At 48.4% G+C, this 57,671-nt stretch carries 54 protein-coding genes and 3 tRNA genes (2 of these 57 running past the window's edge); 44 read left to right on the top strand and 13 right to left on the bottom strand.

Annotated features, from left to right (window positions below; all coding sequences use genetic code 11):
- Positions 1-170, top strand: the 3' end of a protein-coding gene (locus AXX12_RS11175; protein ID WP_066242357.1) for a sugar phosphate isomerase/epimerase family protein. Its footprint begins 667 nt before the window's first position; 170 of the gene's 837 nt are visible here — the last part of the coding sequence; the start codon falls outside the window, past its left edge; it ends in the stop codon at positions 168-170.
- Positions 170-1,183 carry an inositol 2-dehydrogenase gene (iolG, locus tag AXX12_RS11180; RefSeq protein WP_066242360.1) on the top strand — a complete coding sequence of 338 codons (1,014 nt, stop codon included), beginning with the start codon at positions 170-172 and terminating at the stop codon, positions 1,181-1,183. Before AXX12_RS11175 ends, iolG begins: the two co-directional genes overlap by 1 nt.
- Here iolG and AXX12_RS11185 read toward each other — a convergent pair.
- Together AXX12_RS11185 and AXX12_RS11190 are read right to left on the bottom strand one after the other, a co-directional pair.
- A complete protein-coding gene (locus AXX12_RS11185; protein ID WP_066242363.1) occupies positions 1,180-1,863 on the bottom strand; it encodes a DUF421 domain-containing protein in 684 nt (227 codons plus the stop codon). The two genes, iolG and AXX12_RS11185, sit on opposite strands and share 4 nt — an antisense overlap.
- A gap of 131 nt (positions 1,864-1,994) precedes the next feature.
- Positions 1,995-2,225 (bottom strand): hypothetical protein, encoded by a 231-nt coding sequence (locus AXX12_RS11190; RefSeq protein ID WP_066242366.1) that lies wholly within the window; start codon positions 2,223-2,225, stop codon positions 1,995-1,997.
- A 156-nt stretch (positions 2,226-2,381) separates the two neighbouring features.
- On the opposite strand from AXX12_RS11190, the gene AXX12_RS11195 reads away from it, so the two are divergent.
- The 6 genes from AXX12_RS11195 (at position 2,382) to AXX12_RS11220 (ending at position 8,986) form a co-directional block, all read left to right on the top strand.
- Positions 2,382-3,200, top strand: coding sequence for a carbon-nitrogen hydrolase family protein (locus AXX12_RS11195; protein ID WP_066242368.1), 819 nt, complete (start codon positions 2,382-2,384; stop codon positions 3,198-3,200).
- Positions 3,201-3,474: 274 nt separating this feature from the next.
- Complete coding sequence (locus AXX12_RS11200; protein ID WP_066242370.1) at positions 3,475-4,578, top strand: BMP family ABC transporter substrate-binding protein; 1,104 nt, start codon at positions 3,475-3,477, stop codon at positions 4,576-4,578.
- Between the two features lie 91 nt (positions 4,579-4,669).
- Positions 4,670-6,214 (top strand): ABC transporter ATP-binding protein, encoded by a 1,545-nt coding sequence (locus tag AXX12_RS11205; RefSeq protein WP_066242371.1) that lies wholly within the window; start codon positions 4,670-4,672, stop codon positions 6,212-6,214.
- Between the two features lie 31 nt (positions 6,215-6,245).
- On the top strand, positions 6,246-7,280 hold the full coding sequence (locus AXX12_RS11210; protein WP_066243082.1) for an ABC transporter permease: 1,035 nt from the start codon (positions 6,246-6,248) through the stop codon (positions 7,278-7,280).
- Positions 7,273-8,205 (top strand): ABC transporter permease, encoded by a 933-nt coding sequence (locus AXX12_RS11215; RefSeq protein ID WP_066242374.1) that lies wholly within the window; start codon positions 7,273-7,275, stop codon positions 8,203-8,205. Before AXX12_RS11210 ends, AXX12_RS11215 begins: the two co-directional genes overlap by 8 nt.
- A gap of 208 nt (positions 8,206-8,413) precedes the next feature.
- Positions 8,414-8,986, top strand: coding sequence for a xanthine phosphoribosyltransferase (locus tag AXX12_RS11220; protein WP_066242377.1), 573 nt, complete (start codon positions 8,414-8,416; stop codon positions 8,984-8,986).
- 63 nt (positions 8,987-9,049) lie between these two features.
- Here the strand turns inward: AXX12_RS11220 and AXX12_RS11225 are convergent, their stop codons facing one another.
- Both AXX12_RS11225 and AXX12_RS11230 read right to left on the bottom strand, forming a co-directional pair.
- Positions 9,050-12,241: a YadA-like family protein gene (locus AXX12_RS11225; protein WP_066242380.1), complete on the bottom strand. Its 3,192-nt coding sequence runs from the start codon at positions 12,239-12,241 to the stop codon at positions 9,050-9,052.
- 655 nt (positions 12,242-12,896) lie between these two features.
- On the bottom strand, positions 12,897-13,142 hold the full coding sequence (locus tag AXX12_RS11230) for a hypothetical protein (RefSeq protein WP_066242382.1): 246 nt from the start codon (positions 13,140-13,142) through the stop codon (positions 12,897-12,899).
- Between the two features lie 360 nt (positions 13,143-13,502).
- Between AXX12_RS11230 and AXX12_RS11235 the strand changes: the two genes are divergently transcribed.
- The 3 genes from AXX12_RS11235 to cobO all read left to right on the top strand — a co-directional run bounded on the left by AXX12_RS11235 (position 13,503) and on the right by cobO (position 15,901).
- Positions 13,503-14,132 (top strand): DUF47 domain-containing protein, encoded by a 630-nt coding sequence (locus tag AXX12_RS11235; RefSeq protein ID WP_066242385.1) that lies wholly within the window; start codon positions 13,503-13,505, stop codon positions 14,130-14,132.
- Entirely contained in the window at positions 14,125-15,120 is a 996-nt protein-coding gene (locus AXX12_RS11240; protein ID WP_066242388.1) for an inorganic phosphate transporter, read from the top strand. Before AXX12_RS11235 ends, AXX12_RS11240 begins: the two co-directional genes overlap by 8 nt.
- A gap of 250 nt (positions 15,121-15,370) precedes the next feature.
- Positions 15,371-15,901 carry a cob(I)yrinic acid a,c-diamide adenosyltransferase gene (gene cobO / locus AXX12_RS11245; RefSeq protein ID WP_066242391.1) on the top strand — a complete coding sequence of 177 codons (531 nt, stop codon included), beginning with the start codon at positions 15,371-15,373 and terminating at the stop codon, positions 15,899-15,901.
- Between the two features lie 222 nt (positions 15,902-16,123).
- Here cobO and AXX12_RS11250 read toward each other — a convergent pair whose 3' ends face one another.
- Entirely contained in the window at positions 16,124-18,646 is a 2,523-nt protein-coding gene (locus AXX12_RS11250) for a diguanylate cyclase domain-containing protein (protein WP_066242396.1), read from the bottom strand.
- A gap of 132 nt (positions 18,647-18,778) precedes the next feature.
- Between AXX12_RS11250 and AXX12_RS11255 the strand changes: the two genes are divergently transcribed.
- The 5 genes from AXX12_RS11255 (at position 18,779) to AXX12_RS11275 (ending at position 24,130) form a co-directional block, all read left to right on the top strand.
- The gene (locus AXX12_RS11255) at positions 18,779-19,957 is read left to right on the top strand and encodes a metallophosphoesterase (protein WP_066242398.1); all 1,179 of its coding nucleotides are present in this window, start codon (positions 18,779-18,781) and stop codon (positions 19,955-19,957) included.
- A 270-nt stretch (positions 19,958-20,227) separates the two neighbouring features.
- Positions 20,228-21,403: a M20 metallopeptidase family protein gene (locus AXX12_RS11260; protein WP_066242401.1), complete on the top strand. Its 1,176-nt coding sequence runs from the start codon at positions 20,228-20,230 to the stop codon at positions 21,401-21,403.
- Positions 21,404-21,437: 34 nt separating this feature from the next.
- Entirely contained in the window at positions 21,438-22,760 is a 1,323-nt protein-coding gene (locus tag AXX12_RS11265) for a hemolysin family protein (protein ID WP_231881870.1), read from the top strand.
- A 37-nt stretch (positions 22,761-22,797) separates the two neighbouring features.
- Positions 22,798-23,361 carry a DJ-1/PfpI family protein gene (locus tag AXX12_RS11270; RefSeq protein ID WP_066242404.1) on the top strand — a complete coding sequence of 188 codons (564 nt, stop codon included), beginning with the start codon at positions 22,798-22,800 and terminating at the stop codon, positions 23,359-23,361.
- A 298-nt stretch (positions 23,362-23,659) separates the two neighbouring features.
- Positions 23,660-24,130, top strand: coding sequence for a NanQ anomerase/TabA/YiaL family protein (locus AXX12_RS11275; RefSeq protein ID WP_066242407.1), 471 nt, complete (start codon positions 23,660-23,662; stop codon positions 24,128-24,130).
- 184 nt (positions 24,131-24,314) lie between these two features.
- On the opposite strand, the gene uvsE is transcribed toward AXX12_RS11275, so the two are convergent.
- From uvsE to AXX12_RS11295, 4 genes are all read right to left on the bottom strand, one after another.
- On the bottom strand, positions 24,315-25,268 hold the full coding sequence (gene uvsE, locus AXX12_RS11280) for a UV DNA damage repair endonuclease UvsE (RefSeq protein ID WP_066242408.1): 954 nt from the start codon (positions 25,266-25,268) through the stop codon (positions 24,315-24,317).
- 314 nt (positions 25,269-25,582) lie between these two features.
- Positions 25,583-26,308 carry an amino acid ABC transporter ATP-binding protein gene (locus AXX12_RS11285; protein ID WP_066242411.1) on the bottom strand — a complete coding sequence of 242 codons (726 nt, stop codon included), beginning with the start codon at positions 26,306-26,308 and terminating at the stop codon, positions 25,583-25,585.
- Positions 26,301-26,957 (bottom strand): amino acid ABC transporter permease, encoded by a 657-nt coding sequence (locus tag AXX12_RS11290; RefSeq protein ID WP_066242414.1) that lies wholly within the window; start codon positions 26,955-26,957, stop codon positions 26,301-26,303. The genes AXX12_RS11285 and AXX12_RS11290 overlap by 8 nt, the downstream gene beginning before the upstream one ends.
- A gap of 163 nt (positions 26,958-27,120) precedes the next feature.
- Complete coding sequence (locus tag AXX12_RS11295; protein WP_066242417.1) at positions 27,121-27,963, bottom strand: transporter substrate-binding domain-containing protein; 843 nt, start codon at positions 27,961-27,963, stop codon at positions 27,121-27,123.
- A 214-nt stretch (positions 27,964-28,177) separates the two neighbouring features.
- On the opposite strand from AXX12_RS11295, the gene speE reads away from it, so the two are divergent.
- The 3 genes from speE (at position 28,178) to AXX12_RS11310 (ending at position 29,407) form a co-directional block, all read left to right on the top strand.
- Positions 28,178-29,014, top strand: a complete 837-nt coding sequence (gene speE / locus AXX12_RS11300; RefSeq protein WP_066242420.1) for a polyamine aminopropyltransferase — start codon at positions 28,178-28,180, stop codon at positions 29,012-29,014.
- A gap of 239 nt (positions 29,015-29,253) precedes the next feature.
- Positions 29,254-29,328, top strand: a tRNA-Asn gene (locus AXX12_RS11305).
- A 4-nt stretch (positions 29,329-29,332) separates the two neighbouring features.
- Positions 29,333-29,407: transfer RNA gene (locus AXX12_RS11310), tRNA-Glu, on the top strand.
- 416 nt (positions 29,408-29,823) lie between these two features.
- On the opposite strand, the gene AXX12_RS11315 is transcribed toward AXX12_RS11310, so the two are convergent.
- Positions 29,824-30,465 (bottom strand): lactate utilization protein, encoded by a 642-nt coding sequence (locus AXX12_RS11315; protein WP_066242423.1) that lies wholly within the window; start codon positions 30,463-30,465, stop codon positions 29,824-29,826.
- A 60-nt stretch (positions 30,466-30,525) separates the two neighbouring features.
- Entirely contained in the window at positions 30,526-31,743 is a 1,218-nt protein-coding gene (locus tag AXX12_RS11320) for an MFS transporter (RefSeq protein WP_066242425.1), read from the bottom strand.
- Positions 31,744-31,932: 189 nt separating this feature from the next.
- On the opposite strand from AXX12_RS11320, the gene AXX12_RS11325 reads away from it, so the two are divergent.
- A complete protein-coding gene (locus AXX12_RS11325) occupies positions 31,933-32,337 on the top strand; it encodes a double zinc ribbon domain-containing protein (RefSeq protein ID WP_082816815.1) in 405 nt (134 codons plus the stop codon).
- Between the two features lie 650 nt (positions 32,338-32,987).
- Here the strand turns inward: AXX12_RS11325 and AXX12_RS11330 are convergent.
- On the bottom strand, positions 32,988-34,103 hold the full coding sequence (locus tag AXX12_RS11330; RefSeq protein ID WP_066242427.1) for a class I mannose-6-phosphate isomerase: 1,116 nt from the start codon (positions 34,101-34,103) through the stop codon (positions 32,988-32,990).
- Between the two features lie 216 nt (positions 34,104-34,319).
- Between AXX12_RS11330 and AXX12_RS11335 the strand changes: the two genes are divergently transcribed.
- From AXX12_RS11335 to asrC, 14 genes are all read left to right on the top strand, one after another.
- Positions 34,320-35,609 (top strand): citrate transporter, encoded by a 1,290-nt coding sequence (locus AXX12_RS11335; RefSeq protein ID WP_066242431.1) that lies wholly within the window; start codon positions 34,320-34,322, stop codon positions 35,607-35,609.
- 21 nt (positions 35,610-35,630) lie between these two features.
- The gene (locus AXX12_RS11340; protein WP_066242434.1) at positions 35,631-37,757 is read left to right on the top strand and encodes a hydantoinase/oxoprolinase family protein; all 2,127 of its coding nucleotides are present in this window, start codon (positions 35,631-35,633) and stop codon (positions 37,755-37,757) included.
- The gene (locus AXX12_RS11345) at positions 37,757-38,422 is read left to right on the top strand and encodes a hypothetical protein (RefSeq protein WP_066242437.1); all 666 of its coding nucleotides are present in this window, start codon (positions 37,757-37,759) and stop codon (positions 38,420-38,422) included. The genes AXX12_RS11340 and AXX12_RS11345 overlap by 1 nt, the downstream gene beginning before the upstream one ends.
- A 236-nt stretch (positions 38,423-38,658) precedes the next feature.
- The gene (locus tag AXX12_RS11350; RefSeq protein ID WP_066242439.1) at positions 38,659-39,429 is read left to right on the top strand and encodes a GntR family transcriptional regulator; all 771 of its coding nucleotides are present in this window, start codon (positions 38,659-38,661) and stop codon (positions 39,427-39,429) included.
- Positions 39,430-39,854: 425 nt separating this feature from the next.
- Complete coding sequence (locus AXX12_RS11355; protein ID WP_066242442.1) at positions 39,855-40,847, top strand: efflux RND transporter periplasmic adaptor subunit; 993 nt, start codon at positions 39,855-39,857, stop codon at positions 40,845-40,847.
- A gap of 4 nt (positions 40,848-40,851) precedes the next feature.
- Positions 40,852-41,793 (top strand): ABC transporter ATP-binding protein, encoded by a 942-nt coding sequence (locus AXX12_RS11360; RefSeq protein ID WP_066243090.1) that lies wholly within the window; start codon positions 40,852-40,854, stop codon positions 41,791-41,793.
- Positions 41,783-42,745, top strand: coding sequence for an ABC transporter ATP-binding protein (locus AXX12_RS11365; RefSeq protein ID WP_066242445.1), 963 nt, complete (start codon positions 41,783-41,785; stop codon positions 42,743-42,745). Before AXX12_RS11360 ends, AXX12_RS11365 begins: the two co-directional genes overlap by 11 nt.
- An 11-nt stretch (positions 42,746-42,756) precedes the next feature.
- Positions 42,757-43,890, top strand: a complete 1,134-nt coding sequence (locus AXX12_RS11370; RefSeq protein ID WP_066242448.1) for an ABC transporter permease — start codon at positions 42,757-42,759, stop codon at positions 43,888-43,890.
- 3 nt (positions 43,891-43,893) lie between these two features.
- On the top strand, positions 43,894-45,018 hold the full coding sequence (locus AXX12_RS11375) for an ABC transporter permease (RefSeq protein ID WP_066242451.1): 1,125 nt from the start codon (positions 43,894-43,896) through the stop codon (positions 45,016-45,018).
- 55 nt (positions 45,019-45,073) lie between these two features.
- Positions 45,074-45,661 carry a TetR/AcrR family transcriptional regulator gene (locus tag AXX12_RS11380; protein WP_066242454.1) on the top strand — a complete coding sequence of 196 codons (588 nt, stop codon included), beginning with the start codon at positions 45,074-45,076 and terminating at the stop codon, positions 45,659-45,661.
- A gap of 124 nt (positions 45,662-45,785) precedes the next feature.
- A complete protein-coding gene (locus tag AXX12_RS11385; protein ID WP_066242457.1) occupies positions 45,786-46,553 on the top strand; it encodes a formate/nitrite transporter family protein in 768 nt (255 codons plus the stop codon).
- A gap of 16 nt (positions 46,554-46,569) precedes the next feature.
- Positions 46,570-47,565, top strand: a complete 996-nt coding sequence (asrA, locus tag AXX12_RS11390; protein ID WP_066242459.1) for an anaerobic sulfite reductase subunit AsrA — start codon at positions 46,570-46,572, stop codon at positions 47,563-47,565.
- Positions 47,562-48,356: an anaerobic sulfite reductase subunit AsrB gene (gene asrB / locus AXX12_RS11395; RefSeq protein WP_066242461.1), complete on the top strand. Its 795-nt coding sequence runs from the start codon at positions 47,562-47,564 to the stop codon at positions 48,354-48,356. The genes asrA and asrB overlap by 4 nt, the downstream gene beginning before the upstream one ends.
- A gap of 17 nt (positions 48,357-48,373) precedes the next feature.
- Positions 48,374-49,321 carry a sulfite reductase subunit C gene (gene asrC, locus AXX12_RS11400; RefSeq protein ID WP_156478659.1) on the top strand — a complete coding sequence of 316 codons (948 nt, stop codon included), beginning with the start codon at positions 48,374-48,376 and terminating at the stop codon, positions 49,319-49,321.
- 282 nt (positions 49,322-49,603) lie between these two features.
- Here the strand turns inward: asrC and AXX12_RS11405 are convergent.
- Positions 49,604-49,678, bottom strand: a tRNA-Arg gene (locus AXX12_RS11405).
- Positions 49,679-49,899: 221 nt separating this feature from the next.
- On the opposite strand from AXX12_RS11405, the gene AXX12_RS11410 reads away from it, so the two are divergent.
- The 10 genes from AXX12_RS11410 to AXX12_RS11455 all read left to right on the top strand — a co-directional run.
- Positions 49,900-50,322: a DUF3842 family protein gene (locus AXX12_RS11410; RefSeq protein WP_066242467.1), complete on the top strand. Its 423-nt coding sequence runs from the start codon at positions 49,900-49,902 to the stop codon at positions 50,320-50,322.
- Entirely contained in the window at positions 50,319-50,729 is a 411-nt protein-coding gene (locus AXX12_RS11415; protein WP_066242471.1) for an acyl-CoA thioesterase, read from the top strand. The genes AXX12_RS11410 and AXX12_RS11415 overlap by 4 nt, the downstream gene beginning before the upstream one ends.
- Before the next feature lie 132 nt (positions 50,730-50,861).
- The gene (locus AXX12_RS11420; RefSeq protein WP_082816817.1) at positions 50,862-51,410 is read left to right on the top strand and encodes a hypothetical protein; all 549 of its coding nucleotides are present in this window, start codon (positions 50,862-50,864) and stop codon (positions 51,408-51,410) included.
- Entirely contained in the window at positions 51,407-52,078 is a 672-nt protein-coding gene (locus AXX12_RS11425; protein WP_066242478.1) for a coenzyme F420-0:L-glutamate ligase, read from the top strand. The genes AXX12_RS11420 and AXX12_RS11425 overlap by 4 nt, the downstream gene beginning before the upstream one ends.
- Before the next feature lie 260 nt (positions 52,079-52,338).
- Positions 52,339-54,018 carry a hydantoinase/oxoprolinase family protein gene (locus AXX12_RS11430; protein ID WP_066242481.1) on the top strand — a complete coding sequence of 560 codons (1,680 nt, stop codon included), beginning with the start codon at positions 52,339-52,341 and terminating at the stop codon, positions 54,016-54,018.
- Positions 54,015-55,346, top strand: coding sequence for a histone deacetylase family protein (locus tag AXX12_RS11435; RefSeq protein WP_066242483.1), 1,332 nt, complete (start codon positions 54,015-54,017; stop codon positions 55,344-55,346). The genes AXX12_RS11430 and AXX12_RS11435 overlap by 4 nt, the downstream gene beginning before the upstream one ends.
- Positions 55,347-55,503: 157 nt before the next feature.
- The gene (rph, locus tag AXX12_RS11440) at positions 55,504-56,244 is read left to right on the top strand and encodes a ribonuclease PH (RefSeq protein ID WP_066242485.1); all 741 of its coding nucleotides are present in this window, start codon (positions 55,504-55,506) and stop codon (positions 56,242-56,244) included.
- Between the two features lie 5 nt (positions 56,245-56,249).
- The gene (locus AXX12_RS11445) at positions 56,250-56,843 is read left to right on the top strand and encodes an XTP/dITP diphosphatase (protein WP_066243092.1); all 594 of its coding nucleotides are present in this window, start codon (positions 56,250-56,252) and stop codon (positions 56,841-56,843) included.
- Positions 56,840-57,313 carry a metallophosphoesterase family protein gene (locus AXX12_RS11450; protein ID WP_066242488.1) on the top strand — a complete coding sequence of 158 codons (474 nt, stop codon included), beginning with the start codon at positions 56,840-56,842 and terminating at the stop codon, positions 57,311-57,313. Before AXX12_RS11445 ends, AXX12_RS11450 begins: the two co-directional genes overlap by 4 nt.
- Before the next feature lie 222 nt (positions 57,314-57,535).
- Positions 57,536-57,671, top strand: the start of a protein-coding gene (locus AXX12_RS11455; protein ID WP_066242489.1) for an NAD(P)-dependent malic enzyme. It continues 1,100 nt past the right edge of the window; only the first 136 of its 1,236 coding nucleotides appear in the window; the start codon lies at positions 57,536-57,538; the stop codon falls past the right edge of the window.

Consider the following 57,671-nt stretch of genomic DNA (forward strand, 5'->3'; position numbering starts at 1 on the left):
GGATGGGACATATCGACTTTTCGCAAATTTGCGATACACTGCGCAAAATGAATTATGGCGGCTATGTGTCGCTAGAAACGATCAACATGCCAGACCGCATGGTTGTCAGATCGCGTTCGCAGACCAGTCTAAAACAGTGTTTCGCAGGCATGAAAGAAGGGGGATTGTAATGGACGGAAAAGTGGTCCTAGGTATCATTGGGGTCGGTCGAATTGGCAGGCTGCATGTGGAAAATATCGTCAATCACGTAAAAAACGCCCATATCCGGGCCGTGTCTGACATTGATGCCGACAAGGCCAAGGATTGGGCGAAATCGTTAGGTATTGAGCTGGTTTATCCAGATTATCAGGATATACTCACAGATCCGGCAATTGACGCCGTATTGATTTGCTCTTCGACAGACACCCATGCACAGTTGATTATGGAGGCGGCCAAAGCAAAAAAACATATCTTCTGTGAAAAACCGATAGATTTTGATGTGTCAGTCATCCGTCAGGCCCTTGTCGCTGTCGACGAAGCCGGCGTAAAGCTACAGATCGGTTTTAACCGACGGTTTGACCACAACTTTCGCAAAGTCCATGATGCAGTTGAACGCGGGGCAATCGGACAGACGCATATCGTCAAGATCACATCACGCGATCCCGAGCCGCCGCCGCTCGCGTATGTAAAGGTCTCCGGTGGAATGTTCCTCGACATGACCATCCATGATTTTGATATGGCGCGGTATTTGGCTGGCAGTGAAGTGGAGGAAGTATTCGCAACCGCCAACGTGCTGGTTGATCCGGCAATTGCTGAAGCGGGTGATGTGGATACAGCCGTTGTCACACTGAAGTTCGAAAATGGCGCAATCGGCGTTATTGATAATAGCCGCCGCGCCGTATACGGCTATGACCAACGGGTGGAAGTTTTCGGCTCGGCTGGCTGCATCTCAGTCGCTAATGATACACCAACGACGGCTGTCATCAGCACAGCCACAGGCATAATTAGCGACAAGCCGAAATATTTTTTCCTGGAACGGTACAAAGAATCCTTCATTGATGAAATGAAAGCGTTTGTCAACGCAGTGGCGAACGGTGCTGACACCCCGGTTAGCGGCTTGGACGGACTAAAGCCGGTGTTGATTGGGCTGGCAGCCAAGCAATCACTGCATGAGGGCCGGGCGATTCGAATAGCAAAATGCTAGGACTTTGGACAGACGAAGAAGTTTCCCTTTGAATCCACTACCGCATACATAACTGCTGTTAAATCCGCATATCCCTGCGCTTGCAGTTGTTGTGACAGCCATTCGCGGGAGTGTTGTTCAGATAGGTTTTCTTCAACAATTTCTCCATCCATGACTAATTCGACAGGATAAATCCCCTCTGTTGCCATGATGGCTAGATCAGACCGCGTCACCGGCTGATAGGCGGCTTTCTTGACAACAGTCATTGTGCCGTTATTTTCAATCATGGCATAGTGGACCTCGTTGAGGTCCACTATGCCATTTTCACGCAGCTGTGCATTTAGCTCGTCAAGATCGTAGCGCATGGCTCTCATGCTTTCACGCAGAATTCGACCATCCTTAATGACAAGCGTCGGTGAGCCCTCGATGAGCTTGCGCATAGGTCTACTGATAAGGGTGATATGGGCAATGCCATAGGCTAGAGCAACAAACAATACTAGATCATAGAAATGACTAACGAATTTGTCTGGCTCGGATGCCACGATATTGCCAGCGATAGAACCAATTGTAATACCGCTGACGTATTCATAAAAAGTGAGCTGACCGACCTGAGTTTTTCCTAGAATGCGGGTGAAAAGAAGTAATGCGAAGAATATTAGCGTTGTCTGCCAAGTATCTTGCAAAATTTGCTGCCAATCCATAATGAACACATCCCTCCTCTAGCTATAGGATGGACGGTTCGAACGTTAGCTATGAATAGAAAATAGTAAAGGTAATAGGATACAGATAACGATTTCACAGAGTAAACGGAGGTCACAGAGGGCACAAAGGTCTAATAGGAACGTAATCCAAAGCGCGGATGTCTGACAGGTCGCAAGCTTAGTTTCTGAACTAAGGCGGCAGCTGCCGCAAGCGATAGATCCCGCCGCTCTTTGCTGTTTTCGAATACGCATAATGGCTCGCTAACCCCGACTTCGCCTGCAGGCATGTATACATATTCGCCTGCTAAGCGGTCCCCGAAAATGATGCCAGCTTGAAGATGACTGGCTGTTATCTGACTCATAGGGTAATTCACCATCATTTCCTCAAAAATTGCAAATACTGTTAATAGCCTAGTAGTATAGTAGTTATTATACCACACAGTATCGAAAACAGAATATGAAAGGAAATGGCAATCGCGGTGGCGAACTGTTGTGAAAATAGTACAGGAGGGAAGGGCATGAGTAGTATTAAGGTGGGCATTTGTCAGATGGCTGTACAGGACGACAAACAGGACAATCTAGACCGGGCTGAGGATATGCTGCGGCAGGCCAAGCAGGCCGGGTGTTCGCTGGCCGTATTGCCGGAGATGTTTAATTGTCCCTACACGGCAGAGCTGTTTCCGCAATACGCGGAAGAATATTCGGGTGAGACAACAAAGATGCTGTCTGCGGCTGCGTCAAAGTATGCAATGACAGTCGTGGGCGGCTCGATTCCTGAACGAGATGCCGCTGGCCGCATTTACAATACTTCCTTTGTCTTTAACAGCCAAGGGAAACTACTGGCGCGCCACCGCAAAGCCCATCTTTTCGATGTGGATATTGCCGGTGGTACTGTCTTTCAGGAGTCGAAGACCTTAACTGCTGGGGATAAAACGACTGTAGTTTCAACACCGGATCTGACGTTTGGTGTTGGTGTTTGTTATGATATCCGCTTCTCCCAATTTGCAAGATGTATGACACTCCAAGGGGCAAAACTGTTGATCTACCCTGCCGCTTTTGGCTGGACGACTGGACCGGCGCATTGGGAGCTGCTGCTTCGTTCGCGGGCGGTGGATAATCAGGTATTTTTGATCGGCGCTGCGCCTGCGAAAAATCCTAATGCTGAATATAAGGCTTATGGTCACTCGATGCTAATCGATCCCTGGGGACGCATTTTGGCAGCCGCAGACGAGCACGAGACTGTGATTACCGCAGAGATGGATTTGTCGCTAATCGATAAAGTACGGGCAGAGTTACCAATTCTAAAGCACTGGCGAGAAGACATTTACACGTCCTGAAGCAGAGAATACGTCTGTAAATGGCAGAGCACGCAGAGTACGCGGAAGGGACCCGCAGAGGGAACGGTTATTTTCGTAACCCAGTAGCCCTCAGAGCACCCTCTTCGGTCTCTGCGTACTCTGCGGTTAAGCAGTCCATTTCCGATTTTTAGAACATTTTGCTGAAAAAGATAAAATTCGTTCATGTTTTTTTACTCCTCCAGCAGGGAAACGAACATTAAAGCAGAATAAGTAAAAAAAGTTCTATTATACATATGGGGAGTGGAGAAAAAACATGAAGAACAAGGCTCTTATACTTGCTTTGACTCTGGTCATGGCTATGTCGCTTGTCCTTAGCGGCTGCGGCGGCGAGAAAAAAGCAGAAGCGCCAAAGCAAGACAAGCTGAAAGTCGCTTTCGTGTATATCGGACCAGTTGGCGACGCCGGCTGGACGTATGCTCATGATCAAGCCCGTAAGTATTTAGTGGAAAAAATGCCTGATGTGCAAACTACTATTATTGAATCTGTGCCTGAGGGTGCGGATTCCGAGCGTGTTATTACTCAACTGGCCGAACAGGGTAACAAGATCATTTTTACTACCAGTTTTGGTTACATGGACCCCACCATTAATGTTGCTAAAAAATATCCTGGCATCACGTTCTTACACTGCTCCGGCTTTAAGACAGCGCCTAATGTAGGCACCTATTTCGGCCGGATTTATCAAGCCCGTTATCTGACCGGTATTGCTGCTGGTAAACAGACTAAATCCAATACGATCGGCTATGTAGCCGCTTTCCCGATTCCAGAAGTTATCCGCGGTATCAACGCGTTTACCCAAGGTGTACGCTCGGTGAACCCAGAAGCGAAGGTAAAAGTTGTTTGGACAAATACCTGGTATGACCCTGCCAAAGAAAAACAGGCTGCTCTAACACTGCTTGACGCTGGTTCTGACGTGATCGCTCAGCACCAAGACACTCCGGGACCCATGCAGGCTGCTCAGGAAAAAGGTAAGTTCGGCATTGGCTATAACACCGACATGAGCAAGATGGCGCCTAAGGCTGTTTTGACCTCCGCTCTCTGGAACTGGGGCCCCTACTATGTGAAAGTAGTCGATGCCGTTAAGAAAGGTACTTGGAAGTCTGAACAGTATTGGGGCCCGATGAGCGATGACGTGGTAGCTATTGCTCCGTTTGGCCCAATGGTTACTGATGAAACCAAGAAACTTGTTGAAGACGCTAAGAAAAAAATTCTGAACAATCAATGGGACGTATTCCATGGTCCAGTAAAAGATCAGTCTGGTCAGATCAAGATTGCCGCCGGTCAGAAAATGTCTGATGCGGATATGTTGAGCTTCAATTGGTTTGTTGAAGGTGTAGACGGAACGATTCCTAAACAATAACTTTTCAGGCCGTTGTAGAGGCTCCAGATGTGGTGACGCAAATGGGGCCTTCTGGCGGCTCAATGTATTTTAAACAGGGGAGAGAAAACATATGAGCGCACCACTTATCCAGATGCGCGGCATCGTTAAGACCTTTCCGGGCGTAGTTGCAAATGATTGTGTGGACCTTGATATTTGCGCCGGAGAGATTCACGCTCTGTTGGGCGAAAATGGTTCTGGAAAGAGTACGCTGATGTCGGTACTCGCCGGATTGTACCGTCCCGACTCAGGAACGATTGCCATAGAGGGGAAAACCCGTAATTTTGCTTCGCCGCGTGATGCAATTAACTGCGGCATTGGCATGATTCATCAACATTTTAAGTTGGTCGAACCGTTCACTGTGACGGAAAACATGATGATGAGCGAAAGTAGCGGCTTATTGCTGTCTGCCAAGAAAGTAAAAGCGGAAATTATTGCTTTGGGAGAAAAATTTGGTCTGGCAGTTAATCCAGACGCTGTTGTCGGCCACTTGTCGGTAGGTGAGAAACAGCGCGTGGAAATTCTGCGTGCATTGTATCAAGGATCGCGGGTTTTGATCATGGATGAGCCGACGGCGGTACTGACGCCGCAGGAGACCTGCGAGTTATTTGCAAACTTGAAGAATATGGCGAACAGTGGATGCGCTGTCGTCTTTATTACGCATAAAATGAACGAAGTTCACGAATTAGCTGATCGGGTAACGGTATTACGCGGCGGCAAGGTCAGCGGTCAATTGGCGCGGACTCAGCTCGACACTGACCGATTGGTTCGGTTAATGGTAGGGCGGGATGTTGCTTCACAATATGAACGCGAAGACGCTGCAGTAGGAACGGTGGCGCTAAAGTTAGACAAGGTAATTGCCCTAAATAACATGGGACTCGAAGGTTTGTCTCGTTTATCGCTGACCATAAGACAAGGCGAGATACTGGGTTTGGCTGGAGTCGCTGGCAATGGGCAGCGTGAACTGGCAGAAGTGATCGCTGGATTGCGTAAAGTTGTCGAGGGCTCGGTTACCGTCTTCGGTGAAGAAGTAACAAACTGCAAAGCCTCAGCTATGATTGCGCGTGGTGTCAGCTATGTCCCAGAAGACCGGCTTGGTGTCGGACTGGCGCCAGATCTGGATATTCTCGATAATTTGCTTTTAAAAAGTTATCGCCAGCCGGAATGTTCTGGCCGCTGGCTGCTGCGGCGGCAAATGAATGAGGAAAAGGCGGCGAAGTTGGTCAAGCAGCACCATGTGAAACTGGCTAGTTTGCGGCAACCTGTGCGTTTATTGTCAGGCGGCAATCTGCAGAAATTGCTACTGGCTAGAGAAATAGCACAGCGTCCCCGGCTGATGGTGGTTGTTTATCCGGCCCGTGGTCTCGATGTGGGCGCGACCGAAGCGGTGCATAAATTGCTGCTTGCTTTGCGTGCGAACGGTACGGCGATTCTGTTAATCTCAGAAGACCTGGAAGAAATTCTAAAGCTGGCAGATCGGGTCGGTGTATTATTTAATGGCCGTATCGCCGGTGAGTTTGCCGCTAATGAGGTAGACGTTGCTACGATCGGTCATCTAATGGCAGGTTCTGTACGATTGGAAGGAGGCGAAATGGGTGTTGTTCCCATGTGCGGTTAAACTGGAAAAGCGTCTTGCGCCCTCAACGGCGATGACGTTGGCCACGCCCGTTATCTCCGTTATCCTGGCACTATTGTTTTGTGCGGTATTTCTCGCTTTGACTGGACAAAATCCGTTGGACGTGTATATTGCCATGTTAACCGGAGCCGTTGGCTCGGCCTACGGGCTTTCTGAAACATTAGTAAAGGCCATTCCCCTGATGCTTTGTGGTCTCGGCATTTCGATCGCCTTTCGCATGCAACTCTGGAATATCGGTGGCGAAGGGCAGCTGTATATGGGAGCTTTTGCGGCAACGTGGGTTGCGCTGAGCTTTCCGGAACTGCCGGCCTGGCTGCTGCTGCCGCTAATGGTGGTTGTTTCAATGCTCAGTGGCGGTATTTGGGCGCTGATTGCGGCTGCATTACGGGCGAAATGGCAAGTCAATGAAATTATTATTACACTCATGTTGAACTATATTGGCAGTCTTTGGGTTAGTTATCTGGTGCATGGGCCTTGGCGCGATCCGAAGGGCCACAATTTTCCGCTGACTGCGCCTTTTTCTCCGTCGGCTTTGCTGCCTACACTTGGTGACAGCCGCATTCATGCTGGGCTGATTTTTGCTATTGTACTGATGGTGCTTTTATATGTGGTATTCCGCCAATCACGCTGGGGCTATGAGATCCGCGTCATTGGCGCTAATGAGACGGCAGCCCGTTATGCCGGCATGAATATTAAACGTAATATTTACCTTGTGATGCTGGCCAGCGGCGCGATTTGTGGTTTGGCTGGCATGACGGAAGTCAGCGGCATTGTCGGACGCTTACAGCCAAATATTAGTCCAGGTTACGGATTTACCGCCATTATTGTTGCGTATTTGAGCCGGATGAACCCGTTAGCGATTGGGATCGTTTCACTGCTGTTTGGCGCACTGCAAGTGGGTGGCTACTACATCCAGACCTTTGGTGTATCTGCCACTGTGTCGGCAATGTTGCAAGGTGCGATACTTTTCTTTGTTGCTGGCGGCGAAGTGTTTACTCAATATCGGCTTGTAGTCAAGAGTGTGAAGGGAGCTGTAGCGCGTGGCTGATCAGGGATTTGTTATTTCCGTTCTGGCGGCCGCCATCACTGCAGGCACGCCGATACTATATGCCGCACTTGGCGAATTGGTCACTGAACGGGCCGGTATTCTAAATTTGGGTGTTGAGGGGATTATGTTGGTGGGGGCGGTCTCTGGCTTCATCGCAGCTGTGGCATTTGAAAGCTCTTGGATTGGACTGGCTGCTGCCTTGCTCGCTGGCGGTATGGTTGCCCTGATACATGCCTTTTTGACCATTACCCTGCGCGCTAATCAGACAGTATGCGGCTTGGCTCTGACCCTGTTTGGGACTGGCTTGAGCGGCTATCTTGGTAAGGCTTATATCGGTATGCCTGTTCCACAGCCATTTGTTGCACAATCGCTGCCCTTTCTTAGTGGCATTCCTTTTATTGGGCCAATTATGTTTAACCATGACATACTCGTTTATCTCAGTTACTTATTAGCGCCGCTGTTATGGCTGTTCCTCACTCGAACCCGTCCGGGTCTGCATCTGCGCGCCTTGGGCGAAAATCCGGCAGCAGCCGATGCGCTGGGGATAAATGTGTTTTTTCTGCGCTATTTGTATGTATGCATTGGCGGCATGTTATGCGGCGTAGGCGGAGCCTACCTGTCACTTGCCTATGCGCCGAGCTGGTTGGAGAACATGACGGCCGGACGTGGCTGGATAGCTGTCGCGTTAGTTATTTTTGCCCTTTGGAGTCCGTTGCGGGCTATGGTTGGTTCCTATCTGTTCGGTGGCATTGATGCGCTAGGCTTTTATCTTCAGGTGAAGGGTGTTACTCTGTCGCCATTTTTCTTAACGATGCTGCCATATATATTTACTATTGTTGCTCTGGTTGCCGTGATGGCTCGCCGCGGTGGCAAATTAGCAGCTCCTGGAGCTTTGGGGTTGCCATATGATAGGGAATCGAGGTAAAATAATATAATAGCTCTAAGGGGCGCTAACCACAGAGTATGTGGAGGACGTTTTACCGCAGAGTACGCAGAGGGTGCGTTGAGTACACAGAGGGCTATGGCAAAGTAACCCTCTGCGGATATCCTCTGCGCACTCTGTGTACTCTGCGGTTAACGTAGCTCGTCCTTACACCTCTATACTTTTATATGTAAAACGCTAGGAGAGAATCATGCAAGAACTTCGCGAACGAATTCTTGCCGATGGGGAAGTCATCGGCAGCCAGGTCCTAAAAGTAGACTCATTTTTGAATCATCAAATTGATCCGGTTTTTGTCATGCGAATGGGACAGGAAATTGCCTCCCGGTTTGCCGGAGAGGGAGTGACTCGCATACTGACGGTTGAGGCCTCTGGCATTGCGGTGGCGATGGCAGTCGGGTTAGCGCTTAATGCGCCGCTCGTGTTTGCTAAAAAGAGCCGCGCGTCGACTCAAAATGATTCTGTCTATACGGCAGATGTATATTCATTTACCCGCAAAGAGGCGGTTCATATCACAGTGTCGGCACGTTATCTGGGAAAAGATGACGTCGTGTTGATTGTTGATGATTTTCTCGCTCATGGTGAGGCGATGAACGGATTAGTTAATATCGTCCATCAGGCCGGTGCGAAACTAGCCGGTGCTGGCATTATCATCGAAAAGCGCTTTCAGGGCGGCGGCGACAGTTTACGGGCACAGGGGGTCCGGATCGAATCATTAGCCGCAATTACTAGTATGGAACCGGGAAAAATCTGTTTCGCGGAATGAATATCCATGTAATTCAAAAGGCTGCCAGAGCGTGTTGCTCTGGCAGCCTTTTTGCAGTTGGGATTATTGTGGATTTGCGGGAGAGTTAGTATAAGCTGGAGGTGCTAGGGGGTAGTCTTGCATCTCGGCTGGGGTGTTGACAGGTTCTGCTTTTACTTCAACTTCAACTTCTACTTTTGCTTCTGCTGGGGGATCACTTTTGGTAATCAATTGTTTCAGTTCTGCAAGTGCGCTCTTTAATTCTTTGACTTCGGTCTGCAATTTTTCAACGTCTGTGCTGGTAGCTTGAGCAGTATGTTTGGTCGAAGGTCCCATTCTCCAGACTAACCCGAAACGACCCATTTTCGACTCGCTGCCTTGGAAAGCGACACCAAAATTAGCCATGACAGACTCATCAAAGTGATAGTTAATACCAAGTGCCAGAGCCTGTTGGCCGCCATAGGTACCGACTCCAAAACCCCATTCAGCTTTTGATAGGGGATCATATTTCATGGTTGCAATTCCTGACAATGCGGCAGCCATCGCGCCTGACCGGTGCAATTGGCGTACGTTAACGGCATCGGTATCGGCGACACCTTCGCGGACGTTGGTGATTTGGCGTTCATTGCCATAAGAGCCGACGGAAACGGTGTTGGGGCGATCTGAGATAGAACCGGCGCCGAGCGCGACGCTGTTGTGGGCGTTTGCTGAAGAGCCTTGGCCGATAGCTGTACTTTTTACGCCATATGCCGCGGCATCTTGACCGAGAGCTGTGCTCTTCCGAGCAGACGCTTCAGCACCTTGGCCGATGGCGGTGCTATTGCGAGCACTTGCTACGGCGTCTTGACCGACTGCGGTGGCCTGTTTCGCTGTGGCTTCTGCGCCTTGACCTACAGCCGTAGTATCATTGCGCTTTGCTACCGAGCCATCACCGATTGCTGTACTGTTTTCGCCTTTTGCTTTAGATTCTTGGCCAACTGCTGTGCTATGGTCGCCTGTGGCTTTGGCATTTTGGCCGGTTGCGGTGCTGTCTTGACCGGTTGCATGGGCGTTTTGGCCTATAGCTGTGGCATTAGTGTTATCATATTTCTCTTCATTCCCATCGCCGTTAAACGTTGGGGAGTAGTTGTGAGAACCGGCTACTGCGCCCTGTCCGAAAGCTGAGCTGTTTTTCGTGTGGGCTGTAGATTCTTGGCCGGAGGCGGTGCTGTTCTTACCTTCGGCATATGCATTTTGTCCGGTAGCTGTACTATTGTTGCCTTCAGCATATGCATTTTGGCCGGTTGCAGTACTGTTTTTGCCGGAAGCTGTAGAATATTGGCCAGTGGCAGTACTGTTCCTGCCGGTTGCCCAAGCATCTTGGCCAGTGGCAGTGCTATATTCTCCACTGGCTTTGGCGGCTTCGCCAATTGCGGTACTTTGATATCCTTTGGCTTTGGCGTTTTGGCCTACTGCAGTGCTGTAATCGCCAGTGGCTCTAGAACCCTGGCCTGCAGCCGTGCTATCTTGCCCAGTGGCGTGGGCATTCTGGCCTATTGCCGTGGCATTAGTGGTTTCATATCCAAAGCCGTTACGTTCGCCTTCTCCTGAATTGTGTCCTTTAGTTCCGGCTACAGCACCTTGGCCGAAGGCGGAACTGTTTTCGGTTTTGGCTTTGGCATCTTGGCCGTCTGCGGTGGTATTGTGACCAATTGCCGTAGCATCCTGACCAGTAGCCGTTGTGTTATGGCCAATAGCTGTAGCGTCTTCACCAGTAGCGGTGGAGTTGTGTCCAAGCGCTTTCGCATCTTCGCCAGTTGCGGTGTTGTTTGAGCCAATTGCCTTAGCGTTTTGGCCAGTTGCGGTGTTATCCCTACCGATTGCGGTGGCATCTTGACCAGTAGCTGTGGAGTTACGGCCAATAGCGGTAGCGCCTTCACCAGTAGCGGTGGTGTTGTGACCAAGCGCTAAGGCGTCTTTACCAGTTGCAGTGGTGTTTACGCCGATCGCTTTGGAATTTTGACCGGTAGCGGTGTTATCTAAACCGAAGGCGGTTGCGTCTTGACCAGTGGCCGTCGTATTGCGACCTATCGCAGTGGCATGTTGCCCGGTAGCGGTACTGTTTGTGCCTTGAGCCTTCGAACTTTGACCATTGGCAGTGCTGTTATCGCCAATAGCCTGAGCATATTGCCCGGTAGCAGTGCTGTTTGTACCTTGAGCCTTCGAACTTTGACCATATTGCCCGGTAGCAGTGCTATTAGCACCTTGAGCATTGGCACTTTGACCAGTGGCAGTGCTATTCTCACCTCTGGCATAAGAGTCTTGGCCAGTTGCGGTGCTATTCTTACCGTATGCAGTAGCATGCTGGCCTGTTGCTGTGCTGTTTTCGTAAACAGCTTGAGCGTCTTGACCAGTTGCCGTTGTATTGTTATAAATTGCCTGAGAATTTTGTCCTGTGGCAGTACTGTTGTTGCCGCCGGCAAATGCACTCTCGCCTGTAGCGGTGCTTGCAGTGCCGATAGCATACGAATTTGCGCCGGTCGCTGTACTATCATTGCCTAAAGCGACTGACGAGTTTCCGTTTGCCGTGCTGTTTGCGCCAGTGGCGTAAGCTTTTTGACCAATTGCGGTGCTATTGTCGCCATTAGCGTTTGCTCCTGTACCATAGGCTGCTGCGTTCACTCCGGTGGCAGAAGCGCCACCCTGATCATTACGAAGATTCTCTTTGTCAGTGTATTTCTTAGCAGCATTAAACGTTCTCAAAGCTGTAGAATTAGTATAGTCTTTGGCTTCGTCTAGTGTAGCTGCATCGCCGGCATCGGCATGTGCTTTGGCGCTTGCCAGTGTATTGGCATCGCCGGTTGTCATTTGCCCTACAGTAGCTGCATCAGTAGCAGCAGTTCCTGCGGTAACATTGACAATTTTCCGCGTATTGGTGGAAGTTCCGACTGAAACAGTGCCTGCTGCGTCGGCAACAGAACCTTGCCCAAGGGCAACACTATTGTTCGCATTTGCTTGAGCATTCTGGCCTACAGCAGTACTGTTGTTGCTATTGGCTTTTGCTGCTTGCCCAACTGCTGTGGCATTCTGGCCGTTGGCTTGGCTTTGGTCGCCAACGGCGACGCCTTTTCCATCATTATTATCAGCTTGCGCGGTTGGGGCAATAACAACAACACCTAAAAAAGTACCCGTAGCACCGATTTCAGTATTCGCAGCATAAACCGGCAGCGAATAAGACGAAATAAACAACACGACCAACACCAAAACTAATGTCTGTTTCAGTCCCTTTTTCCTCATGTCTTTAATTCAATCCTTTCGTTTTGTTTTCTTTTAATCCAACGCTGACTTTTGGTCGTACGGCCTCTTGGTCTTAGGGGAAAGAGAACTCTCCAAACATTGATTCAGACATACCCCCTCTGAGATCAGTCCTTACCGTTGCCTTTTGGCTGAAGGGTATGGGATACAGTTTGCATGAGGACAGGACAGTGAACTGATCCACCCTACGAAATACCACCCTCTTCCTCTGGCTATATAGGTCTCTGCCCTATGTAGGAACCAAGCCTAAAAGCCGATGGATAGTTTTGTGTAATTAGCATTTCCACGCGCAGGATAATAAATTCCATAAAATGTAATCTATTATATTTTATGGCTATTGATATGAGATACTTGTCTAAATAACAGAAAGAGAACTAGAAAAAAAACTACATATAAGGACATAAGTCCTAGATATACGGGTCTTTAGACCTATATTTATTCAATTTTCCAATTAATCCCACAAAAACTATTAGCGAATAACGAAAAATAGGCAAAAAAAAGAAGGGTGCTTATCGACACCCTTGACTAGTCATCTATAGTTAAAATCTACCTTTATCATGTCTTCTTTTGTTTTATTGCAGGAAAAAGTCAGCTTTTGACGAATATTATCATTTTGCAGCATAATTTAACTTTATAATTATTGCGAAAAGATGTCTGATACCCCACCGAGCATGGATGTGGTAATGTTAACAGGCTCAAGCGCCTGAAAGCGAGTTCCTTCCAGGCTTTGCAGAAGTTTGCGCAGGTGGTTAATTTGCTCATCTAGAACCTTTTGGGCATAACCATGGCCTTCCACTTTAGCTGTGCAGAGTTCGAGCTCACTGATTTTTTCCCGATATTCTTGATGCAGTCTGACGATCTCTAATCCAGTTCTGACTTGCATGAAAGCGCTCCTTGGTTTTCAATTCGTTCACACCTAGCCTTTGCATTGCCAACCAGTTCTATTCTTTGTTTCACAGAGGCTTTTGTATTTGCCGCGAGTTGTACGGGTACTCTAATAGAGTCTGTTACAAAACGCCCATCTGCGTTGTCACGACTGCGTTTGCTTGCTTGCGTACCCTTTGTACGCGGCGCTGCGCAAGCCTCGCTGTTCCTAGTGATACTACTAAGCTTATGTATTACAGCGATGTTTGTAGTCGCATATGTAACAACATCTGGACATTTTCTAACAGACTCCCTTTTATGGTTGCGTGTTTTTCGAAACACGCTCTTAATACAGTATAATAGTTTGAGGAGGCACATAATGTCCTTTCAGCTGAAACCAGCCGATGAAAAATTTTTCGATCTTGTTTTGGAAATGACCAAAGTCATTCAGCTTGCAGCCGATACGTTAGAATCAGCGCTCCGCAACCCAGATAAGGTCGAAGCGATCATGCAGACCATGGACGAGTATGAAAATCAAGCTGACGATATTACAGCAAAGATACTCACTCGCCTGAACAAAACCTTTATTACCCCGATTGACAGAGAAGATATTTATGCTCTGGCCAATAAATTGGATGATGTTGTTGATGGTATTCAAGGCATTGTTGAAAGGCTGCATTTGTATAATGCCGGCAAGGCTTCTGATGGTGTTAAAGAGTTAGCCGAATTGGTTTCTAAAGGCGCCAAACAGATTGACAAAGCTTGCAACTGCCTGCCTGATATCCGAAAGAATCGTTTGAAATTAGAGGCTCGCTGCAGTCGGATTGAAAAGGTTGAGGCAAAAGGCGACAAGCTGTATCGCCAAGAAGTCGCTCGACTGTTCCGCAAGGGTGTTGATCCAATCGAAGTTATTAAATGGAAAGAAATATTGAATCAGATGGAAGAAGTGCTCGACACTTGCGAAGATGTAGCAGATCTACTAAAAGGAGTTCTGCTAAAATATGCCTGATTTAAGTCTTTTGTATCTGGTCATTTTTCTAGCGTTGGCTTTTGATTTTATTAATGGATTTCATGATACGGCGAATGCGATAGCCACTGCAGTTACTACTCGCGCACTTCAGCCAAAAGTGGCGGTTATAATGGCAGCCGTATTAAATTTTCTCGGTGCGTTGCTGAGCACAGGCGTGGCAAAGACCATTGGTGGCGATATTGTCATGTCACCGACTATGGTTAATCAGCAGGTAATTTCCGCTGCTTTACTGGGAGCAATCATCTGGAACCTAGTGACTTGGTGGCGGGGGATACCGAGCAGTTCTTCTCATGCCTTAATTGGCGGTGTAATGGGCGCTGTTGCCGTAAGCAAGGGGTTTTCAGGATTAAACTGGACAGGTATTGAGAGAATCGTATTATCTTTGGTATTATCTCCGATGATCGCTATGGTGAGTGGCTTTGTGGTTATGCTTTTGCTTTTATGGTTGTTTGGACGGTTCTCACCGTATTGGTTGAATAAAGGCTTTCAACGTATCCAATTGCTTTCGGTTGGGTTGATGTCTTTTTCACACGGTTCAAATGATGCTCAGAAAGCAATGGGAATTATAACGTTGGCTTTGCTAAGCGCCGGGCAGATTGAGACGTTTGATGTACCTACCTGGGTCAAACTTGCTTGCGCGGCTGCGATGGGGTTGGGTACCTCTTTCGGCGGCTGGAAGATTATCAAAACGGTGGGCAGCAAGATTACTAAACTCGAACCAATTCATGGTTTCGCTGCAGAACTAAATGGAGCAGTGGTTGTTTTCATCGCGACTTTTTTACATTTACCAGTCAGTACGACTCACGTTGTTGCTGGCTCGATTATGGGTGTGGGATCAGTAAAGCGTATGTCAGCTGTACGCTGGGGAGTAGCTCGCAGCATGGTTTTTGCCTGGTTCATAACCATTCCCTTCAGTGCGGTGGCCAGCGCAGCGATTTATTTGATTATCAAACAGATGGGCTTATAGCAAGAAAAAATGCGCTGTGTTACAGCGCATTTTTTAAACTACTAGAAAGTATATGTTCGTGAAAAGGACGAGGTTACGTCTCCACAGAGGAAAATGAGGATACACAGAGGTCACAGAGGAGTAGTATTTATTTTGCCAGCAATACTGCTGGATCCAAACTTTAACCCTCTGTGGAAATGTGACCCTTATTTCCGCTAAAGACCGCGGTTTCGTACCCTCTCTCCCAAAAGGACAAAGGAGGTCAATATTTATGGAAAAGCAGGGATTGGTCATTGTTCATACTGGTAACGGTAAGGGGAAAACAACTGCCGCGCTCGGCATGGGGTTGCGCGCATGGGGAAACGGTTTTCGCGTATTGGTTCTCCAATTCATTAAGGGTGGTTGGAAGTATGGCGAGCTCCAGGCCATTGGCCGTCTCGGACCAGATTTTATCATTCGTCAGATGGGTGAGGGGTTTGTTAAAGGCAGCAATGATGATGCGATGGCGCCGCACAAGGCGGCCGCGAAGGAAGCATTAGCAGCGGCACGTCAAGAAATGACGAGCGGAAACTGGGATTATATCGTGTTAGATGAGATCAACTATGCTGTTCATTTTGGCTTGATCAGCGTGGATGATGTGCTTAATCTGTTATCAGTGAAGCCGCCTCAATTACACCTTGTGCTAACCGGACGAAATGCCGCCGCAGCGGTGATCGAGAAGGCAGATTTGGTCACAGAAATGAAAGAGGTAAAGCATCCGTTTCAACAGGGCGTCAAGGCCCAACAAGGCATAGAATACTGAAAGGGCGTTGATAAGGGCCCATCTGCGACGCGCACGGATGCGCTAGTGCCGAATGCGCCATGGATGGCATATGCATTCGGTCGTTGTTACACTCAGAAATCTATTGCTTGAGTACCCGTATCGTACGCGGCGCTGCTTGATTTCCGAGTGTGCCTAGCATCTGAACCCTTCTAAACGCCCTTGGAGTATTCGACGGTCTGAAACGGCAGAACAAGACGATGCCTAGTTTGCCTGTCTGTTGACCTGATCTTCATTCGTACTAGGCGTATCATCTAGCATCGCCAAGAATTCGCTGACTAGGGTGGGGTCAAATTGGCTGCCGGCGCAGCGGGCGAGTTCTGCTTTGGCTGCTTGCTCGCTTAGGGCAGAACGGTAGGGTTGGTCATGGGTCATTGCCTCATAGGCTTCGGCGATGCTTAGTATTCGGCATTCAAGAGGGATTTCGTCTTGTTTTAGACCCAGGGGATAGCCGCTTCCGTCCCACCACTCGTGATGTTTCCAGATGAGGTCGGCAATGCCGGTTAGATCAGGTATGGATTGGGCAATTCTCCGGCCAATATCAGAATGGCGTTGCATTTTCACTCGCTCTTCCGGAGTCAGAGATCCAGGCTTGAATAGGATTCGGTCGGAAATGCATACTTTTCCAATGTCATGATGTTGAGCCAAGCGACGCAAAGTTGCGATACGGCTCTTGGGAAGTTGCAGACGATTGGCGAGATTGTCTGACAAGTCTTTTACTCGGTCGCTATGTCCACCAGCGCGGAAGTCTTTGGCATCGGCTTCACGCAGAATTGATTGAAAGAGAGAGTGCCGTGCCGTTTGGCTGTTCAGCAGCTTTTCGCGATACATATTATCATCGGCTTCACGGAAGAGCTCACCTAGATTACTGACATCCTGTTCACTGCCAATCGCGTAACCGACCGATATGCTCAATGGCAGTGCGGAATGGAGTAGATTGTATTCAAACACTGAGTCGTTAATGCGCTGACAAGCGTTTTCTACCGCTTGTGGAGAACAATTTGGCAAAAGAATCGCAAATTCATCGCCACCGATGCGGGCAATAATGTCAGTTTCACGAAAACAGCTTTTGATGAGGCTGGCTGCCTTGTTGATCAAGGTGTCGCCTGCGCTGTGACCGAGAGTATCATTTACTAGTTTCAGTCCGTCAATGTCGCAAATGACCATACCAACCGGGGCGAAGCGATTATCGCTCAGCCGTAGGTTTTCTTCTTCAAAAAAGGCACGGTCATACAAGCCGGTCAGAGAATCACGCTGACTAAGATAACGCAGCTTTTCTTCCATTTGTTTGCGCTCACCGACATCACGCGCGATTAACACCACATACGAGCGATCAGCGATTCTGTATTCGCGGGCGGTTAGTTCAAATAGCACCTTGCTGCCGTCCTTACGGAGATTTTCTGCAATAGACGGATTTGTTTGAGCAGCGAGTACCTGCTGGATTCGTTCCGGTAGCGTCATTCCCTCGTCATCTGGTAAAAGTCGAGAAATACTCATCCCGACTAATTCCTCACGGCTATACTGCAATGCCTTGCAGGCGGATGGATTGGCGTCAATGATCTTACCCTCAAGCGTTTCGATGAAAATGGCGTCTTGGGCAGCTTCGAAAACACCACGATATTTTATCTCACTATGAGTTAAGGCCTGCTTTTGACCGTCGAGCTCTAGGATCATTTGATTGAAGGCGTCAGATAAAGCGCCGATTTCGTCATTTGTTTTTACTGTACTTAGACGATCAGAGCCGATCTTTTGTGGAATTTCCTGCACATGCTGGGTGAATTTGATGAGTGGATTAGTCAAGACTTTTAAAGTGGCGCGAATCATGAATAAGACAACTGCAAGGACCAACAGCGAGATTAGTAAGAAATACGTCCTTGCTTCGGTAATCGGCGCATACAATTCTCCCAGCGGATGGTTAGCGGCCAGTATCCAGTCTTTTGTCCTCAATTGCTTGAAACTGGCGAGGATTTCTAAGCCGCGCGAATTAACCGTTTCTCCCGAGCCCTGAAACCCCTGTGTAGCTTTGTCAAACAGATGATTGGAACCCAGAGGAACGTCTTTTTGGAGAATGCGGTCGCGTTGGGGATGGATAATTATCGTTCTGTCTCGGTTGTATAAATAGACATAGCCTTCTTGGCCGATTTTAGTAGCAGCTAAAGTACCAATGAAATTTTCCTTTAACAGATTCAGACTACCGGCGAAAATGGCGACTAAACGTTGATTCTCATCAAAGATTGGTGTCGTAAACATGATTGCTGGCTGACGATCTATCTGGGTTGATACATATGGCTCGGAAATATATGGATGATGAGTGGCGACAGTTGCCGGAATGTAGTCGCGGAACGATATGTCGAGTCCCCGTCGATCAGCTTCAAATGGCGACTCGGCAATGATTTTGCCTTCTGGTGAGAATACGAACAGATGACTGTCAAAGAGGGAAAGCAAAGCTACTCTTGAGTCGAGAAACGCCTGCATTTTCTCTGGATCGCCGACATCGGCGACAGGCAAAAGCTCAGCATTGGCGATCAGTAGTTTATGGGCATTTTCCATCTTGGCGTCAATTTCATTTCCCATGGCGGAAACGAGGGTAAATTCTTGCGCTGTGATGGAGTCTTTATAACGAGCTTCAAAAAAGGACAAAGTAAAATACGCCATTACCAATAAAGTCATCGCCAGAACGGCTGAAATGACAACAGTTATTTTATTGCGTATACTGAAATGGGACATGGTCTCTCCTCCGTGCGCAGATAATAAAACTTTCTGTATGTGTGAACTGTATTCCTGCAGGGAAAAAGTGTTCTTGGCGAATAATGTTAAAATAGACAAATGAGTATTATAAGGGCGTTGGGAGGATGGTACATGAGGACTCAAGGGTGGTATCTTTTTCAAGTGGCAACTGTCGTTTTTCTGCTTTCAATCAATTATCTTGCAGACCGTCTGCTGCGTCGTCTATACTCTCGTTATACTGGGAAACCCCGGATACTTTTTTGGCTTCTGGCACTTCTGTCGGTTCTGGTTTACGCATTAGCGCGGACGGCTGTCTTTCGCGAGGTTGGAGCAGGATCGATTCTCAAATATTTTATGTATGGAATGGTCATTTGGGATATTGCCATCGCAGGTCTTCTATTCTCGTGGCCGTTATGTTGGATTGCGTCGCGGTTCGTGCGGCGGGAAGAACAGGACCCTGGCCGCCGCGCTTTTATCGGACAAGCTTTAGGGTTGGGAGCGGCGGTTTCGCTTTCCGGTGCGATCGGCGGCGTAATTGCCGCCGAGTCGAGCGTAGTTGTACGGCGAAGAACGCTGAGTTTTACCAATTTACCGCCATCACTTTCCGGTTTGCGGGTTGTGCAGATTTCAGACTCGCATCTTGGCTTGTTTTTTGGCCTTAATCGATGGGAGGAGATTCTACAGCTGGCTCAAAACGAACAGCCTGATCTGCTGTTGCTAACTGGCGATATTGTTGACGATCTGGAACTTTTAACGCCTGCATTGGATAAATTGGCTGTGATGCGGCCTTCCATACCATGTGGGATTTTTGCTTGTTTAGGCAATCACGAATATTTCCGTAACGTGTCTATTGTTCGCCGCGCCTTCGCCAGCGCCGGCGTTCCGTTGCTTTCCAATGAGAACCGTCGTCTGGTTAAGGGGAATGGGGAATTCTATTTATTGGCGGCAGACTATCCCTTGACTCGCAACCCCGGCGAGCGTGAAGCTCTATGCCAAGAGTATGCTAAACTGGCGGCGTCAGGCGTGCCGAAACAGGATTTTGCGATTTTCATGGCGCATCATCCAGACTTTATCAATGAAGGCTTTCGCCGCAACATTCCGTTGACGGTGGCAGGTCATACCCATGGTGCGCAATTCGGTTGGGGAGAACGCTCGCTGTTTGAGGGCGCTTTTTCGTACACGCGTGGATTATATCAGCAGGGGTCCTCGTATGGCTTTGTCAGTAGCGGCGTAGGTCATTGGCTGCCGTTTCGGCTGAATTGTCCACCGGAAATTGTTTCATTTACTTTAATGCGAACAACTGTTGAATGAACCAAGGACTTTAACACAAGCGGCATAACAGACGTAGAGATGCGTTAGCGCTAAGCCCGCGAAGCGCGCAAGCGCCGCAAAGCGGGTATTTACTATATAAAACTCCTTTGCGATCTTCGATTATTTGCGATCTTTGCGCTAAACGTTTTTTCTCCCCTAGAACGCGACCAGTGGTTTCTTAATAGGAAGCCATTGCCTTTTTGCTTGTTTTAGGGCAAAATATAAGTATTATGGATAGTATGGAAATGTTTTCTGTAACTGGGAGGGTGTATGAGCGATAAAATTAGTCAGCTTGCAAAAGCAGGCCAGGATTGGGTAATTTCGTTGCGTCGACACTTTCATATGTGGCCAGAACTCGGTGGCGAGGAGTTTGAAACACAACGCAAGATTATCGAAGAATTGCGTTCACTTGGTCTTGAACCCCGTAAAGCGGCGGGAACTGGGGTTATTGCTGACCTCAAGGGGGCACTCCCCGGCAAGCTAGTGGCATTACGGGCTGATATCGATGCTCTGCCGATTCAGGATGAAATTGATCAGCCATATCGTTCACAACACCCGGGGCGTTGTCATGCTTGCGGTCATGATGCTCATGCTGCTATGCTTTTGGGCACAGCAAAAGTTTTGTCCCAACTACAGCAGGAACTGGCTGGGACAGTTCGATTTATATTCCAACCCAGTGAAGAAAAGTTCCCCGGCGGTGCACAAGCCATGATTGCTGACGGCGCTCTCAAGGGAGTCGCGAGCATCATTGGGACACATGTTTGGCAAGATGTTCCGGCTGGTCAGATCGGGATTACTCATGGCCGCCTGATGGCTGAGCCGGATGCTTTTACGATAACTATTCAGGGCAAGGGTGGACACGGTTCGATGCCGCATCAGACGGTTGATCCGATTTTCGTGGGCTCGCAAATTGTCGTCGCGCTAAAATCAGTGATTGGCTGCAATATGGATCCGCTCGAGCCAGTAGTACTGTCATTTGGTATGTTTAAAGCCGGTGAGGTATACAATGTGATTCCAGACAAGGCCACCCTGCTGGGAACAGTGCGTACGTTTGCCGAAACAGTTAGAGGAAAAGTATTTAAGCGGATTGATGAGATTTGTACAGGCATTTGTTCTGCTTCTGGTGCTACTTACACGCTGGAACCGGTGTTTGGCTATCCGGCTCTTGTCAATAACCCGGAAGTCTCGACGTTGCTTGCCGATGTGGGGGCCGAGGTTTTGGGCGATTCCGGCGTTAAGGACTTCCAGCCTGTCATGGGAGGAGAGGATTTCTCCTATTATTTGCAGGACACGCCAGGCGCGTTCTTTTTCCTCGGCATCGGAAACGTGGAGAACGGTGTAGTCTATCCGCAACATCATCCTAAGTTTGATATCGATGAAACTGCTCTGGTGTTTGGAGTGGAGATTATGGCGAAAGCGACGTTGCGCTTGTTGGCGAAGTCGTAGTTGGCAGTCCGAATCATCGGTTTGCCTGAGGGGAGTGATAGCTGTAGAGACCCAGCCAGACGCGTACAGTCTTTACTGGACGTTGTTAATTATTCTTATTATTATTGGTGGTTTGTTGTCGGTCATCGAGCAGACGATATTGTCCGCCCGAAAAACCAGATTAGAGAAATTCGCTGAAGAAGGCGATAAGCGAGCGCTGTCAGCACTTAGCGTAATTGAAAATCAAGACATTGTTCTACTTGCTGTGAGAGTAGGGTTAGCTGTTGTCTGTCTGACAGCAGGCGGGTTGGCGTTTTCCCAAACCGATCTTTTACCATCGCACGAAAGAGAAGTTGTTTGGCAATCGTTTGCCTTAGTAGCAACCGCGCTATGCGGTTTTGCTCTCGCATTTGCCTTTGCGGCGAGTCGTCTAACTATCGGCAGTTCTGAACTGGTACTAATGCGCTTTGCATGGCTAGCTCGGTTAGTCTCTTTTCTATTCTCGCCGTTAACCCGTTTGTCTACTGCTGCGGCTGATGCGGTATTCCGCTGGGTGGCGCCTAGTAGGACAGAGGCAGCGGATGAAATTGAGGAAGAGGTCTGCTTGCTGTTGGAGCAGGGTGCGCAGGATGGCATATTTGAGAAGGCTGAACAAGATATGGTAGAGCGCATTTTCACCCTTGATGACGTGCGGGCTAGTGCGCTAATGACTCCACGTACTCAGATTATGTGGCTGGATTTAGAGGAAACACCGGAAAGACATTACGAAATTGTTCGGCAAAGTGGACATTCACGCTTCCCGGTGGCTCGTGGTAGTTTGGATGATGTGGCTGGCGTCGTCTTCGCTAAAGACCTCCTCAGTCTGACGTTTTGCGGACAAGAGCTTTCGCTCGAACCACATATTCGCAATCCGATATTTGTACCAAAAAGCATGAGCGGACTGCGGATTCTCGAGCTATTCAAAAAGGCGGGAACGCATATTGCGTTAGTCATTGATGAATATGGCGGAGTTCTTGGCTTAATCACAATTAATGATATTTTAGAACATATTGTTGGTGATCTGCCATTGGCTGACGAACCAGATGAAGCCATGATTGTACAACGTGAAGATGGCTCTTGGTTGATTGATGGCATGTTGCCAACCGAGGAACTGAAAGAGTTGTTGGCTGTGGAAGAACTGCCTGAAGAAGATAGAGAATATTACCAGACAGCTGGTGGATTTATCACCTCATACTTGGAGCGGATTCCTGCGGTGTCAGAGTCTTTTATTTGGGATGGTTGGCGTTTCGAAGTGCTTGATATGGACCGCTCTCGAGTCGATAAAATCCTGGTTTCCCGAATTCCCGAACCTGAGGTTTGGGGAGAAGTCCTTGATTAGACACTCTGTTTAACCGTATTTCGAAGGGGATTTTAGCGTGAAGATTGCTTTTGTTATTTACAATGGTATGACTGCTCTTGATTTTATCGGCATATTTGACCCCGTTACCCGATTAAAGACGATGGGAGTAAAGTCGGCGCTTAGGTGGGATATCGTAGCCTTCACGCCTGCGGTAATTGATTTTGCCGGTCTGGCTTTCACGCCGGATAAGGTCGGCGTTTCTCTGGAAGGCTATGATATGGTTGTCATTCCTGGCGGCTTCGGTTCGCGAAGGCTAGCACAAGATAAGACGTTTCTTGACTGGATTCGCACAGCGGCTCATTGCCCTCTAAAGGTCTCGGTTTGCACAGGCTCTCTGATCTGGGGCGCAGCCGGTTTGTTGCAAGGCCGCAAAGCGACTACCCATCCAACCGCTTATGACCTTTTGCGCCCTTATTGCGAAGTTGTTACTGATGCCCGGGTGGTCGATGAAGGAGATGTTATTACCGCTCGTGGTGTTACCTCAGCTATCGATCTGGGCTTATATTTGTGCGAATTGCTGGCGGGGCCGGATGCTCGGGAGACGATCAGAAGACAAATGGATTACTCTGCAGGGCGTTGATAAGGCTCATATGCGTCGCACCCGTAAAGGGCAGGCCGCCAACTCCATTGGACAGGACGTCCAGGTACCGCGAAGGCCATGGACGGCCGAGAGCGATGAAAGGCGCTAAAGCGCCAAGAGTTGCGCACTTACTCCTGTGCGCGCTCCTTCTGCGTACTTCCAGTACGCGGCCAGTCTCGTGCTCGTCGTGCCTAGCCTCTGGACCTTCTGAACGCCCTGCAGGGAATATTGTGAAAGATATAGAAGAACATATACGAGAAAGTGAAAACAGCGAATCATAAAAGGAGTGTGGATTAACATGATTTTTGGACAATTATCAAATTTGGCAAAAGAAAAAGCCGCGATCGGCGGCGTGCTGCAACAGGGGTTGGAGTATCTGGCGAAAACAGATTTCAAGCCGATGGCAGTCGGACGTTATGAAATAGATGAAAATATGTATGCTCTAGTGCAAGAATATGTCACTCAGCCTAAGGCTGATCGCAAAGCAGAGCGCCATGACAAGTATATTGATATTCAATATGTCGATCAGGGTGAAGAATGCATCGGTTTTGCGCTACATTCACCGGAAAACGAAGTTTCCGAAGATAAATTGGCGGAAAAGGATGCTATTTTCTATAAGACGGTTAAAGATGAGGTTGCTTTGGTGATGCCGGCAGGAACGTATGCCATCTTCTTCCCGGCTGACGTTCATCGCCCCTGCTGTGAAAGCAAACAGCCTGGACAAGTGCGGAAAGTTGTTCTGAAAATCAAGGTCAGCGCACTGGGATAAGATAGCGCGAAGCCCGCGAAGGCCGCAAGCGCCGCAAAGCGGAATAAAAAACATCTTTGCGCCGCTAGCGTTCTTTGCGCACATTGCGCTAAGTGCTCTCCGTTTTACCCAAAGACCGCGTCGGCGATGCTAAAGAGTCTTAGCTCTATTTCTGCTGTTATGTCTCATATGTAACGACGGTTTTTTATATTATGATCGCGGCTTCTTCAACCCGTTTTATCCCGGGAGTGCGCTCCAGTTCATCCAGCAATGTGAACAGCGCGCGGTCTTTACCTTTGGCTTCGATCATTACGTCAAAATCGCGGTCTAGCTTGCTGGCGGCTGACAGAAAGGGAAGCAGGCTCTTAACATTGATTAATTCGGCGTGGCTGCGGCGGTCTTTTTCGCTTTTCGGACTAGAGATGTGAATCTTCGGTCGAACATCACCCCAGGTACTGACGATTTCTGACCAGAGTTCACTTAGCTCTTCGCCGTTATTTAGACAGTTGTGGTGATGGACGTCAAGTACTAGTGGTGCGCCAAGCTTTTTGCACAGAGAAAGTATATCAGCTGCTGTGTATACTTTGTCATCATTTTCAATTATGATTCGTTGCCTGATCGTATCAGGCAGAGCAGCGAATTCCCGGCAGAAGCGGTCTAACGACTGCTTTTTATTTTTATACATTCCGCCTGCGTGCAGGACTAGCTGTGGGCTAGGCGGATAACCGAGAGCGCGAAATATCGAGTCATGGTATTTAAGCTCGCGCAATGAAGCTGCCAACACGTCTGACTTGGGACTGTTTAGCAGCGTAAAGTGATCAGGGTGGGCACTCAGACGGCAGTGGCTTTCGCGTGCAAGCCTGCCCAGATCTGCAAATTCTTCTTTGAATTCAGAGCAATAATCCCATCCCTCAGCCTCAGGATGGGTAGCTAGTGGCACAAGCTTGGAGGTCAAGCGGTAGAGATGGATATTGTGTGCTTGGTTATATAAGAGGATGCGGCGCGTGGTCTCTAGATTCTGTCTCAAGATTTTTCGCAGTAGATCGAGTTTTACTTCAGCGTTCTCTAGTTTACTTAGCTTTTTTACCGTTACTGTCTTATTTGGCGATCCTTCTTTTATGCCGAAGGCGATAGCCACATAGCCAAAGCGGATCAACATGCTGCAGTTGCACCTCATATCTTCATTTGGTTTTTGACGGATAATTACTAGTATATGTTAAATCAAAGAAAAATGTCAAAAAAAACTCCTCCGGATTCCGGAAGGAGCTTTTTCTTGAGAAAGCATAGCAATTATAAGGCCGCAAAGCTGACGAGGTACGTTTCCACAGAGGAAAGGAGGCTACACAGAGGTCACAGAGGAGTTGTATCTATTTGCCAGCTCGGGGCTGGTCCCAACCTTTAGACTTTAGTCCTCTGTGTCCTACTTACTACTCTGTGCCCTCTGTGGAATGTTGGTCCCATAACGTACCCTATTTAAGGTAGAATTTTGCTTAAGAATTGTCGGGTTCGCTCACTCTTCGGATTACTGAAAAATTCCGACGTTGCTGCATCCTCGATAATCAGGCCGTTATCCATAAAGATTACGCGGTCTGCTGCCTCTTTGGCGAAGCCGATTTCATGAGTGACAACCAACATGGTCATCGCTTCGTGCGCAATATCTTTCATGACATCAAGCACTTCTTGAATCATTTCGGGATCGAGAGCTGATGTGGGTTCGTCAAATAGCATGACTTTCGGTCTGAGTGCCAGAGCCCGGGCGATGGCGACACGCTGCTGCTGACCACCGGATAGTTGAGAAGGATACGCATGAGCTTTCTCCGGCAAACCGACTCGCTCAAGCAACACTATGGCCTCGGCCTCGGCTTCCTTGCGATTGCGTTTTTGAACATGAATTGGCGCCATGGTAATATTGTCAATGACTGACTTGTGGTTAAAGAGGTTGAATTGCTGAAACACCATACCGGTTAGCTGGCGGACCTTATATAGATTGCTTTTATGCTCATGGACATTGATGCCATCGACAGTTACCGAGCCGGACTGAATTGTTTCCAGGCCGTTGATTGTCCGTAACAATGTGCTTTTACCTGAACCGCTGGGGCCGAGGATGACCAGGCGTTGACCCCGTGGTACTGTTAAAGAAATATTCTTTAGGACGTGCAGCGCCCCAAAGTATTTGTCGATATTTTGGATTTCAATCACTTTTCGCCAACCTCATTTCTAGGCGCCGAACAGCCTGTGATAGCAGAAAGGAAAGCAGGAAGTAAAACACAGCGATAGCCAACCAAACTTCAAAAGCGCGGAAGGTGATGGTAACAATGTTCTTCGCGGCGTATGTCATATCGGTTACGGCGATGACTGAGACCAGTGAAGAATCCTTAATCAGACTGATAAACTGGCCGGCTAACGGCGGCAGGATGCGGCGAATTGCCTGTGGCAGGATGACGAGAAACATAGTTTGTGTCTCAGTCATACCCACTGATAATGCCGCTTCGCGTTGGCCTTTATGAATAGACTGAATGCCAGCTCGGATGATTTCGGCGATATAGGCACCGGAAAACAGCGACAGCGCAGCGACTGAAGCAACAACAGCTGAAAGGTTGAAGAATACACCAAGGCCGAAATAGATAAAGGAAATTTGAATCAATAGGGGGGTATTGCGTATCCACTCAACATAGACATTGGCGGCGGCTCGTACAAGGAACCGGTCAGAAATCTTAGCCAATGCGCCGAGTATGCCTACCAACGTGCCAAAAATAATCGATAAGATAGAAATTTTGATGGTAGTAACGATGCCGGAAAGTATGGCTGGCAGGTATTCGGTGAGGACTGAAAAGTCCAATTCGTACATATTTCCTCCTTGTCGGGCGTTGATAAGGGCCCATCTGCGTTGTTGCTCCCACGATCCCCTTGCTTGCGTACCTTGTATGTACGCGGCGCGGCGGAGATCGTGGGCGCGCCTAGCATCTGGACCCTTCTGAACGCCCTAGATTATATTACGCTAATAGAGATAGTTACTTTTTAGGGGGAACCGAATCCCACCATGGCATGTCAACAAACCAGTAGGCATAGGATTTTTTATATTCTTCGCTGCCGTTGTATTTCTTTAGGAAGGTATTTAGCCAAGTGACCAGTTCTTGGTTGCCTTTGGGAACGGCGATGCCAAGGTTTTCAGTGGTGAACGGCTCAAGGATCGGGTAGGTATTATCGGGATGTTGACGGTGGTAAATGGCGACCCAAGGGGTCTCGTGAACAACTGCGGCGGCTTTGCCATTGATGAGTTCAAGGCCGGCATAGGCAGAGCCTTCAAACTTCTTAACCGTCGCGTTCTTGAACATCTTGCTAGCAGTTTGGTCGGCAGTTGTGCCCATGGAGACGGCAATGACATTGCCAGGCTTATCAAGATCTTCCCAGGTTTTGATGTTAGGGAACTGCTTGTTAACGAGAAGCGCTTGACCAGACTTAAAGTAGGTATCGCTGAAATCGACTACCTCTTTGCGTTTGTCGCTAATCGTCATACCGGCGATGACGATATCTACCTTTTTCGCTTGCAGTGCCGGAATTAGTCCTGAGAAGGCATAATTTTGAAATTCAACTTGGACGCCAAGTTCTTTGGCGATGGCTTTCGCTACATCGACATCAAAGCCTACGAGCTCTCCCTTTTTGTCAGCCATTTCGAACGGAAAATAACCGCTAGCTGTGCCGACTACGATTTTACCCTTTTTCTTCAGTTCAGCGACAGCATTGTTTTCTTCCTTTTTTTGCGTTGGCGTGCTGGAACCGCATCCGGCAAGAGCTACCACTGCAAATAGCATAATCATGCAAAGGACAATTGCCTTTTTGGTGTAACTAATCATTGTGATTTCCTCCTATGTAGTTAATTAGAATTGTAGAAACTATAATTCTTTACTCTTATATTATACAGATGTTGAATAAAAACTCAATGACTTGTTTACCCTCGTCCCTATAGAAAGCACGTCAACTGGCTAATCTTGACATTCGCAACAGAAAAATCTATACTTTAAGCAGACTTGATGCAATTTGCTTCCAGTGGCTTTAGGAGGGATCATCATGGACCTGTGGTTAACAGAATGGCAAACGCCTGATTTAGGTTTGAAAACACGTGTTAAAAAGACACTGTTTGCCGGTCAGTCGGATTTTCAAAAGGTTTCAGTTGTTGACTCTGAACAATTCGGCCGTATGCTGACCCTTGATGGTGTATTTCAGACATCAGTCTTTGACGAGTATATTTATCATGAGATGATTGCCCATGTGCCGCTTTACACTCACCCCAATCCCAAACGAGTATTGGTGATCGGCGGTGGTGATGGCGGATCGGTGCGGGAAGCCGTGCGTCATGATTCAGTCGAATCTGTCGAGATGGTTGAAATTGATGGCATGGTTGTAGATGTTTGCAAACAGTATTTACCAGAAATCAGTGCAGCCCTTATTCAGAATCATCCCAAGCTGACGTTGAAGATTGGCGATGGCATCGCTCATATGCGCGACGCTGAAAACCGCTATGATGTGATTATTGTTGACTGCTCTGATCCAATTGGACCAGGTGAAGGATTGTTTACGCGCGGATTTTTTCAGGATGTTCATAAGGCGCTAAAAGCGGATGGGCTATTTGTCCAACAGACTGAATCGCCGTTTTATCATCAGTCTCTTATCCGTAAATTGCACCATGACATTAGCGGTATCTTCCCAATCACCCGGCTGTATCTGGCGCAAATTCCTCTGTATCCAGGTGGAACTCACTCGTTTACAATTGGCTCGAAACAGTATGATCCGATGACTGCGCCTAGCCGCAAGCCATTGTTTGACACCCGCTACTACAACGAGAATATCCAAAAAAGCGCGTTTGTGTTGCCAAATATGGTGCGAGAACTGCTGTCCGGGCGTTGATAAGGGCCCATCTGCGTTGGCACCCGCAAGGGGTATGCCGCCAACTCTAAGGCGCAAAGCGCAAGAGTTGCGCAATGTCCCCGCCAACCCATTGCTAGCGTACATCCCAGTACGCGTCGCTGTTGGTTTTCCGAGGTCGCCTAGCATATGAACCCTTCTGAACGCCCTAAAAACTATTTCAGGGAAGAAAAAATTCACTTGCATTATGTAGAACAATATCGTATAATAATTTTTGCCATTCCTCGATAGCTCAATGGTAGAGCACGCGGCTGTTAACCGCGGGGTTGTAGGTTCGAGTCCTACTCGAGGAGCCAATACGGCCCGTTGGTCAAGCGGTTAAGACACCGCCCTTTCACGGCGATTACGGGGGTTCGAATCCCCCACGGGTCACCAATAACAAAGAACCTCTGAAGCAATTGCTTCAGAGGTTCTTTGTTATTGGTGATTAGAGAAAAACTCGTTCCCAGACCGTTTAGAAATGCCCAGATGTTGTTGCCTATGAGACAGGTTGCTAAAATGAAGTGCTGGGTTTGATAGCATCACTAGGCAGGCCCGCCGACCCAGTAGCGCGTTACCTACGAGACGTAATACCACATATGCAGAAGGCAAGCTGGCTAGTGCCGGTACGCGTACAATACGGGTACGCTAGCAATGGGGCGGCGGGCCTGATTGCGCAACTCTTGGCGCTTTAGCGCCTTCGCCGCTCTCGGTCGTCCATGACCTTCGCGGCACCTGAACGTCCTGTTCAATGGAGTTGGCGGCATACCCTTTACGGGTGCAACGCAGATGGGCGTTTATCAAAGGTCTGACTAAAATCCGAGTTCTTCGCCGACCACAATGATCTCCATCGGAGTCGCTGGCGGACGTTTACGGATGATAGTGGTAATGTTGCAAATCCGGGTAGGTCCTTGGCAGTCCACGCACATGCCGGCTACGGTACAGGGATTAGGGCGGTTTAGTCGTTTATTATTAATCGGCGCTGCTAGCATTTCGATCCGTCGTTCTGCCTCATCGACGTTACGGACGATTTTATTGACTCCTGCCACGACAATGACCTGTTTTGGTCCGAACATCATGGCAGCCACTCGGTTGCCCACTCCATCGACATTGACTAATTTGCCGTCAAGAGTGAGTGCGTTGGCACTACAGAGAAAAACATCGCAGGTCAGCTCGGCGCGACGACATAACATCACTTCGTCGGCCGGCAATCCGGGTATATTGTGATTGTAGATTGTATGGCCGCGTTTAGCCAGTTCCTCTAATATGCCAAGCTCCGTAATGGTCCACGAACCACCTACACCGATGGTCGCCCCCGCTGGGATTAGGGAGAGGACTTTCTCAGCTGCTTCTTGTTTGGTTTTTACATAGGACGAACTAAAATTGTTCTTTGTTAGAGCCTCGGTAGCTCTTGCACCTAGTGCATCATTTGACCATGACTTGAATTCGTTCATTCGGATAGACCTCCTTTTGAATTTGGAAGTTAATAGTGGTTTTGTTTCGACACCTGTGCGTTAAATCCCTTTGCTAGCTTCGGCGATCTTTGTTTCCTTGAGCCCGACACTTCCAGGGAGAAAAAAGGTGCATGCAAGACCTGCCAACGGTAGAAGAGCCAGCAGTGTGAACACAGCTGGTATGCCGAAGAGGTCGGCGACATGACCTAACAGGGTAGCGCCAACCCCGCCTAAACCGATACTGAAGCCGATGGTCAAGCCGCCTGCCATGCCAATGTGGCTAGGCATAGCTTCTTGGGCGAGTACAATGGTGGTTGAGAACGAACTAACCATGACAAAGCCTATCAAGCCGACCAAGATAACGGTTGCAATGCCGCTGGTATAAGGTAGAATAGCGACTAATGGCAGAGTAGCGGCCATCGATGCCATAATGATAGTTTTTCGACCCCACTTGTCGCTCAGTCGTCCGCCCGCATAGGTGCCGACTACACCAGATAGAAAAAAGACTGATAATAGGTTAGATGCATAGAATGCGCTGCCTGATAAATGGTTTACATAATATAGCGGAATATACGTACTGAGGCCGGTGTGGATACTGGATCGGATAAAAATATATGTTAACAGCACTGTCAGTAGGCCCCAGGGAATCGGTCGGTGGGTCTGACTCCCGGCTGTGGTCGCGTGCAAAGACGCAGCAGGCGCTGTTGGAACAATTCGCCGCAATTGACTCCAAAGTATTGGTGCCAGGATGAGTGCAGGCAGTCCAAACCAAGCAATATTTGCAAGCCCGCCAGACAGGTGCAGCAAAAACGTGATATACATTGCGCCTAACGCGAATCCCAGATTACCGCCCACAGAGAAGATGCCCATGCTATGGCCTTTTGACTCTTTGGCGCTAGTCAGATGAGCTGCTTTTGATCCCTGCGGATGAAAGGCGGCGACACCGAGGCCGCCAATGGTAACGGCGGCTAATAAGCTGGAGTAGGAATCGGCAAAGATTAGAGACGCCATGCCCAGTCCAGAAATGATGACGCCGGCGGGAATCAGCCACGGTAAGGCAATCCTGTCAGCCAGATAGCCGAAGATCGGCTGGATGACTGACGAGGCCATGTTTTGCATCAACACCATAAAGCCGATTTGCGCATAGGTCAGATTGTAAGCCTTCTGCAGTTCGGGCAGCAGAGCTGGCAGGGCTCCTTGAGACAGGTCGGTAACCAAGTGGGCGAGAGAAAGAAGTAATAACGTAGATGGCAAAAAAGCTGCTTTAGCTTGTGGCATGTAATGACCTCCTCTTTCCTTTGTTAGTACGGCAAGGCAGGCTTTTTATCCTGCCAGACTGATTTTCCTTTTTATCAGCTACTGTACAAGGGCGGGAGATTGTATCTAGACGAAGCATACACGCTCCAATCTTGTTCTTACGGCAGGCCTCTGCTATACTAGTTGTATATATGGAATGGAGGGATAAATATGGCTATGGCAATTAGTTTGGCTATCGCCGCATTTGCGGCCTATTGGGTGTTTAATGACGCACGGTCACGCGGTACTAGCATGACCTTTTGTATAGTGTGGGCTGTTGGAACGTTTGCATTTTTGATTATTTTTCTGCCGCTTTATTTATTGTTCGGCCGGAAGTCGCCAAAACGTGAAACCCCTCGGGAAATTCATGACCCTAATACGATTGATGTGGAAGCCAAACCTGTAGAAGAGCCGGATATGAATTGTCCCATGTGCGCAAAACCGGTGAGAGAGGATTTCGTAGTCTGCCCATTTTGTGGCAACACGCTTAAACCGCGTTGCACTAACTGCGGCCGTGAACTAGATCGCGAATGGACAGAGTGCCCGGATTGCAAGACTCCGGCGACGAGGAAATAGGCCAATCGTAGTTTTTTTCAAAGCAGTGCTGCAATCTCATTATAAGTGATTATGACTTAACAAATCATTAATCTCAGCTTAACAATGGGGGATCCTAGAACCGGTATAATGTAAATAAATAATTGCTAAGCTGACCTGATCCGTAATTTGGCAGGTACAGCGAGGCAATTCATATAGATAAAATTAAGCTAAAAGGCTTATGCTAAATCTGCCGACTGGCCGTATGCGCCAGAGGTGTGAGCTGTTCCTGTGCGCGGGGCAGCTCTTTCGTTTTATTTAACGCCTCTGCCTGAAAGTTGAGTCTGGGAACAAATAATGTAAGTAATATTTTATATTAGCGTCCAAGACATGAAAAAAGCCTTCTCGGCAAAAAACGAGAAGGCTTTTTTACTAATCTGGTGCGCCCGGCAGGTGCTGCTTTTTTCATCAATTCTTCATGGGTTACTAGCATTTTCCCTCACAGCCATTTAAAGAATTTGTCAATAATACCTCGTCGATGAATTGTGTCACACGGAAAATTGTCATATTGAAGATAATGGGTGATGATGATTGATTAAGTGCTGGATCATAGGGGGGTGATTTGTAGGCGATACCCCTATCATTGGTATGACGAAAGCGGCTGTTGAAATGTCCTAGGTTCCCCAATACAATTACGTAGTTTTCTGTTTCACTGCTGGCTTGGGACCAAAGAAACGCAGGATGCGGCATTCTTCATCACTGCTTTTTCTGATGTTAAGCTTTTTGATTTGCGCAGGCAAGAAGAACTGGTCGCCTTTTTGGAAGCTTTGCGTCGCTCCGTCAGCACAAATGGCTCCTTGGCCGGATAATACATAGATTCCCGAAAAACTTGACTCTGTATCCAATTGCAGCGAAGCGCCAATCTCCAACTCAGTCATGCGGAAATAATCGGTATTCCGGTAGCCGATCAGTTCGGCTTCACGGCTGCTCTGCTCCTCACGCAATACGACGGGCGGGATTTTCCAGCGTTTTTGGGTCTCTTCCCATGTAAAGCCGCCGTAGGTGAAGCAGTCAAACATACGCTCAAAACCTAGTCCTTGATGACACATAAAATCTGCCACCTGAAAACCGGAAGGTGTTGTCCGCTCCACGCGGATGGTATAATCGGTCGGCTCCTGAATTTCCACCAGGAAACAGCCTGCGCCAATGGCATGCGGAATGCCTCCCTCAATGAGGAAGGTGTCACCGTTATGCACTTCAAAGCGGTGCAGGCAATCGAGCATTCCCGGCAAATCCTGACGTTCGAATAACGCCTGCCATTGTTCGCGTGTTACACCTGGCTTAAAACCAAGATAGACGCAGGGCGGCTGCCCGCTAATTATCCTGCCGCCAAGAATATGCCAGCATTCGGTTTTGCCAAAGTCCGTGTGAAACAGCGCTTTCGCCGTAGGACGATCCGGATGCGCCTGCACAGTCAGACGTTCTGCCGCATCAATAAGTTTAACCAGTACACCTGTGTTGACACCGAAACAGGCAGTATGCTCCTTGCCCAAAAAGCCGGTTGGATTAGCTGTAATAAGTGATTTGAGTGAAACAGGCGGCGTCACTCCTGTAACCATACTCAGTCCCTCGTCCTTAACTGCCTCACGTCCGGCATTGCGTGCAGAAACCACCGACATCATCCATTCCTCGGGGAAATGACCATCTTTGGCCTGAGTCGAACCATATAGCTCATCCAGCAGCTTGCCGCCAAGATAGGTACGCCACGCCCGCGCCGGAGCAAGCTTGATCGCTTTTAATGCATCCATGGAAAGGGTCCCCCTTTTTTACTCATTTCTGTACTAACTAATATATTAATTTAATATATTAGTGTAAATGATCCAGTATCTATTCACGAGAATCTATTTGAAGGAAGGCCGTAATGGAAGCAATAATACAACCTTCCCCATTTTAGCGAAGGAGGTAAAGAATTTCACTGCAGTATAGGCGGTAACATCTTTGCAATCAAAAGGAGGGACAAAGTCGTGATTGACAGTATTTCTGGTATTTTACTGCTCATTTCATTTATTGGCCTGATCATCTATTGTATGAAAGGCGGAAACCTGCTCGTTGGTTTTATCGCAACTTCCTTACTTTGGTGCATTATTGGGCGGGTACCTCTCAATATCGTTGTAACCGACATATTTCAGACCTCTGTAGAAAATTACGGTAAAACGATTGCGATTATCGTGTTTGGAGCATGGTTCGGACGTATGCTTGTCGACACCGGTATTGCGGGCTACATCATCAAGAAAACCGTTGAGCTGGCCGGCGATAAGCCTCTGGTTAGCACGTTGTTGCTAAGCATTGTCTGCGCCTTGATTTTCACCAGTGCATTCGGCGTCGGCTCTGTTATGGCAATCGGTATGATTGTACTGCCCATCCTGTTCTCCCTCGGCATAGATAAGAAAACCGCAGTGGGCGCTTATCTGCTTGCCGTTGCGGCCGGCATGTACCTGAACATCGCTTATGTAAGCCAGTTCTTTGCAGTGTTTAAAAACGTAAAATACAACGACAATTACATCCAATTTGCTGTCATTGCCACTATTGTACATATTGCCGTGATGGTAGCTTTCATTATATTTAACTACATGCGCGCCCAAAAGGGCGGCAGAGCTCGTGCGTGGGCTGTAGGCGCTGTTTCTGAGGAGAGAGAAACCCTTGGCTGGTACTGCATGATTGTACCTTTTATACCCATCGTTATGGTTTCGTTTTTCAAATGGCAGCCGATTCCCTCCTTCCTGCTGGGTATCTTCCTTGGCTTACTCTTGACTCGCAACATGGTTTCCTACAACCTGGCTGTGGAAAAAATCCAGAAGACCCTGTATGACGGCATCGCCGACAGCGGCCTCCTGATTGGTATGCTGTATAGCGTAAACATATTCCAGGCTGCTGCCAAACAGGTTTCTCCCATCCTGCAAAACCTGATGGGCGGCATTATCCCTACCTCGTCAGTCTTGATTCTGATTGCCGTTTGCGTGCTGGCGCCGCTCGCACTGTTCCGCGGCCCTCTGATGATTTGGGGCTCAGGCATTGCGCTGGTATCCATCTTCCAGGCAATGGGCGTTTTCAGCGAAATGTTCCTGTTTGCGTTGTTCCTTATCCCGCCAGTTGCTATTGTGGCGAGCGCCTGCCCGACCCAGTCGTGGACTATGTGGGGACTGAGCTACGCAAAGCTGGAACCGAAGCAATATATCAAAACGAACCTGCCCTGGGCCTGGCTCATCCTAATTATTGTTGAGGTACTTGCCTACGTTATGATCGGAAACGTTTGATCGGCGCGGAGGATTTTATTTATGAGCAACAGAGCAATTCGCATCGGTATTGACGTTGGCGGCACCCACACCAAGGCTGTCGCCATTGACAACAACACAAACGAAATCGTGGGGAAAGGCTCGGTTATGACTACCCACCACCACGAGCGCGGCGTGGCCACAGGTGTTGTGGAGGCATTCCAGAAATGCCTTGCTGAAAACGACATCAAGCCTGAGGAAGTTATCTTTATCGCGCACAGCACCACGCAGGCCACCAACGCCCTGCTGGAGGGAGACGTTGCCCGCGTAGGCGTGATCGGTATCGGTGGGGGTTGGCTGGAGGGCTACCTTGCTAAAAAACAGACCCACATCAGCAACATCGACCTTGGCACCGGCAAGTTTATCGAAATTGACCATACCTACCTGAAAGTCAAAGAGATGTTCCCCGAGAATGTGAAAAACACCATAAAGGACATGATCAGTCAGGGAGACCGCGTAATTGTTGCCAGCAAGGCTTTCGGTGTGGACAACATGAGAGAGGAACGCATTGTTGCCGAGGAAGCTGAGCGACAGGGCGTTCCTAGCACCATGGCCTCCGATATCACAAAACTGTATGGTCTGACCACGCGTACCCGCACCGCCGCTCTGAACGCGTCCATCTTGCCTAAGATGCTCGACACTGCGAACTCAACCGAGCAGAGTGTGCGTTCCGCAAACATCAATGTGCCCCTGATGATTATGCGCGGCGATGGGGGCGTTATGGAAATCAATGAGATGAAAAAGCGCCCGATCCTAACGATGCTCTCTGGCCCCGCGGCCAGCGTCATCGGCGCTTTGATGTACCTGCGCGCTTCAAACGGCATTTACTTTGAAGTGGGCGGCACTTCCACAAACATCGGCGTCATCAAGAACGGACGTCCTACAGTGGACTATTCCATCATCGGAGGACACCGCACCTATGTAAATAGCCTTGACGTGCGCGTACTGGGGGTTGCGGGGGGAAGCATGGTGCGCGCCAAAAAGGGTAAAGTGATTGATGTTGGACCTCGCTCCGCACATATTGCAGGTATGGGGTATGCCTGCTTTACCGACGAAGCCCTGTTTGACGGTGCGACGCTATATCATGTAAAACCCCGCGAAAAGGACCCCGCCGACTACGTGGCGATCAAGCTTAATAACGGCGAGAGCGTTACCATAACCAACACCTGTGCGGCAAACGTGCTAGGCATTCTAGAGGAAAACGACTTCGCGCGCGGCAACTACGAGTCGAGTTGCAGGGCAATGCAGCTTTTGGCCGACCAAGTAGGCATGTCGGTTGAAGAAACGGCGAAAGCCATTTTGACAAAGTCCTGTGAGAAGGTTGTTCCTGTTATTGAAGATTTGATTACCAAATATAAAATTGAGCGCGAACAGATTGTTCTTGTGGGCGCTGGAGGCGGCGCGGGCACACTGCTGACTTTTACGGCAAATATGATGAGCTTTAAATACCAGATCCCTGAAAATGCGGAGGTGATTTCCTCCATCGGTGTTGCGCTTGCCATGGTGCGTGAGATGGTGGAGCGAACGATTCCCAATCCCGCCGCGTCTGACATTGCCCAACTGAAGAAGGAGGCCAAGGAGCTTGCCATGAACAGCGGCGCGGTGGAAGACACCATTGAAGTGTATGTGGAGATCGACGATCAGATCCAGAAGGTTACCGCTATTGCCATGGGCTCCACCGAAGTCAAGACCACCGATTTGATGAAAAACTGCACCGAGGAGGAGTCCATTGAAATTGCGGCAGAATCCATGGGCGTGGACAAGAGCGCGGTGAAGATGGCCGCCTCCAACGGATTTGTATATGTTATAACAACCGAAAAAAGCGGGAAATCTCCTGTGCACGTTGTGGATAAAAAGGGCTTTATAAAGGTCCAGCGCACAAACGGCTTTGTGGAACATACCACAATGAAAAACTCCTCCGATACCCTCCGGAGGATATGGGAGAAAGCCAGCAACTTTTCGAGCGAAATGCGCATCAACCCTGATGTCTATGTGATTGCCGGTTCGCGTGTACTGGACTACTCCGGTATTCCCGAGCTTGTACAGGTTTCCGGCCTGATTGAAGCCGAGCTCTGCGACCATGCGCCGGAAGACGACCTGATTCTGGTGCTTGCCCGCAATGAGTTGTAATGATACTCGCAAAGCATGACCCCGACGTGCTGCGCCGCGCCGTGCAGACGGCGCTGGAATGCGCAGACGGTGTGTGGTACCGCTATATGCTGAAAAGGGACGTTTGTGGCTGTGCACTCAGCGGTGACGAGGAGCGTGCAGTGGTGGATGGCGCGGTGCGGACCGCTGGCGATATGGCGCGGCGGGTTACAGCACAGTATGGCTTGCTTTCCCCGCAGGAGCTTGCAGAGACGATGTGCCTAAATCTTGTACACACCGCCGAAGAATTGCGGGATCCGTTCCTGTATATGGGACATTATGAGCCGGACACCCGAACAATTACCCTGAATGACAACGCAATTTTACTGGTGCGGCAGTTCATTGGCGCAAACGCCTTGGATGCCCTTACCCCGTCAGATGACATCACGCGCATTGCGCTGTTTCACGAGATTTTCCACGCGCTGGAGGAGGAGATTCCGGACATTTACACGCGCAGTCGCATGCTTGAGCGCAAGGTGTTGGGGATATTTCCCTATAAGCGAGGGCTGGATGGTGTGTCAGAGGTGGGGGCAGTGCATTTTTCCAAATGCATGGCAGGCGTCCCCTATTCTCCTTGTATTTATGAACGTTATTTATTGCTGGCTCTGGACCAGTTATCAATTGATTTTTTGGCACCAGACGTGTAATAAAAAAAGGTAAAGCTGTGGCGGTATTGGAAATATTAAACAGATGACAATGCGCTGGGTTTATACCGGCTAAAACTTATGACGCCGCTTTATGATATCGGCTTTGACGGGCTCATTTGCCCCAGCTACGGCCCAAGCTATTTGAACGGCCTATGGGAGATCGTTGACAAAAAGCCCATATGTAAGCGCCGTATCGCTTTGCGAAATGCCACCTACAACCAAAAGGAGAGCTATAATTGCAGTACGACGACCTATTGGCGTCTCTGAAAGCGCAGGCTTTGAATGACGGTGAAGTGTATCCTGTGCTGCGCCGCGTTATTGTCGAGCTATACTTGCAGCCGGGCGCTGTTTTGAGCATTAAGGATATCTGCGAGCACTTTGAAATGGGCCGTTCACCTGTGCGTGACGCTCTCATGCGGCTGGATCAGGAGGGGCTTGTGACCTTATTGCCGCAGCGCGGCACGATGATTTCGAAAATCGATCTTTCACGTATGGAGCAGGAACGGTTTCTGCGCCTTTCGGTGGAGGAAGAGGTGATGAGACTCTTCATGGCCTGCCACACGCCGTCGGATATTACGCTGCTGCACGAGGCGCTGCGCCAGCAGCAGGAGCTTTGCGTCCAAATGGATGTGGATATCCGCCGGTTTCTTCGACTCGACGATCAATTTCATCAGGTGTTTTATACTGTGGCAGATAAGCTATTCTGCCTGCAAGCCATTGAGAATGTGGGGGGGCATTACCGCCGCATGCGGTTGCTGACCTGCGGCGTCAGCACCAGCATGCAGGAAATTTTGCGCCAGCACAGCGCGCTGCTCACAGCGTTGCAGACGCGCGACACGGAACTGATGTGCAACATTTTTCACTTTCATTTGAGAAGACTGGATCGTGAGGAGCGGTTTGTGCTAAAAAAATACCCATATCTGTTTAAAAACGGTAGTAATCACGAGTCCGCAAGTCCTTTGTGGAAAGCCGATTACCTGCAAACCGTAAAAACACAAAGGGAGTAATCTCGAGGCCACTGAAAAAAGCCCTCTTATGGTGCGCCCTATACATTTTATGGTGCGCCCAGCTGGAATTGAACCAGCGCTCCCGGTTCCGGAGAACATAATCAGGCCGTAAAATCAAGGTTTTAGAGTATTTCATTCTATTAAATCTAATGAATTGGACCATTTCTATGAAGGACTGTCTTTCCTGATATACAGGTTATTTTGCTTTCAAACACTTGAGCAATTACGTGGCTTGATATTTCCAATTTGTGATACATATCACAGAAAGATATATCAATAGCGGTTAAAGTGTAGAATATAAGGTGCTTTTTTCTAGATTGAGTATAATTAACCTTGATAAAAAAGTGAATGTGAATTCACTTTGATGAGAGATGCGAGTAATGCTGCAAATATGCCAGTCTTAGCTTGAATAGAGGGGGATTTATATGAAAAGGCGATTGAGAGTGCTAATACTTCTTTTAGTAGCTATCTTGGCTACTGGCGGGTATTTTCTCTACCAAAAAAAGCAGGTAAACCCTAACCAAGTTAAGGTATCCGGCAATATTGAAGTGATCACAGTTGGAGTGGGTTTCAAAGTTGCGGGGCATGTAGATCGGCGGTTGGTTGATGAAGGAGATAGTGTCAAGAAGGGACAAATCATAGCCAATCTTGAAACCGCTGATCTTGAACTTGATGTTGCGAATGCTAATGCGCAATTACTTGTGGCTCAGGTAACTCTTGGCCAATTAATGAATGGTTCACGCTCGCAAGACGTATCAGCCGCTCAGGCGGCACTACGCAGCGTCGAGGCAGATAAACAAAATGCAGCAATGGAGTATCGACGTATGCAGCAGCTATTCACGCAAAGCGCAGTATCAGCACAAGATCGAGACCGGAGTCAAACCGCCTATGCGACGGCCAGTGCCCGGGCAGATCAAGCTGCTCAGCAACTTAGCATGGTTGTCGAAGGACCCCGCAGAGAGGAAATTGAACTGGCTGCGGCCCGGGTCGAACAGGTCAAACAACTACTGAAATTAGCTAAAACACGGCTCGCCTATGCGCAAATCACCGCGCCGGTTGATGGGGTGGTCCTGTCCAAGAATATTGAAGTAGGCGAATATGTGTCGCCAGGAACGCCTGTGGTTACTATCGGTGACCTCAATCAGGTTTGGCTCAAAGCATATATTGCAGAGACTGATCTTGGTAAAGTAAAGCTCGGACAAAAGGTAGCAGTAACTACTGATACATACCCTAATAAGATTTATAACGGAACGATTAGCTTTATTGCGTCAGAGGCAGAATTTACGCCCAAGAGCATCCAGACGACGGAAGAACGGGTGAAATTAGTTTATCGAATTAAGATAACAGTTGAGAATAATGATCATGCGTTAAAGCCGGGTATGCCTGCTGACGCGGAGATTAAACTAGATGAGAAATAATGATATGGATGCTATTCGGGTCACGGAACTCACCCAAAGATTTGGCGATAACATGGCGGTAAATAATCTAAACATCTCAATTAAAGCGGGAGAAATCTTCGGCCTAGTGGGGCCTGATGGGGCAGGAAAGACAACGGTGATGCGACTTCTGGCGGGATTGATGGCTCCTACCGCGGGGGACGCCTGGGTATATGGCTGTCATACAGTGAAAGATTCGGAGCCACTAAAAAATCATATCAGCTATATGCCCCAGCGTTTCGGGCTGTATCTGGACTTGACAGTTCAAGAAAATATTAATTTTTATGCTGATCTATACAACGTACCACGACAAATTAGGAAGGAAAAGATTCCCGAACTTCTAGCCTTTAGCAATATGACGTCATTTAGCGACCGCTTGGCCCGTAATTTGTCTGGCGGCATGAAGCAAAAGCTGGCACTTGCCTGTGCTCTCATTCACACACCGCAAGTCTTGCTATTGGATGAGCCTACCAATGGCGTTGATCCTTTATCTCGGCGGGACTTCTGGCGCATTTTGTACAGATTGCTCGAAGAGAAGGTTACCATTTTCGTTTCTACAGCCTATCTCGATGAAGCCGAACGATGCGACAGAATAGGCTTGTTGCATCAAGGACAACTCATTCTTTCCGGAACCCCAGATGAGGTAAAGACACACATGCAGGGCGTATTGGTCGAAATCCGGTGCGGTGAGCCACGGCAGGTTCTTTCCTCGTTGATTACAGGCTTAGCTTGCGTATCAGCAGGGCTGTTCGGCGCGAAAATCCATCTAGTATTACATGGGGAACCGACGCAGGTTCTCTATACAGTTAAAAGCACGTTAGAAGACATCGGTGTGCAAGCGGAAGCAGAAATTGTTTTACCATTGCTGGAAGATGTTTTCATTTCGATGACCATGCCTTCGAAGGGAAGGGATTCCAATGCCCAATAACATCGAGAAGCCGGAGTACGCGGTAATTGTAGAGAACCTGGGAAAACGGTTTGGCGATTTTCAGGCCGTTAACAGGGTGTCTTTCCAAGTTAAGCGGGGCGAGATATTCGGTTTCCTCGGTCCGAACGGTGCAGGGAAATCAACCACTATCAGAATGCTGTGCGGCATTATCACTCCTACGGATGGAAAGGGCAATGTGATCGGTTTTGATGTGTCCAAGCAAGCTGAGCAGATCAAAGCCCATATAGGATATATGTCGCAAAAATTTTCACTTTATGAGGATCTTACAGTAGAAGAAAACATCGATTTCTATAGTGGTATCTACCAAATTCCCGCGGCGAAAAAACAGGGACGCAAAGACTGGGTTGTCCAAATGGCAGGACTTAATGAGCACAGGAACAGCCTTACTTCAATTTTGGCTGGAGGATGGCGTCAACGGTTAGCTCTGGGATGCGCATTGCTCCATAATCCCCAAGTGGTTTTTCTTGATGAGCCGACCTCAGGCGTAGACCCGATATCACGCCGCAATTTTTGGGATCTGATTTATCAACTCGCGGCTGAGGGCGTCACAGTGTTCGTGACAACACATTATATGGATGAGGCCGAATACTGCGATCGGTTGGCAATGATTTACCGAGGTGAACTGGTGGCTATTGGCACACCCGACGAACTGAAGGGAAAGTATATGAGTACAGACATCCTAAATTTAGAATGCGATGATCCCTTCACGATGTTACACGTAGTTAATGGTATTCCCAAAATAAAAGAAGCAGCCATATTCGGTCGTGGGCTGCATCTTTTCGTGGATGACGCGCAATTGGCAATTCCAGTTATTATCGAGACACTGAAGGAACAAAAAGTCCAATATACTCGACTGAAGAAAATCAATCCCTCGCTGGAAGATGTGTTTGTATCGGTAATTGAAGCTCACGACAGCAAGACTCGGCCCTAGGCGGTGAATATATGAATATGCATCGAGTAGTTGCCATTATCTCAAAGGAATTTATCCATATTATCCGCGATCCCCGTAGTTTAGGCATGGCTATTGCCATGCCCATATTACTTATCTTTCTCTTTGGTTCGTCTCTCAGTCTGGATGTGGATAATGTTCCATTAGTGGTATGGGATCAAAATCGCACGAATGAGAGTCGTGAGTTTATTGGACGGTTTACAGCTTCCCGCTACTTTGGCCTATCCGGGTATGTCACTACTTATCACGAGATTGAACAAGCAATCGACAGGCGCGAGGCGATATTGGCTCTCGTCATTCCTGCTGATTTCAGCCGGAAGCTGGAAAGTGGCCAAAGTTCGGATGTCCAGTTGATTGTCGATGGCAGTGATGCCAATACCGCTACAATCGCCATCGGCTACGCCCAAATGATAACAGATGGCTATTCAAGTTCACTATTGATCAAAACAGCTCAAACGCGGGGCGCTAAAACGGCGAGCATCCCTCTTGAAGCCAAGCCACGAGTATGGTTCAATCAAAATATGCAGGCTAAGAACTACATTATACCGGGGCTCATTGCGGTAATCATGATGGTGATTGCAGCGTTACTGACATCGCTCACGATTGCTCGCGAATGGGAAAACGGAACAATGGAGCAGCTCCTCACTACTCCAATAAAACCGATTGAACTAATCGCGGGGAAGTTGACGCCCTACTTTTTAATCGGTATGCTGGATGTTTTACTGGCTGTCTTGATGGGCCAATATCTATTCGAAGTACCGCTTCGTGGCAATGCCGCTCTTGTTTTTGGAATGTCGGCAATCTTTCTCCCCGGATCACTTACCATGGGACTATTGATTAGTATAATGACAAGGTCGCAGCTTCTTGCCAGTCAGTTAGCCATGGTGCTGACTTTTTTACCGTCTTTTCTTCTGTCAGGTTTCATGTACTCTATTGCCAATATGCCGACTGCTATTCAAGGATTAACCTACCTTGTGCCTTCCCGATTTTTCGTAGCTATACTAAAAAATATTTACTTAAAAGGCGCAGGCATTGCAATTATTCTCTCTGAGGCGGCGGTTCTTTTGATATTTGCGGTAGTGCTTATCATCGTTGCTAACATCAAGCTGAAAAAAAGGCTGGTGTAGATTATGGCCTTTGAACGCCTACGACACATGATCCGAAAGGAATTTATTCAGGTATTCCGCAACTCTAAAATGCGAGCTATTGTCTTAGTAATGCCCCTTGTCCAAAGCATGATTTTTGGCTATGCGGTGACGACGGATGTAAAGCAAGTGGCCACTGCAATTTACGACCAGTCGGCAACACCGGAAAGCCGTGACCTGATTGACAGGTTTATCCACTCAGGTTACTTTTCGGTCAAGACAGTGATTCATAGCGACCGAGAGATTGATGAATTAATCGATCAGGGTAAGGTTGCAACCGTAATACGCATTCCTCACGATTTCAGCAGTAAGATTGTCGCTGGTGCAACCGCCCCTGTTCAGATTATCGTCGACGGCATAGATTCAAATACGGCCGGGGTAGTCTTGAATTATGCCGGCAACATTGTGCGAAATAATGCTGTTGAATTACAGCAAAAGCAGATGAACAGTGCAGGGCGGGAACCGGTTGGGGTAAATATTCAGACAAGATCATGGTTCAACGAAAACCTAACTAGCCGTAATTTCTACGTGCCGGGAGTTATCGCTGTAATCGTAATGCTAGTCACCCTATTATTGACCAGTATGTCGGTGGTTCGAGAGAAGGAACTTGGCACAATGGAGCAAATCGTTGTTACTCCGATTACACCCTTCGAATTTATCTTAGGGAAAACAATGCCGTCGATTATTCTCGGTTTCGCAAATATGATACTGGTTACCCTGATTAGTGTCTTTTGGTTCGATATACCAGTACGGGGCAGTATAATTACGCTGTTCATAGCTAATGGCTTCTATTTGATGACGACGATTGGCATCGGACTTCTTATTTCTACTGTATCGGAAACGCAGCAGCAGGCAATGATGTCGACCTTCTTCTTTTATTTGCCGGCGGTACTATTGTCTGGGTTCATGTTTCCCATCGCTAATATGCCGGACGTGGTGCAAACTTTCACCTATTTGAATCCATTGCGTTACTTCTTGATTATCATCCGAGGCATCTTTTTGAAGGGGGTAGGCGTGGCAATACTGTGGCCGCAAATCTTGGCGTTGCTTGCCCTTGGGAGCGTAGTTCTGACAATGGCGGTCAAAAGATTCCGTAAGAATCTAGCCTAGATATAGCAGCAATTACTCAAGTACAAACAGAAACTGGTTATTGGGAGGATTTAACGTGAGAAGTCGAAAGAGTACCGAAGCCAGAAAAGAGGAAATTGTTCGGGCTGCTTTAACGATAGTTGAACAAAGTGGATTGGACACCTTGAACATAAATGACATAGCCAGCGAGATCAAGCTGGTACCGTCCGCAATATATCGCCATTTTAAGGGGAAGGAGGAGATAGTTGCAGCCCTTATTGCGTTTGCTGACAAAAGGTTGAAGCACAACGTAAGCCAAGCAGCTGCTTTGGACGGCTCGGTTATTTCCCAATTAAAACTGCTTTTTGAGCTACACGTGAAGTTGCTTAGGGAGGAAGCTGCTATCCCACGAATCCTCTACTTTCTTCTCAATAGCGCCCGTGATCCCGAATTAAAGGCTAATATGTTATCTGTAGTTGGTTTCTATACACAGCAGGTAAAAGAGTTGTTGCTTCAGGGGCAAGAAAAAAGAGAGGTCAGTCTAGATTTGGACATTTCAGCGGCCGCGATGCTATTTTTAGGAATGGTACAGCCGCTAGCTATTCTTAGTGAAGTCAACCAGGAAGTACTCATTGAGTGCCCACCTGAACTTTGGCATATTTACCAACGGGCAATAACCATATAGCAACTTCTTAAAATGCCGCGGAACGACTTGTGATTTTTGTCACAGATTACTTTGCGTATATGTACTATGATGGTTTTGATGATTCAGAATAATTAGACCAGATACGGAAGGCAAAAGGAGCGCCATGTATTACGAAGTAGTTGAGAAGATTTCCGCTGCTGCCCACAGCAAAACGAGCTTGTTAAGGGAAAGCAAGGGCAAGTATATACTTTCATCCGCCTTAGCGGGAATGTATGTAGGGTTCGGAATATTGCTGATATTTACGATCGGTGGATTGTTAGGTCAAGCAAATTCGCCGTCAACGAAAATTGTAATGGGGCTTTCCTTTGGTGTGGCATTAAGTCTGGTTATCATGGCAGGTTCCGAACTCTTCACAGGTAACAATCTCGTCATGACAATCGGTATTTTAGAGAAAAAGGTTACCAGCCATGATGTTATTTCTGTTCATTTGTTTAGCTTTATTGGCAATCTCTTGGGCGCAGTAGCTTTAGCTTGGTTGTTTGTCTACTCCGGGCTAATCGACGGCAGTACAGGAAGTTTCATCAATAAGGCGGCAATGCTGAAAATGGAACTGCCATGGTTACAGCTTTTGCTACGTGGAATTCTTTGCAATATTCTAGTCTGTCTGGCGGTGTGGTGCTCCTTCCGCCTGAAAGAAGACGCAGGTAAACTCATTATGATCTTTTGGTGCCTTTTTGCCTTTATCACTACCGGTTTCGAGCATAGCGTGGCAAACATGACATTGTTAGCTGCAGCTGTTTTGGCGCCAGGTGCTGTTGGGGTGTCCGTAGCCGGACTTATCTACAACCTCGCATGGGTTACACTCGGCAACATTATCGGCGGAGCATTGATTGTGGGAGCTTCCTACTGGTATATTTCGAAGAAATGTTGACATATGGGGGATGGGCATGGCTTATAAAATAATACGAGAACGATTTGACCAGTATTTGCAACAGCTAAAAAAGGATTATCGCCTGTTTGCGCCGGTAGTCCTTAATGGGAAAGGAACATTCACTGATACTGATTCTATACGATATCAGGAAATTAACAGCATCGGGGAAATCTGTTTTGACAAAAAATCCAACTTCTCAGCCAAGGAAGTCTTGTTGCCGATCACGCAGACACTTTTTTACTTTACAGAAGATAATTGGTCCGAGCCGAAAGTCGATGATAAAAAACTGTTGCTGTTTGTGCGAAGCTGCGACATTCACGCCATAAGGCGACTTGATGATATTTATCTGCGTAATGGCTTTAAAGATCCTTACTACAAAGTATTGAGGGAAAAAGTGCGATTTTGCCTGATGGAGTGTGAGCAAGGCTTCGAAAATTGCTTTTGTGTCAGCATGAAGACAAACACAGTTGAGGAATATGATATGCTCGCACGCCCGCAAGGTAAATTTGTATATGTAACAGTAAAAAACAGCGAATTGGATTTCTTTGATGGCAAGGCAATCGAAATCGAACCAAAGTTTCCGCAGAAGAACATGACTGAGGTGAAATTGCCCCGCAGACTGAACCAGGACATAGCTGGTTCACCTATGTGGCAGGAGTATTCAGCCCGTTGTATTGGCTGCGGCCGTTGCAATTTTGTCTGTCCGACCTGCAGTTGTTTTTCCATGCAGGATATTTTCTACAAGGATAATGCCAACGCTGGCGAGCGCCGGCGGGTATGGGCGTCCTGCATGGTTGACGGCTTTACTGATATGGCGGGTGGGCATCAATTTCGTAAAAGCCAGGGAGACCGGATGCGTTTCCGGGTTATGCATAAAGTCTATGATTATAAGAAACGGTTTGGCTACCATATGTGTGTTGGCTGCGGCCGGTGTGATGATGCCTGTCCGGAGTACATTTCATTTTCTAACTGCCTGGATAAACTGGGGAAGGCTGAGGAGGCAGACCAATGAGTAATATTTATCTGCCGTTTACGTCGCGAATTATCAAGATTATCCAGCATACGGATATTGATTACACATTTTTTATGGAGTATCGCGGAGCCGTAAAACCAGGCCAGTTTTTTGAGGTTTCTATCCCCAAATACGGCGAGGCGCCTATTTCGGTAAGTGACATTGGCGATAATTATGTCGGTCTGACCATTCGCCGGGTTGGTGTGGTAACAAACACCATTCATGAAATGAAGGTAGGAGACTCTCTGTTCTTACGCGGTCCGTACGGTAATGGCTTCGACGTTGAACTGTATAAAGGTAAGGAAATTGTCATTGCTGCCGGTGGTACTGGATTGGCACCTGTTAAGGCAATTATTGATTACTTTACTGAGCACTGTGGTGAGGCAAAGTCTCTCACTGTTATGGCCGGGTTTAAGTCATCGAAAGATATTTTGTTCCGCGATGATTTCAAGAAGTGGGAACAGGCCTGTGATGTAACACTGACAATTGAAAGAGTCGATGATGATGGGATTCCGTGCCGCAGCGGGTTAATCACTCGCTATATACCAGATATACCATTTAAAAATGTTGATGAAGCGCAGGTTATTGTCGTCGGCCCGCCAATCATGATTAAATTCACAGTTGCCGAATTTCTAAAGCAAGGCGTCAGGGAAGAGAATTTATGGGTGTCGTACGAACGAAAGATGTGTTGTGGTGTTGGCAAATGCGGTCACTGTAAAATGGATGACACCTATATTTGCCTTGAAGGGCCGGTATTTAACTATACTAAAGCGAAAACCTTAATTGATTAAGGAGAGGCAGCATGAGTATAGATATAAAAACAAAAGAATTAAAAAAGAATGCCTTCCGGGTTACTAAAGAGCGAAATAAGACAGCAGTACGGATCAGAGTACCGGGCGGACATCTTGATGCACAGTATTTAAATGTCATCAAAGATGTCGCTGAGCAGTATGGAAATGGCACCGTCCATATCACCACTAGGCAGGGGTTTGAAATCCCTGGAATCGATATGGAAAGTATGCCCACAGTAAACCATATGATCCAAAGCTTGATCGTAGGGCTAAACATTAATCAAACCGAACCGAATCACGGATACCCGGCGGCAGGTACAAGAAACATATCTGCATGTATTGGCAGCCGTGTGTGTCCGTTTGCTAACTATGACACAACAGCGTTTGCCCAAAAGCTCGAGCAGGCTGTTTTCCCTAATGACTACCATGTAAAGATCGCTCTGACTGGTTGCCCAAATGATTGCATTAAAGCGAGGATGCACGATTTTGGCATTATCGGCATGAATGAGCCCCAATATGACGCTTATCGCTGCATCGGTTGCCAATCATGTGTCAAGAACTGCAAGAAACGGGCGGCTGGCGTGCTGAAGTTTGAGAATTTCAAAGTTGTGCGAGACGCTGATAAATGTATCGGCTGTGGTGAATGTGTGATCAAGTGTCCTTCCGGCGCTTGGACCAGAGGTTCGACTAAGCTGTTTCAACTTGTTATTATGGGGCGAACAGGCAAAAGAGATCCCCGCATTGCCCAACCGTTTATCCGGTGGGTGGACGCCGACAGTATTATTCATATTATTAGAAATACCTACGACTATGTAGATAAATACATTGATCGTGAGGCCCCCGGCGGCAAAGAACATGTTGGATATATTGTCGACAGAACAGGATACCAGGAGTTCAAAGCATGGGCTCTTAAAGATGTAGTGCTGAATGCGGAAGCTCAAGTGGCTGAGTACATCAACTGGTAGTATTGGGTAAAGTCATACACCTGTAATAACAAGGCTCATGACATGAAGCCTCTAATCGTTGCTCGATAATTTGCAAGACTGTGCTGTGAGAAACAGCCAAAACTCTTGTCGATTACGCAACATTGGAGAAAGCCGTCTAACAGTAGAATTTTCATTACATCTGCATTACAAATACGTTACAGAATTACGTAATGTATTTTGCATTACATAGAAATAATTGCCTTTCTTCCCAAAAGGCAACAAAAAGAGTCTTCGCAAATCGCGAAGACTCTAACTTTCTATTGGTGCGCCCGGCAGGAATCGAACCTGCGCTCCCGGTTCCGGAGACCGGTGCTCTATCCCCTGAGCTACGGGCGCGATTCGGAGTGGAACCACAAAAAATATTATAGCATATGGACTTTACGTTGTCCAATCAATATTGCATGATGCAATAAGTCAAAGGTGACAGCTAAATATAGACATTTTGACAAACTCGCCAAACGGAAGTACAATTATTACGAATCTTACGCGTTAGCGCCAGTGCATGCTATCGGCATGCTTTTCTTTTTTTAGTGATGTCGAGGGGATGGTGAAGGCGAATGATCATCGCCGTAATTGACGGTATGGGCGGCGGTTTAGGTGCTCAGCTTGTCACTAGTTTGACCGCGCAACTTGGCGCAAAAGCAGAGGTAATTGCCTTGGGCGCCAACGCTTTGGCTACCAATAATATGATTCGCGCTGGTGCTAGCCGCGGAGCAACAGGTGAAAATGCGATCTTGGTCTCTCTACGCAAGGCTGATATCGCGACAGGTCCGATTGGGATTATCATGGCAAATGCCATGATGGGTGAAATCACGCCTCAAATTGCTGCCGCTGTGTCCGATTCTGAGGCTCGAAAGGTATTGATCCCGGTTAATCAAAGCCATGTGGAAATCGTGGGATTAGAGCCACGACCGATGGGGCTTGCTATTCGCGAGGCTGTTGCTCGCATCGCTGAAATGGTGGAGGAGGGAAATGCTTGATCACTGTTCGAGAAAAGGTGCGTTTTGTTGAAACAGATATGATGGGGGTGGTTCATCACTCCAACCACTTTCGCTGGTTTGAAATGGCGCGGGTGGAGTATCTACGGCAAGCGGGGGTACTGTTGCTAGATTTGATGGCCCAAGATATTGTATTTCCGATCACTGAGGTGAGCTGCCAATATAAAGCTTCAGCTCGCTTTGACGATTGGCTGCTTATTCAAGCTAAACTTGCTGACCTTAGCCGCGCTAAAATGGTCTTCACATATCAGATCGTCAGAGAAAATGATCATACCTTGCTTGCAACTGGTCGAACGCAGAATGTGTTCACCGACGGCAGTGGCAGAATTATTCGCCTGCCGCTGGAATATTACAATGGATTGCATGCTTTATTTGCAACTGAGGAGTAATTTCTTAATTAGCCATGCAGGATTTTACGTTTTGATTTACGAAGAGAAGAAAAATGTCAAGGATTTTGGTGTATACTAGTAGTAATTATGGCTAGATTTACCAAGGTCAATAATCAAGATGGGGGATTTATTGTGAGTTTTTTGCTATTATTAATTGCTCTCGCAGCAGTGCTTGCTGTCGCCGTTTGGCTATTCTTATTGCGACAGGGTGACGCGGAGTTTATGTTTCTTACCGATAGTCGGGCCGAGTTTACCCTCCAGGAGATCACTCAAGACAAAGCAGTATTTGTCAGTCAAGTTCCATTTGTCAATCGTGGAACGCAAGATGGCACACTAGTAGACGTTTTTCCCAGGCATCTATTGCCTGTTGAGTATTTTGACTCTGTCAATGTGGCGGCGAAAATAACTATCGCCTCTCAGCCACGTAAAGATGACTATTGGGAAGCCGTTATCATTGAGTCTGGTAAAGGCGATGCCGTTATCTTGACTGTAATACTGACAGCTAAGAACGGCGACATTGTGAGTTCGCTTAGCGAAATGGTGGACATGCCGATTGATATTGTATACCAAGTTGTTGCCCGCTGTAATTGGTACTTGCATAAATCCCGACTTGTCATGCGTGCGGAAGAAATTGCCGCAGCAATGGCTGAAGTCTCAGCGAAAGGAGGTGTTGCGAAGTGACGGAAGCAGTTTTGGAACTTGTCCCTGTCCGCACCCGCATCGTGACACCAAAAGATAACATTATTGATATTATTGAGAAATACGCTGGCAAGGATATTGGCCCCAATGATGTCGTATCAGTAGCCGAAAGCGTTTTGGCTATTTCCCAGGGGCGGATACTGTATATGGAAGAAATGAAGCCGCGTTTTTCAGCCCGTTTGCTCTGCCGCTTTGTGCCGCAGAAGGGTAGCTTGTCAAGCACCTATGGTATGGAAGCAGCGATGCTGGCAGAAGGCGAAGGCAGGGTCATTTTTGCTTTCTTGATGGGGATACTTGGCAAACTGGTCGGCAGAAACGGTGTATTTTATGAGATGGCGGGGAAACAAGCCGCACTAATCGATGACGTAACAGGTACTATGCCACCATTTGATAAGTGTTTGGTCTACGGACCGGACAATCCGTCAGGAGTCGCCGAAGAAATGAAACGGCGCTTGGGTTGTTACGGAGCAGCAGTTGCCGATGTCAACGACCTGAAGCGGGCCGCCGTACTTGGAGTAACCGATGGACTTGATCCAAAGCAGTTAGCGCAAATTCTGATTGATAATCCATTTGGTAATGCGTCACAGCAGACGCCGGTTGTTATTATCAAAAACTACGCCCTTGCCGAATCCCGGGCCCTAAGCCGCTGATATACCCCATCTGCGTTGTTAGCCCCAGCAACCCATGGCTAGCGTACTACCGGTACGCGTCGCTGCTGGGCTGCTGGGGCTGCCTAGCATCTGGGGCATCTGAACGGCTTATGACCCGGGATTGAGAAAGTGTATAAAAGGTGAGCGTCGCGGCTGGGTTTGCGGGGCTGCCTAGCATCTGGGCACACCTAAGCGGCCTAGCTGCGCGGCCACGGAATGGGAAAAAACGGGACCGACGGAAACGAGGGGTGGGCTGACCAATGTTACTCGGCATTGATGTGGGCGGGACGTTTACGGATGCGGTGGCGGTGGCGGGTGGGGTGATTATCGCCCAGGCTAAGTCGCCGACGACAGAGGATTTATTGACCGGGATATTGGCTTCGTTGGATAAAGTGCTGGCTGAGGCTGGAAATGTGCCGATTGAACGCGTGGCTCTGTCGACGACTTTTGTTACCAATGCACTAGTACAGGGTAAGGTTAGTCGAGTCGGCTTGCTGCTGATGCCAGGGCCAGGGCTTGATTGCTCTGGGCTGCTGCCGACCTTGCCAGTTATATTAGACGGCTATATTGATCACCGGGGGCGTGAAGCTGCACCAGTGATGCAAGATCAGGTTAAAGCAGCCTGTCGCCAGTTGTCTGATTGTGAGGCAATTGCCATCTCGGGGAAGTTCTCAGTCCGTAATCCGCAACACGAAGCCAAAGTTGCCGGTTGGGCGGCAGGTTTGCTACATACTCATATCACTCGTGGGGCGGAGGTGTCTGGGGGCCTAAATTTCCCGCGACGCACCAATTCTGCTTACTATAATGCGGCGGTTTGGCACACTTTTGGCTTGTTTGCTAGTGCGGCAGAAGAAGCCGTGCGGCGTCGTGGTATTCAGGCGCCAATTTACATATTGAAGGCAGACGGTGGAACCCTGCCGCTGAGCTTGGCGAGACGCTTTCCGGTGGAAACGGTATTGACCGGTCCTGCGGCCAGCGTGTTGGGGATCATGGCACTTACAAAGCCTCAGGGGCAAGCAGTGTCGTTAGACATTGGCGGTACCACTACAGATATGGCTCTATGGCAAGACGGCATTCCGCTTGCCGCACCACGCGGCGTGCAACTGGCCGGTTATGCGACAGCTGTGCGCTCGTTTCGCCTGCGTTCAATTGGCGTTGGCGGTGATAGTGTAGTTCGACGTATTGGTTCTGTGCTTTCTGTTGGCCCTGATCGCATGGGGGCGGCGGCAGCGCTTGGCGGCCCAGCCCCGACCTTGTCTGACGCCATGATTGTGGCCGGGAGTCTGAACTTTGGCGACCCGGATAAGGCATGGCAAGCAATGCGTATGCTCGCAGGTCCTGACCAGACGGTAGAAGAAATCGCAACACAGACTTTGACAGTTGCTGTCGATATCATTACCCGGGAAATACAAGCAATGATTGAGGAGCATTTTGCTGATCCAGTTTATCGAGTGGAAGACATGCTCACCAGACAACCGCTTTGCCCGGACAAGTTCATTATTGTCGGTGGCGCAGGCAAAGGGCTGGCTCCGCTGCTTGTATCCGCTTGGGCTAAGAAAACCGGTCATTTCTGTACACTTGATACTCCGTCAGCCGCAGTAATCGCCAACGCCGTAGGTGCTGCCGTTGCTAAGCCTACGCTTACTCTGACCGTGCGGGCGGACAGCGAGCAGGGCTGTTACTCGATACCTGAACTCGCTATCCGCCAGCCACTAGAGCGTCGTTCGATAACTGTTGAAACGGTCAAGCAGCTAGCGGCAGATTACCTGGTGCGTCAGGCAGATGTGTCTGGCAGTGACGCTGCTTCGCTAGAGACCGTGCTTTTGGAAGAATTCAACATGGTTCGGGGATTTCAAACAGTTGGTAAAAGTGTTCTGGTCCAGCTGCAGGTAACTCCCGGAGTTTTGATGTCTGTCAGCAGCAAGGAAGTGGCAATATGAGTGCTAAACCTCTAGGATTGGTGTTTTTTCCTGCGTTTGATTGGGCGATCAGTCCGACACATCCTGAACGACAAGAACGTTTACTTTATACCCGTGACCAGATTGTTGAAGAAGGCTTGCTTGACCTATCTGCTATCAGAGAATATAAGCCAAAACTGGCAACTTTGCGAGACCTTCAACGGGTTCATATCGGTGTTCCCGGGATCGAGCCTTTGATTACTGATGCCCATTTGATCTCTGCTGGTGGCGCGATTGCTGCGGCTGAGTCTGTGCTGCGTGGTGAAACTGCTCACGCCTTTGCACTAGTGAGGCCACCAGGGCATCACGCCATGCGAGTCGTCCATGGCACGCGTGGCTTTTGCACCATTAACATTGAGGCAGTCATGATTGAACACTTGCGCCAGCACTATGGTATCAGGCGGGTGGCAGTTGTCGATACTGATGTACATCATGGCGATGGGACACAGGATATCTTTTATCATGATCCAGACACGCTGTTCATCTCTTTCCATCAAGATGGGCGCACCCTATATCCAGGCAGCGGGGCTGTAGAGGAAATCGGCGGGCCGAAGGCTTGGGGGACCACCGTGAATATCCCTTTACCGCCTGGTACGACTGACGAAGGCTTACACCAAGTCCTCGATGCAGTCATTTTACCAATGTTAGCTGATTTTCAGCCTGACATGATTATCAATTCAGCTGGACAGGATAATCATTATAGCGATCCACTGGCCAACATGGCGATTACGGCCCAGGGCTATGCCCGTCTTGCTGAAAAGTTGCAAGCTGATGTCGCTGTGCTCGAGGGCGGCTATTCGATTGAGGAAGCTCTGCCATATGTTAATGTCGGTATCATCCTGGCAATGGCAGGGCTGCCGTATCATCGAGTCGTCGAACCTGACCGTCATCTGCAAAACCTTGTTCAGACCGATCGGATAAATCGGTATATCGACCAATTAATTAAACAATGGCAAGGACTATGGAAGAACCGTGATCACATGCGCCAGCAGGTGATGCAACAGGCTGGCGATTACTGGCGGCGTTCTAAGTCAATTTATTATGATGACAGCGGTATTCGAGAGAGCCAGCAGGAGACATTGCGAATCTGCCCCGACTGTCATGGAACTTTACAAATTGCTAGTCAAGCTGAGGGGCATGATATTGGCATAAAGCGTGTTTTTGGCGTCGTGCTGCCGAGAGACTGTTGTCCCCGTTGCGCTCATGCAGGCAGGGATGCCGCGCTTGCGGCAAAGAAGCAAAACCACTATGGAATAGTGGTAATACAGGATAGGCAAAACGATACATACGAGAACCTTATCGGGCGCTGATATACCCCCATCTGCGTTGTTGCTCCTGCGGGTTACTTACTTGCGTACCTGCGAACGTACGCGGCGCTGCGTAATCCTCGTCGCGCCTAGCATATGGAGGCATCTCAGCGCCCTGGGAACGGGGCTATCATTAAGAAAAAAACAGGAGGCAGAACACATGGCAAGATTTGATGGACGAGCTAACGACCAAATGCGAACTGTCAGTATTCAACGCAATTATTTAAAATACCCAGAGGGCTCTGTGCTAGTTAGCTTTGGCGATACCAAGGTGATTTGTACCGCGACAGTGGAAGAAAAAGTACCACACTTTCTTAAGGGATCGGGTGAAGGCTGGGTAACTGCTGAATACTCTCTCCTGCCGCGTTCAACACAAAGCCGAAACCCACGTGAGGCCGCTAAAGGCAAGGTGACTGGGAGAACCCAGGAAATACAGCGGCTGATCGGTCGCTCTCTGCGCGGCGTATGCAATATGAAGGCTTTGGGCGAACGTACGATCCTGATCGACTGTGACGTTATCCAGGCAGACGGCGGCACCCGCACAGCTTCGATAACCGGCGCTTTCGTCGCTTTAGTGGATGCTGTATCGCGCTTTCATACTCTCGGACAGCCCTTTCCCGTTATCGACTTTCTCGCCGCTATCAGTGTTGGCGTGATCGACGATCATGTGCTGCTTGATCTCTGCTATGAAGAAGATTCGCGGGCAGGCGTTGACCTCAACTTAGTCATGACGGGCTCTGGACAGTATATCGAAGTCCAAGGCACTGGTGAGAAGTCTTCGTATTCCCGCCAACAGTTGGATGGGATGCTGGCGGCAGGAGAAACCGGTATTAACCAGTTGATTGAATATCAAAAAGAAGTGTTAGGTGAAACCGCATGGAAAATTGGCAGAGCAGATTAGACGGAATGTGCAAGCTAACTGTGGCTAGCAAAAATCGGGGCAAAATTGCAGAAATCAAGGCTGCATTTACAGGATTGCCGTTTTCGGTCATACCGGTAAGTGACTGCGGCGATTTTTCAGAACCGGAGGAAACCGGCGAAACCTTTGCCGCCAATGCCGAACTAAAGGCGCGTTATTACGCAGAGGCAACAAAAACGATTTGCTTGGCAGATGATTCAGGGCTTGAGGTGGATGCGCTAAACGGTGCGCCAGGAGTATACTCAGCCCGCTTTGCCGGTCCGGCGGCGACAGATGCTGACAACAATGCTAAACTGCTGAAGCTTTTGACCGGACTCGGTTCAGAACAGCGGACAGCTCGCTTTCGCTGTGTTCTCGTTTACTACGATCCACTAGGAGACCTGCTGACTGCAGAAGGGACCTGCGAAGGGATTATTTTAGAGACACCGCGTGGTGACGGCGGCTTTGGATATGACCCGCTGTTTTATATACCGGAGCTTGGCAAAACATTAGCTGAAATGACGCTAGCCGAGAAAAACGCGGTCAGCCATCGCGGCGCCGCGTTGCGGGACTTAGCTAAGGTGTTGAAGCAAAAACTATGAAAATTGGTGTCATCAGCGATACCCATGGCGACCGCCGTTCCATTGAGCGTGCAGTAGCCCGGGTAGGAACAACAGATTTCTGGCTGCATGCAGGCGATCATGGTCAGGACAGCCGGAGTTTGGTAGAGTTGACTGGATTGCCAGTTGTTTCAGTCACCGGTAACTGTGATGGACGTACTGAGGCGAAGCCTGATGAATTTCTCGAATTCGAAGGTTACCGAATTTGGTTGACCCACGGTCATCGTAATCATGTTCGGGAAGGACACGCTGATTTGCTGTTTTGGGCGAGAAAATATGAAGTACAGGCCGTGATTTACGGGCATACTCATATTCCGGAAGTTCATTGGGAGCAAGACCTGCTGATCTTCAACCCAGGCAGCGCCAGTCGCCCCCGCGGCGGCTTTCCGGCCAGTTGTGGCCTGCTCATTGTATCGTCACAGATAATTACTCCCCAGCTTATTGAATTATAGCTGCGTATTCCTTCGCCTGCTCAATGCCCTCTGCCGTTAACATTTTTCGCTTTTGTTTGTCTCCAAAGGACTAGTGTAGTATTTATATTTGTGAAATGATGCACGTTCTTAACATAATACTTGTGTTTTTGCGAAAAATGTGAAATAATTAGCATACGCATTTGCGTAATGTAGTATACTAATTAAATGATTGTGTCGTTAGACATGCAGAGGAGGGTGTTCATGACTATTTTAGAAAAGGCCATTTCTTTACGCAAGAAACATAAAGGAATGCTGGAGGTAGCAGCGAAGGCTACACTAGCTAACCGCGAAGATCTTAGTGTAATCTATACCCCTGGCGTCGCCGAACCCTGCAAGT

The sequence above is a fragment of the Anaerosporomusa subterranea genome (assembly GCF_001611555.1).
Classification (GTDB): Bacteria; Bacillota; Negativicutes; order Sporomusales; family Acetonemataceae; genus Anaerosporomusa; species Anaerosporomusa subterranea.

What these genes read in the sequence shown, in the direction of transcription:
- iolG (WP_066242360.1), top strand. Translation starts at nt 170, where the DNA reads ATGGACGGAAAAGTGGTCCTAGGTATCATTGGGGTCGGTCGAATTGGC.
- AXX12_RS11185 (WP_066242363.1), bottom strand. Translation starts at nt 1,863, where the DNA reads ATGGATTGGCAGCAAATTTTGCAAGATACTTGGCAGACAACGCTAATA.
- AXX12_RS11190 (WP_066242366.1), bottom strand. Translation starts at nt 2,225, where the DNA reads ATGAGTCAGATAACAGCCAGTCATCTTCAAGCTGGCATCATTTTCGGG.
- AXX12_RS11195 (WP_066242368.1), top strand. Translation starts at nt 2,382, where the DNA reads ATGAGTAGTATTAAGGTGGGCATTTGTCAGATGGCTGTACAGGACGAC.
- AXX12_RS11200 (WP_066242370.1), top strand. Translation starts at nt 3,475, where the DNA reads ATGAAGAACAAGGCTCTTATACTTGCTTTGACTCTGGTCATGGCTATG.
- AXX12_RS11205 (WP_066242371.1), top strand. Translation starts at nt 4,670, where the DNA reads ATGAGCGCACCACTTATCCAGATGCGCGGCATCGTTAAGACCTTTCCG.
- AXX12_RS11210 (WP_066243082.1), top strand. Translation starts at nt 6,246, where the DNA reads ATGACGTTGGCCACGCCCGTTATCTCCGTTATCCTGGCACTATTGTTT.
- AXX12_RS11220 (WP_066242377.1), top strand. Translation starts at nt 8,414, where the DNA reads ATGCAAGAACTTCGCGAACGAATTCTTGCCGATGGGGAAGTCATCGGC.
- AXX12_RS11225 (WP_066242380.1), bottom strand. Translation starts at nt 12,241, where the DNA reads ATGAGGAAAAAGGGACTGAAACAGACATTAGTTTTGGTGTTGGTCGTG.
- AXX12_RS11230 (WP_066242382.1), bottom strand. Translation starts at nt 13,142, where the DNA reads ATGCAAGTCAGAACTGGATTAGAGATCGTCAGACTGCATCAAGAATAT.
- AXX12_RS11235 (WP_066242385.1), top strand. Translation starts at nt 13,503, where the DNA reads ATGTCCTTTCAGCTGAAACCAGCCGATGAAAAATTTTTCGATCTTGTT.
- AXX12_RS11240 (WP_066242388.1), top strand. Translation starts at nt 14,125, where the DNA reads ATGCCTGATTTAAGTCTTTTGTATCTGGTCATTTTTCTAGCGTTGGCT.
- cobO (WP_066242391.1), top strand. Translation starts at nt 15,371, where the DNA reads ATGGAAAAGCAGGGATTGGTCATTGTTCATACTGGTAACGGTAAGGGG.
- AXX12_RS11250 (WP_066242396.1), bottom strand. Translation starts at nt 18,646, where the DNA reads ATGTCCCATTTCAGTATACGCAATAAAATAACTGTTGTCATTTCAGCC.
- AXX12_RS11255 (WP_066242398.1), top strand. Translation starts at nt 18,779, where the DNA reads ATGAGGACTCAAGGGTGGTATCTTTTTCAAGTGGCAACTGTCGTTTTT.
- AXX12_RS11260 (WP_066242401.1), top strand. Translation starts at nt 20,228, where the DNA reads ATGAGCGATAAAATTAGTCAGCTTGCAAAAGCAGGCCAGGATTGGGTA.
- AXX12_RS11275 (WP_066242407.1), top strand. Translation starts at nt 23,660, where the DNA reads ATGATTTTTGGACAATTATCAAATTTGGCAAAAGAAAAAGCCGCGATC.
- uvsE (WP_066242408.1), bottom strand. Translation starts at nt 25,268, where the DNA reads ATGTTGATCCGCTTTGGCTATGTGGCTATCGCCTTCGGCATAAAAGAA.
- AXX12_RS11290 (WP_066242414.1), bottom strand. Translation starts at nt 26,957, where the DNA reads ATGTACGAATTGGACTTTTCAGTCCTCACCGAATACCTGCCAGCCATA.
- AXX12_RS11295 (WP_066242417.1), bottom strand. Translation starts at nt 27,963, where the DNA reads ATGATTAGTTACACCAAAAAGGCAATTGTCCTTTGCATGATTATGCTA.
- speE (WP_066242420.1), top strand. Translation starts at nt 28,178, where the DNA reads ATGGACCTGTGGTTAACAGAATGGCAAACGCCTGATTTAGGTTTGAAA.
- AXX12_RS11315 (WP_066242423.1), bottom strand. Translation starts at nt 30,465, where the DNA reads ATGAACGAATTCAAGTCATGGTCAAATGATGCACTAGGTGCAAGAGCT.
- AXX12_RS11320 (WP_066242425.1), bottom strand. Translation starts at nt 31,743, where the DNA reads ATGCCACAAGCTAAAGCAGCTTTTTTGCCATCTACGTTATTACTTCTT.
- AXX12_RS11325 (WP_082816815.1), top strand. Translation starts at nt 31,933, where the DNA reads ATGGCTATGGCAATTAGTTTGGCTATCGCCGCATTTGCGGCCTATTGG.
- AXX12_RS11330 (WP_066242427.1), bottom strand. Translation starts at nt 34,103, where the DNA reads ATGGATGCATTAAAAGCGATCAAGCTTGCTCCGGCGCGGGCGTGGCGT.
- AXX12_RS11340 (WP_066242434.1), top strand. Translation starts at nt 35,631, where the DNA reads ATGAGCAACAGAGCAATTCGCATCGGTATTGACGTTGGCGGCACCCAC.
- AXX12_RS11345 (WP_066242437.1), top strand. Translation starts at nt 37,757, where the DNA reads ATGATACTCGCAAAGCATGACCCCGACGTGCTGCGCCGCGCCGTGCAG.
- AXX12_RS11355 (WP_066242442.1), top strand. Translation starts at nt 39,855, where the DNA reads ATGAAAAGGCGATTGAGAGTGCTAATACTTCTTTTAGTAGCTATCTTG.
- AXX12_RS11360 (WP_066243090.1), top strand. Translation starts at nt 40,852, where the DNA reads ATGGATGCTATTCGGGTCACGGAACTCACCCAAAGATTTGGCGATAAC.
- AXX12_RS11365 (WP_066242445.1), top strand. Translation starts at nt 41,783, where the DNA reads ATGCCCAATAACATCGAGAAGCCGGAGTACGCGGTAATTGTAGAGAAC.
- AXX12_RS11370 (WP_066242448.1), top strand. Translation starts at nt 42,757, where the DNA reads ATGAATATGCATCGAGTAGTTGCCATTATCTCAAAGGAATTTATCCAT.
- AXX12_RS11375 (WP_066242451.1), top strand. Translation starts at nt 43,894, where the DNA reads ATGGCCTTTGAACGCCTACGACACATGATCCGAAAGGAATTTATTCAG.
- AXX12_RS11385 (WP_066242457.1), top strand. Translation starts at nt 45,786, where the DNA reads ATGTATTACGAAGTAGTTGAGAAGATTTCCGCTGCTGCCCACAGCAAA.
- asrA (WP_066242459.1), top strand. Translation starts at nt 46,570, where the DNA reads ATGGCTTATAAAATAATACGAGAACGATTTGACCAGTATTTGCAACAG.
- asrB (WP_066242461.1), top strand. Translation starts at nt 47,562, where the DNA reads ATGAGTAATATTTATCTGCCGTTTACGTCGCGAATTATCAAGATTATC.
- AXX12_RS11410 (WP_066242467.1), top strand. Translation starts at nt 49,900, where the DNA reads ATGATCATCGCCGTAATTGACGGTATGGGCGGCGGTTTAGGTGCTCAG.
- AXX12_RS11430 (WP_066242481.1), top strand. Translation starts at nt 52,339, where the DNA reads ATGTTACTCGGCATTGATGTGGGCGGGACGTTTACGGATGCGGTGGCG.
- AXX12_RS11435 (WP_066242483.1), top strand. Translation starts at nt 54,015, where the DNA reads ATGAGTGCTAAACCTCTAGGATTGGTGTTTTTTCCTGCGTTTGATTGG.
- rph (WP_066242485.1), top strand. Translation starts at nt 55,504, where the DNA reads ATGGCAAGATTTGATGGACGAGCTAACGACCAAATGCGAACTGTCAGT.
- AXX12_RS11445 (WP_066243092.1), top strand. Translation starts at nt 56,250, where the DNA reads ATGTGCAAGCTAACTGTGGCTAGCAAAAATCGGGGCAAAATTGCAGAA.
- AXX12_RS11450 (WP_066242488.1), top strand. Translation starts at nt 56,840, where the DNA reads ATGAAAATTGGTGTCATCAGCGATACCCATGGCGACCGCCGTTCCATT.